Genomic DNA, 56,092 nt, shown 5'->3' with positions numbered 1-56,092 from the left:
CACAGGCATTCCTGGTTATGGGTCCTGGCCTTCGCCAGGACGACGGCAGAATGTGATGCAACGCGCTCACGACCGAAACAGCCGCGTATATTGCGTCTCGTGCCGCAGGCTGGCGAGATCGGCGCGGAATGTCGCGCTGCCGAGATCGTCCAGCGTCGCGCTCAGCGCACGGTTGGCGGTCGCGGCAACGGCAGCTTCCAGCCGCACCAGCACGCGCTGACTGTCGGTCTGGCCGAGCGGAATGAGGCGGCTGGCCGCGGAAATCCAGTTCGAGACCACGGCGTGCAGGAAGGCGTGCAGCGTCGGCGCCAGCGGCACGCCGTGCATTGCGGCGACCACACCGACCGCGACGGGATAGACCAATGGCGTGCGGCATGCCGCAACCATGGCGTCCAGCCCCTCCGCATCCCACGCGGCGCGGGCGATGTCGATGAAGGCGCGGCCCTGCGACGTCGTCTCAAGCTGCCGCTCGCGCGAGGGCACGAAGGCGCTCGCGAGCTCAGCGATGTCGCGCAACGAGGTCTCCTCGCCCGCCTCAGTGGCGCGATAGGCCTGGACCAGGAACGTCGCATCGCAGAAGCCCGAACCGTCGCCGAGCATAGTATCGAGCCAGTCGGCGAGCGTCGCCGTGTCGGTGATGTCGCCCGCTTCGACCGCCCATTCGATCCCGCTGGAGTAGGAGAAGCCGCCGACGGGAAACGCCGGCGACAGCCAGGTCATCAGCCGGTACAGCGCCGCCGCCTCGCGCGCGGCGAGGTCACCGGCATTGACCGGCTCATTTGTGGTCATGAGCATGCTTGTGGCCGTGGTGGTGGTCAGGATGGTCGCAATGCTCGTCGTGATGATGGTGATCGTGCCCATGGTCATGCGCGGCATGATCATGGTGGTCGTGGCCATGATGATCGTGTCCGTGGTGATCATGATGATCGTCGCCATGATCGTGGTGGTGATGGCCGTGATCATGATGCGCATGGTCATCGTGCCCATGCGCATGACCGGCGTCGGCATAGGCGCCACCTTCAGGATCGAACGGCGCCTCGATCTCGACGACACGCGCGCCGAGGCCCTTCACCATGGCCTCGATGACGTGGTCGCGGCGGATGCGCAGGGCCTTGGCCATGATCTGCGTCGGCAGATGACGGTTGCCGAGGTGCCAGCCGACCCGGATGAGGTGGTGCGGATCGCGGCCGCGGATCTCGAGCAGCGGCTCGGGCGCCGCAACCACTTCGACCAGCCGGCCGTCCTCCAGCACCAGCGCGTCGCCGCCGCGCAGTGCAACGGCGTTCTCCAGGTCGAGCAGGAATTCGAGCCCCCGCGTCCCCGTCATCGCCATGCGGCGGCGGTGCCGATCGTCGAAATCGAGCACGACCGTGTCCACTGGTGCTTCGGTGAAGCGGTGCTGTCCCCTAACCTGCGTCGCCCGGATCATTGGCTTCTACCCTGTTACCGTGTCTCGACCTTCTCGGGCGTAATGATTTCGACCTTCGGCGGCGCTATGAAGCATTTCACCGCAATGCGGCCGAACGTCTTCATGTGCTCCATGGCGCGATGCGGCACCAGCGCCTCGGCGCTCTCCCACTGCTCGACGAACACCATCTTGGTCGGATCGGTGACGCTTTCATGCATATCATAGGCGATATTGCCGGGCTCTTTCCGCGTCTCCTTGATGCAGGCGGTGGCGCCTGCAATGAATTCGGCGCGCGTCTCGGGCTTGATGGTCAAGGTGGCAACGACGTAGATCACGAGAAATCCTCCCGGCTTTTCTTCTGGGTTCAAGATACCGGGCGGGACATTAGACCAGGCGGGATCGAACGCAACACCGTAAAACCGTCCCCGGACAGGCTCCGGGGACCGGGGCGCTATTTCAGTACATGAAATATCGCTGCGCCATCGGCAGCACTTCGGCGGGCGCGCAGGTCAGGAGCTCGCCGTCGGCGCGAACCTCATAGGTCTCCGGATCGACCTCGATATCGGGGGTTGCGTCGTTGTGGATCATGCTCTTCTTGGAGATCCTGCCGCGGGTGTTCTGGACGGCATAGAGCTTCTTCTCGATACCGAGCTTGCGCGCCAGCCCACCGGTAATCGCGGCCTTGGAGGTGAACACCACGGAAGACGCCGTGCGCGCCTTGCCGAAGGCGCCGAACATCGGCTGGTAGTGCACCGGCTGCGGCGTCGGGATCGAGGCGTTGGGATCGCCCATCGGCGCGGCGACGATCGTGCCGCCCTTGACGATGCAGTCCGGCTTGACGCCGAAGAAGGCCGGCGACCACAGCACGAGATCGGCGAGCTTGCCCTTCTCCACCGAACCGATCAGCTTCGACACGCCATGCGCGATCGCGGGGTTGATCGTGTATTTGGCGATGTAGCGCTTGACGCGGAAATTGTCGTTGTCCTTGCCCTTGTCCTGCGGCAGCGATCCGCGCTGCTTCTTCATCTTGTCGGCGGTTTGCCATGTCCGGATGATGACCTCGCCGAGGCGACCCATGGCCTGGGAGTCCGAGGACATCATCGAGAGCGCGCCGAGATCGTGCAGGATGTCCTCGGCCGCGATGGTCTCCTTGCGGATACGGCTTTCGGCGAACGCAAGATCTTCCGCGATCGAGGGATCGAGGTGGTGGCACACCATCAGCATGTCGAGATGCTCGTCGATGGTGTTGCGGGTGAAGGGGCGCGTCGGGTTGGTCGATGACGGCAGCACGTTCTTCAGCCCCGCGACCTTGATGATGTCGGGGGCGTGACCGCCGCCGGCGCCCTCGGTGTGGAAGGCGTGGATGGTGCGGCCCTTGAACGCCTTGATCGTATCCTCGACGAAGCCGGATTCGTTCAGCGTGTCGGTGTGGATCATGACCTGGATGTCGTAATCGTCGGCCACCGAGAGGCAGTTGTCGATCGCGGCCGGCGTGGTGCCCCAATCCTCGTGCAGCTTCAGCGCGCAGGCGCCGCCCTTGATCATCTCGACCAGCGGCGCGGGGCGCGAGGCGTTGCCCTTGCCGGAAATGCCGAGATTGACCGGGAAGGCGTCGAACGACTGGATCATCCGCCCCATGTGCCACGGGCCCGGCGTGCAGGTCGTCGCAAAGGTGCCGTGCGAGGGACCGGTGCCGCCGCCCAGCATCGAGGTGACGCCGCTCATCAGCGCGTGCTCGATCTGCTGCGGGCAGATGAAATGGATGTGGCTGTCGAAGCCGCCGGCGGTGAGGATCTTACCCTCGCCCGCGATCACGTCGGTGCCGGGGCCGATGATGATGGTGACGCCCGGCTGGATGTCGGGGTTGCCGGCCTTGCCGATCGCGGAGATCATGCCGTCCTTGATCGCGACGTCGGCCTTCACGATGCCCCAGTGGTCCACGATCAGCGCATTGGTGATGACGGTGTCGGCCGCGCCCTGCTTGTTGGTGACCTGCGACTGCCCCATGCCGTCGCGGATCACCTTGCCGCCGCCGAACTTCACCTCCTCGCCATAGACGGTGAAATCCTTCTCGACCTCGATGATGAGATCGGTGTCGGCCAGCCGCACCTTGTCGCCGGTGGTCGGGCCGAACATGTCGGCATAGACGGAACGTTTGATCTTTACGGACATCACAGGCCCCGCTTGCGTTTGAATGTCTTGATGGTGCTCACAGCGAAGCTCTCGCCGTACGCACTGCGTCGTCGAATTTCTGATCGAGCCACGGATTGCCGCCGCGACAGCCGGCGACCACCTGCTCGGCCCAGCCGGTATAGTCGGCGAGGTCGTCGCGCTCCTCGGTCGTCGGGGCGGCATGAATGCGCGCACCGACATTGCTGATCTTGTCGGCGATCTTGATCAGTTTTGCGCCCGCAGATTTCTTCGGCGCATCGACCACCTGCCGCCGGCGCCGCTCGGCTTTCGGCAGCTTCATGTCATCGGTGCACTCGACGACGAGAGATGCGATACGTTCGGAGAATTTCTGCGCGAGCTCTTCACGCGTGGTCTCGGTGTCCTCGATCGTATCATGCAGCCAGCCGGCCGCGACCAGCTCCGCATCGGCGCCATCGGTCGCCCTCGCGAGCAGGTTCGCGACCTCGGCAAGGTGATTGACGTAAGGCTCGTTCCCCCGCCCCTTGCGCGCCATGCCGTTGTGCCGGCGCGCGGCCAGCTCAGCGGCTTCGGAGATGAGGCAGACGGCGGAGAGCATGCGTCACAGCTTCCCCATCACGTCGCCGCGGAAGCCGTAGATGGTCTTCTTGCCGGCGAGTGCGACGAGCTGGACGTCGCGGGTCTGGCCGGGCTCGAAGCGGACGGCGGTGCCGGCGGCGATGTCGAGGCGCATGCCGCGGGCCTTCTTGCGCTCGAACTTCAGCGCGGGGTTGGTCTCGAAGAAATGGTAGTGCGAGCCGACCTGGATCGGGCGGTCGCCGGTGTTGGCGACCGTCAGCGTCACGGTCTTGCGGCCGGCATTGAGCTCGATCTCGCCGTCCTGAATGAAGAGTTCACCGGGGATCATCTCTGTCTTCCTCCGTCATTCCGGTTCTCGCGGAGTGAGAACCCGGAATCTCGATCAACAATCTCTGGATTCCGGGTTCGCCCTGCGCGCGCCCCGGAATGACGAATTCAAATCACCTGATCGGCTCGTGCACGGTGACGAGCTTGGTGCCGTCCGGAAACGTCGCCTCGACCTGGATGTCGTGGATCATTTCGGGGATGCCCGGCATCACCTGGTCGCGGGTCAGCACCTGCGCGCCGGATTGCATCAGCTCGGCCACGGTACGGCCGTCGCGCGCACCTTCGAGGATGAAATCGGAGATGATCGCGATCGCCTCGGGATGGTTGAGCTTGACGCCGCGGTCCAGCCTGCGGCGCGCCACGATGGCGGCCATCGAGATCAGAAGCTTGTCCTTTTCGCGGGGAGACAGGTTCATGCGAAATCTCTTCCGTTCAACACGTCAATTCAACCACAGCCGCGGCAACGCCGCACCGGTGCGCGCCAGCACGGCCATCATGTCGGCGCGCAAGCGCGCCGCATCTTGGGCACAGAACCGCGCCATTGCAAAGCCATTCCAGGCCGATATCCCGACCTCGCCGGCGAAGGATTCCGAGGCCTCCCGAATGCGCTCGATGAGCGCCTCATCGCCGGGCACGATCAAGGCCGTGCCGATTGCCGCGCCCCCCTTGGCCACCGCGGACCTCGCGAGTTTCGCGCCGATATCACCGCCCAGCCTGACGGTCTCGGCAAAGACGAGCCGACCGCCGCGAGAGAGCCGCCATCGGTCGACGAACTCGCCCTGCTCCATCCGCTCACCCATCGCAGTGCGTCCGAACACCACGATCTCGCAAAGCAGGAGCGAGGCCGCCTCATCGAACGCGATGTCGAAGCGACGATGGACACGGGCACGATCAAACAGGATGGTCTCCTGCGGCAGCCAGGACAGATGCGCGCCTGCGCCGACCTTCAGGGCGATATTGAGCTCCGCCGCCGGGCCCGGCGCGCGATAGACCTTTTCGGCAGCCGCCGTGGTCAGCGTCAGCCGCGCGGCATCGGCCGCCGATATCTCGACATCGAAGCGATCACCGCCGGCAACGCCACCGGCCGTGTTGACGAACACGCCGGAGAGACCTTCATCCTCGGGCGAGGGAAAGCGCACGCGCAGCGAGCCGGATTCATGCAACACTCCGCGCCGTGTTACGCCGTCCCGCGCATGCACGTCGAACCTGACCGCGCCGCGGGCGCGATTGGCCTCGAATATGCTGGACGTGACTGATAGTTCGCTGCGCATCCGCCTCCCCAGCCGGTCGCGGCACAAATGGCTTACAGAGCCATCTGACGGCTGATCTCGCTCGCGTCGAGATTGGTCCGGTCGCAGGTGAACTTCACCGCGCCGCGATCCATCACGGCGAAACTGTCGCCGAGTTCGCAGGCAAAGTCGAGATATTGTTCGACCAGCACGATGGCGATGTTGCCGAGGTTGCGCAAGTAGGAGATGGCGCGGCCGATGTCCTTGATGATCGAGGGCTGGATGCCCTCGGTCGGCTCGTCGAGCAGCAGCAGCTTCGGCCGCATCACCAGCGCACGCCCGATCGCGAGCTGCTGCTGCTGGCCGCCGGAGAGATCGCCGCCGCGGCGGCCGAGCATGGATTGCAGCACCGGAAACAGCGAGAACACGTCGTCCGGGATGTGCCTGTCCTCGCGCTTGAGCGGACCGAAGCCGGTCTTGAGATTCTCCTCGACCGTGAGCAGCGGAAAGATCTCGCGGCCCTGCGGCACGAAGCCGATGCCCTTGCGCGCCCGCTCGTAGGGCTTGAGGCCCGTGATGTCGCTGCCGTCGAACACGATCGCGCCGGAGGAGATGGGATATTGCCCAACCATGGCCCGCAGCAGCGAGGTCTTGCCGACGCCGTTGCGCCCGAGCACGCAAGTCACCTTGCCGGGCTCGGCCGCAATCGAGACGCCGCGCAGCGCCTGCGCCGCGCCGTAGAACAGGTTGATGTCTTTGACTTCGAGCATCGGTCAGCGTCCCAGATAGACTTCGATGACCCGCTCGTTGGACGAGACCTGGTCGATGGTACCTTCCGCGAGCACCGAGCCTTCGTGCAGGCAGGTGACCTTGACCCCGAGTTCGCGCACGAACGTCATGTCGTGCTCGACCACCATGACGGTGTGGGTCTTGTTGATCTCCTTCAGCAGCTCGGCGGTGAGATGCGTCTCGACGTCGGTCATGCCGGCGACGGGCTCGTCGACCAGCAAGAGCTTCGGATCCTGCGCCAGCAGCATGCCGATCTCGAGCCATTGCTTCTGGCCGTGGCTGAGGCTGCCGGCCAGCCGGTTGCGCGCCTCGGTGAGGCGGATCGTCTCCAGCACCTTGTCGATGCGCTCGGACTCGGCCTTGCTGCCACGCCAGAACAGCGTGCCCTTGACGCTGTGATCGACATTGAGCGCCAGCAGCAGATTGTCCTGCACGGTCTGGCTCTCGAACACGGTGGGCTTCTGGAATTTCCGGCCGATGCCGAGCTCGGCAATCCGGGTCTCATCCAGTCGCGTCAGGTCGGTGACGCCGTCGAACAGCACGGTGCCCTCGTCCGGCTTGGTCTTGCCTGTGATGATGTCCATCATCGTGGTCTTGCCGGCGCCGTTCGGGCCGATGATGGCGCGCATCTCGCCGGGCTCGAGCGTCAGCGACAGATTGTTGATGGCGTGGAAGCCGTCGAAGGAGACGTGCACGCCGTCGAGATAGAGCATTGCGGAGGTCGCGCGGGTGTCCATGACGTTCATTGCGCCTACTCCGCCATCTTGGGTTCGGTGACGCCGTCCTCGGCCGCGGCGCTCGCCGTTGTCGCGGCGGGGCGTTTCTCTTTCGACGCGTCCCACCAGGCGTTGAAGGTGCCGACGATGCCCTTGGGCAGCAGCAGCGTCACCAGGATGAACAGCGCGCCGAGCATGAACAGCCAGTACGGCGCCAGCATGCCAGAGGTGAAGAACGTCTTGGCATAGTTGACGACGACGGCGCCGAGCGCCGCGCCGACCAGCGTGCCGCGGCCGCCGACCGCGACCCAGATCACCGCCTCGATCGAATTGCCCGGCGCGAATTCGCTCGGATTGATGATGCCGACCTGCGGCACGTAGAGCGCGCCGGCAACGCCGGCCATGCAGGCCGACACCGTGAACACGAACAGCTTGTAGGATTCGACCCGGTAGCCGAGGAAGCGGGTGCGCGATTCCGCATCACGCACCGCGATCAGCACCTTGCCGAGCTTGGACGAGACGATGGCGCGGCAGACCAGGAAGCCCAGGATCAGCGCCAGGCAGCTCAGCGCGAACAGCGCGGCGCGAGTCCCTTCCGCCTGCACGTTGAAGCCCAAAATGTCCTTGAAGTCGGTCAGGCCGTTGTTGCCGCCGAAGCCGAAATCGTTGCGGAAGAAGGCGAGCAGCAGCGCATAGGTCATCGCCTGCGTGATGATCGACAGATACACGCCGGTGACGCGAGAGCGAAAGGCGAGCCAGCCGAAGCAGAAGGCGAGCAGGCCCGGCACGACCAGCACCATCAGCGCGGCGAACCAGAACATGTCGAAGCCGTACCAGTACCAGGGCAGCTTCGAATAGTTCAGGAACACCATGAAGTCTGGCAGGATAGGGTTGCCGTAGACGCCGCGGGTGCCGATCTGCCGCATCAGGTACATGCCCATCGCGTAGCCGCCGAGCGCGAAGAAAGCCCCGTGGCCGAGCGAGAGGATGCCGCAATAGCCCCAGATCAGGTCGATCGCGAGCGCCAGGACGGCGTAGCAGACATATTTGCCCCAGAGCGCGACCAGATAGGTCGGCACTTGCAGGAACGAGCCCGCGGGCAGCAGCAGGTTGGACAACGGGATTAGCACGCCCAGCGCGGCGACAACCAGCAGGAAGATCGTCGCGCTGCGGTCCAGCGATCGCGTCAGCATGTGAGGGGTCATGCTTCCACCGCACGGCCCTTGAGCGCGAACAGGCCGCGCGGCCGCTTTTGAATGAAAAGGATGATGAGAACCAGGATGGCGATCTTGCCGAGCACGGCGCCGGCGACCGGCTCCAGGAACTTGTTGGCGATGCCGAGCGTGAAGGCGCCGACCAGCGTGCCCCAGAGATTGCCGACCCCGCCGAACACCACGACCATGAAGCTGTCGATGATGTAGCTCTGGCCGAGATTGGGGCTGACATTGTCGATCTGCGACAGCGCCACGCCGGCGATGCCGGCAATGCCCGAACCGAGGCCGAAGGTGAGCGCGTCGACGCGCGAGGTGGCGATGCCCATCGAGGCCGCCATGCGCCGGTTCTGCGTCACCGCGCGCATCTCCAGGCCCAGCGCGGTGTAGCGCAGCATCGCGAGCAGGATCGCGAACACGGCGAGCGTGAAGCAGAGGATCCAGAGCCGGTTATAGGTAATGGTGATCTGGCCGAGCTCGAAGGCGCCGCTCATCCAGGAGGGGTTGCCGACCTCGCGGTTGGTCGGGCCGAACATGGTGCGGACCGCCTGCTGGAGCACCAGCGACAGGCCCCAGGTCGCCAGCAGCGTCTCCAGCGGACGGCCGTAGAGGAAGCGAATGATGCTGCGCTCGATCAACACGCCGATCGCGCCGGCGACGAGAAAGGCCAGCGGCACGGCGATCAGCAAGGAATAGTCGAACAGGCCGGGATAGCGGGTGCGGATCACCTCCTGCACCACGAAGGTGGTGTAGGCCCCTAACATCACCATTTCGCCGTGGGCCATGTTGATGACGCCCATCACGCCGAAGGTGATGGCGAGCCCGATCGCCGCGAGCAGCAGCACTGAGCCGAGCGAGAGGCCGTACCAGGCATTCTGCACCGTGGACCAGACCGCGAGCGAACTCTGGATCGAGCCGATCGCACTCGCGGCGGCCTTGGTCACCGAGGCCGGCTGGTCGCCCATGCCGGTGAGCAGCGCCATCGCCTCCTGGTCGCCGCGCGCCCTGAGGGTGGCGACGGCCTCGAGCTTCTCGACCTCGGTGGCGTCCGGCTTGAACAGCAGGATCGCCGCGCGGGCTTCGCCGAGCGTAGCCTTGACTGATTTGTTGGTTTCCTTGGCGAGCGCGGCATCGACGGCGTCGAGCGCGGTCTCCTCATGCGACTTGAAGACGGATTGCGCGGCCTGGAGGCGCGTTCCGACGTCCGGCGACTGAAGCGTCAGGCTGCCGACCGCGGCATCGACGCTGCGGCGAAGACGGTTGTTGAGGCGGACCGCGCTCGCACTGTCGGGAACGCTGGCCACCGCCTGGCCGGTCGCGGCATCGATCGACTTGCCGTCGGTGCCGGTGACGTAAACCTTCTTGCTGTCCGGATCGGCCATGAGGCGGCCGTCCTGGAGCGCGCTGATGATGGGGAAGGCCAGCGGATTGCCGCTGCTCGCGACCACGCCGATCGCCTCTTCCGTGTCGGAATAATCATCGTTGGCGAATTTGGCGACCGCATCCTCGAACGGACCGGCGAAGGCCGGCAGTGCGAACGCGATCAGGAACAACGAGAGCAGGAGCGAACAGAGGCGGGCGGACAAATTAGCTGGCACTGTGAATGACCCCGGCAGAAATGAGTGGAGAAGGCGGCGGGATCGCCGCCCTCTCCGGTCGCGTGCAAGATACGGTCAGGCCCGGATCAGGAGCCCGAACCCAGGCACTTGTTGGTCTTGGTGTTGAAGTTGCCGCACTTCTTGCCGACCCAATCGCCGATCAGGTCCTTGGAGCCGTCGAGCTCCTTCGACCAGGCATCGCCCGCGACAAGACCCGGGGTCTTCCAGACCACGTCGAACTGGCCGTTGCCCTTGATCTCGCCGATGAACACCGGCTTGGTGATGTGGTGGTTCGGCAGCATCTTCGACACGCCACCGGTCAGGTTCGGCGCCTCGATGCCGGGAAGCGCGTCGATCACCTTGTCCGGATCGGTCGACTTGACCTTCTCGACCGCCTTCACCCACATGTTGAAGCCGATCACGTGCGCTTCCATCGGGTCGTTGGTCACACGCTTCGGGTTCTTGGTGTAGGCCTGCCAGTCCTTGATGAACTTCTCGTTCGATCCGTCCTTGGTCTTGATCGACTCGAAGTAGTTCCAGGCGGCGAGATGGCCGACCAGCGGCTTGGTGTCGATGCCGGCGAGCTCTTCCTCACCCACCGAGAACGCGACCACCGGGATGTCCTTCGCCTTGATACCCTGGTTGCCGAGCTCCTTGTAGAAGGGAACGTTGGCGTCGCCGTTGATGGTCGAGACCACCGCGGTCTTCTTGCCGGCCGAGCCGAACTTCTTGATGTCGGCCACGATCGTCTGCCAGTCGGAGTGACCGAACGGCGTGTAGTTGATCATGATGTCTTCCTGGGCGACACCCTTCGACTTCAGATAGGCTTCCAGGATCTTGTTGGTGGTGCGCGGATAGACGTAGTCGGTGCCCGCGAGCACCCAGCGCTTCACCTTCTCGTCCTTCATCAAATAGTCGACGGCGGGGATCGCCTGCTGGTTCGGCGCAGCACCCGTGTAGAACACGTTGCGCTCGCTCTCCTCGCCCTCGTACTGCACGGGGTAGAACAGGATGTTGTTCAGCTCCTTGAAGACCGGGAGCACCGACTTGCGCGACACCGAGGTCCAGCAGCCGAACACGACCGAGACCTTGTCCTTGGTGATCAGCTCGCGCGCCTTCTCGGCGAACAGCGGCCAGTTCGAAGCAGGGTCGACGACGACGGCTTCGAGCTTCTTGCCGAGCACGCCGCCCTTCTTGTTCTGCTCGTCGATCAGGAAGAGGATGGTGTCCTTCAGCGTGGTTTCGCTGATGGCCATGGTGCCGGAGAGAGAGTGAAGCACACCGACCTTGATGGTGTCGTCCGCGGCCTTCGCGCCGGAAATGGAGGCCAGACCGAGCATCAGTCCGGCGGTCGCGGCGAGCACGCCGCGGCGGCTAAATGACGCCGCTATATCGTGAGTGGATTTGGTGCGCATTTGTGTATCATCTCCCTGACGCAGACGTGAAAAACGCTGCGAAACGGCCCCACGGCCGCCTGCGATTAACGGAATCGCAAGAACCATGCCATGGGCTAGACACGCACCAAGGCATTGATTTTGCTTTATAATCTAGCAAAAATCGAAGTTTCGCCGAGAGCTAATTGCTCAAGATTTGTGCAAAGAAATTGTATTCTAATGCGGCAGACAGTTCGTTTATTGAGCAAAATGACGCCTCTGTCTAAATTTCCGGCATAACTATTTCTGCACTGCAATCGCCGTTTAGGGCCAGCCTGCCTTGAAAGCGCCCGCTCAATGTTCCATATGACGGTCGAGACCTCTTGCGAATCAAGGGGTCGTTGCGAGCCGCGTGTTCTTAAGCCCTCTACGGGCCTCTGGCTTGCCCCATATCTCCCAAGCCATCCGACACCCCAAACACGCAGGTGTCTTCTCGACACCCGTTTGCGCGCGCCGCGCTGAATGCGCCGGGCGCCCGCTTTTGACATGGAAAGAACCCATCTTTTGACTTCGTTTCAGGACTTCGGCCTCGCCGAACCGATCGCTCGCGCTCTCTCCGAAGAGAATTACGTCACCCCCACCCCCATCCAGGCCCAGACCATCCCCACGGCGTTGACCGGCCGCGACGTCGTCGGCATCGCCCAGACGGGCACCGGCAAGACCGCGTCCTTCGCGCTGCCGATCCTGCATCGCCTGCTCGAGCACCGCATCAAGCCGCAGCCGAAGACGGCCCGCGTCCTGGTTCTGTCGCCCACCCGCGAGCTGTCCGGCCAGATCCTCGACAGCTTCAACGCCTATGGCCGCCACATCCGCCTGTCCTCGACGCTCGCCATCGGCGGCGTGCCGATGGGCCGCCAGGTCCGCTCGCTGATGCAGGGTGTCGAAGTGCTGGTCGCCACCCCCGGCCGCCTGCTCGACCTCGTGCAGAGCAACGGGCTGAAGCTTGGCAGCGTCGAATTCCTCGTGCTCGACGAGGCCGACCGCATGCTCGACATGGGCTTCATCAACGACATCCGGAAGATCGTCGCCAAGCTGCCGATCAAGCGGCAGACGCTGTTCTTCTCGGCCACCATGCCCAAGGACATCGCCGAGCTCGCCGACTCCATGCTGCGTGATCCGGCCCGTGTCGCGGTGACCCCGGTCTCCTCGACCGCCGAGCGCATCAACCAGCGTATCCTCCAGGTCGACTTCTCGGCCAAGCCCGCCTTCCTGACCAAGCTCCTGAAGGACGAGCCGATCAACCGCGCGCTGGTCTTCACCCGCACCAAGCACGGCGCCGACAAGGTCGTGAAGACGCTCGAGAAGGCCGGCATCGCCGCCAGCGCCATCCACGGCAACAAGTCGCAGAACCATCGCGAGCGCACGCTCGCCCAGTTCCGCTCCGGCGACATCCGCACGCTGGTCGCCACCGACATCGCCGCCCGTGGCATCGATGTCGACGGCATCACCCACGTCATCAATTTCGACCTGCCCAACGTGCCCGAGACTTACGTCCACCGCATCGGCCGCACCGCGCGCGCCGGCGCCGAAGGCACCGCGATCTCGCTGGTCGCAGGCGGCGAGGAGCTCAGCTATCTCCGCGACATCGAGCGGCTGATCAAGGTGGCGCTGCCGCGCGAAGACCTCCGCACCGATGCCGGCCGCCGCGATGCGGGTCCGCCCCCGTCGCAGCAACGACAGGGCCGGCCGGGCCGCCCGGGCCAGCGTCCGCAAGGCGCAAGGCATGGTGAGCGCCACGGTGACGGACGGCGTACCGACGAAAGGCACGGCGACGGACGCCACCACAGCGCCGGCAAGCAGGGTGATGGACGGCCCGGTGAAGGCCGGCATGGCGACGCGCGCCACGTCGACGGAAGGCCCGGCAGCGGCCCGAAGGCCTCAAAGGGGTCTCGTCGCCGCCGCTCCGGCGGCAAGATGCACTCTTCGCAAACCGACCGCCCTGAACAGCGTTCCGCGCATAGCGCTGGGACGCCTGATGGGATACAAGGCGTTGCCTTTTTGCGCCGGGACAGTCGGCCGATGGGCCAACCAACTCGCAAACCCTATTCGCACTAGCCGTCCACGACCTGGAGACATTCATGGCTAAGGAAGAGCTGATCCAGTTCGAAGGACTGGTCACCGAAATCCTCCCCGACGCCCGCTACCGCGTGCAGCTCGACGCCGGGCACGAGATCGTTGCCTACACCGCCGGCAAGATGAAGAAGAACCGCATCAAGACGCTCGCGGGCGATCGCGTGACGGTGGAGATGTCGCCCTACGATCTCGAGAAGGGCCGGCTGATTTTCCGCCACAAGGACGAACGTCCCGCAACATCCGGCGGACCGCCGCGGGGTGGCGCGCAGCGCGGTGGCCAGTTCCGCCGCCGCTAGGCGGCGAACGACGATTCCGCGCGCAAGCGCGGAATCGAAATGCTGACCTGTATGCTGATCTGCCGCGCACATCGCGGCGGATCAAAAAATCGTGCGCGTCAGGATTGTTTTGAAGCCCCATTTCCAATAAAATGAATTAATCGATTTTCGGCCGGACGACATTGGCATCCACCGGTACAGCCGGTTCAGACACGCTGACGACCCTTCCAGAAATTCGATCTAACCTGCCCGCGCGAGCGGGCTCTTACATTGTGTTATCTGAGAAGGAACTACCCCCGTGAGCATGGGAACCGTGAAGTGGTTTAACGCGACCAAGGGCTTTGGCTTCATCCAGCCCGACGACGGCGGCAAGGACGTGTTCGTGCACATCAGCGCTGTCGAGCGCGCCGGCCTCGGCACGCTGCGCGAAGGCCAGAAGATCTCCTACGAGATCGTTGCCGATCGCCGGTCCGGCAAGTCGGCCGCCGACAATCTTCGCTCCGCCGGCTGAGCCGACGGAGCTTCGGCTCGCGCGAACGAGCCAACGCAACAGAAAAGGCCGTGCGCGACGCACGGCCTTTTTTCATGTTCGAAGAACCGGGCGGTCTTGCTAGTTGGTCTTGGCGCCCGCGCCGGCGTTGCCGCTGGCATTGCTGCTCAGCGAACCGGCCTGACTCATCGTGGTGTTGAAGAAGTTGTCGCTATCGCCCAGCGTCACGCGACGCTGGCAAATCGGCATGCAGCTATAGGACTCACGCTCGACCCCGCGGTAGACGGTGACGAGCCGGTCGCTCGGACCTTCGACCTGGATCTGGCGGTCGACCAGGATCTCGCCGCCCCTGTCGAGCGCGATGAAGTTGGTGGCGCCGTAGCCCTTCCCGGTCACGACGATCATGCCACCGGGCTGCAGCGTGACGTCGGCGATCAGGGGATTGCCGACCACGATGGTCGCAACCTTGCCGGGCAGCCGGACCAGCTTGGCCTGGTCGACATTGACGGCGATGGTATCGGCGGTGGATTCGGCAAGACCGGCAGCCGGCGATGCCAGCACCGCGGCCGCAACCAGAAGACACACGCGCGCATGACGGCGCAGCAGTTCTTTACGCATACTCTTACCCCCGGGACGTCACAAACCGGCAGAAGCGATTCAATACAGCGGAGCCGGCGCCCGACCGCGCTAACTTGCCCTCAATTCGTGAACGTTCCGCAAATTCGCCGACTATTGTTTGAGCGGACTGGCGTTTTAAGGTCCTCGCGGTCGTGCTAGCGGCGGAACGGATAAGCGAGCTGGCCCGCGATCTCCCTGGGCATGGTCGCTTCGTCCTTGCCGTAATCCTGCGGCAGTTGCCCCTCCGGCATGCGGAAGGTGCCGAACAGCACGTCCCAGAGCGGGAAGGTCCCGGCGAAATTGGTGTCGCCGCCCTCCTCGAGCGAGGTGTGGTGCCAGCGGTGGAATACCGGCGTCGCCAGCACGTATTTGAACGGTCCGAAGGTCCAGTTCAGATTGGCGTGCACGAAGGCCGAGTGGAAGGTCGTGAACGGGGCAAGCCAGATCATGACATTCGGGGAAATGCCGGCCATCAGCAGCACGACGTCGACCCCGATCGAGCCGAGCACGAGATTGACGGGATGGAAGCGGGCCGCCGAAATCCAGCTGATCTCCTCCGAGGAGTGATGGATCGCGTGATACTTCCAGAACTCGCCGCCGTGGAACAACCGGTGCAGCCAGTACAGCATGAAATCCGACAGGACCAGGAAGAGGACAGCCTGGGCCCAGAGCGGCAATAGCGCCAGCGGGCCGTGGCCATTGTCGTAGAAGGCGATGAGACCGTCGGCATCGTGGATGTTGAAGAGGAGACTCGCGCCGACGATCAAGAGCCCGATCCGCATGGTGCGGGCGAACACCGGAACGAAGAACCAATAGCAGATGTCGGTGACGATCTCCCGCTTGCGCCACCAGGGCGTGCCGGGATTGCAGGCCCAGAAATGCTCGAGCACGGTGAAGACCGCCGCGAGCGCGAGGGTGATGGGGACCACCTTCGCGATGGTCTCGCCGAGCATCAGGGCGACTTGCATGGGCAGGCTCGACATCGTCGCCTCTCTTCCGGATTGCTGGTCCTCCTACGCCTACTCCGCGAAATTTAAGGGAGGGTGAAGCCGGCGACGCACTTGCGGTACGTTAGAACCGCAGCGAATTCCAGCGGGCCTTAAGGCGAAATTCACTCTGGGCAAAAGCATCGCGCAGGGATCGGGTTTGCACGATCGAATTAACTCTACCGAAAGAGCTCGGCTTTCATGCTCATAGCGTCAAAGACAGCGCCGAACGAGGCGATCCAACCCCAGATGGAGTTTGTTCATGAAGAACCTGATTGCGCGTTTCGCCAAGGATGAATCCGGCGCCACCGCCATCGAATACGGCCTGATCGCCGCCGGCATCGCGCTGGCCATCATCACCGTCGTCAACAACCTCGGCAGCACGCTGAACACCAAGTTCACCTCGATCAGCACCTCGCTGAAGTAAGCGACCGACAGGCGACGGCAAAAGCCCCGGACATCCGGGGCCTTTGTTTTTCTGAGTACGGCGAGTTCCAGTGGCGTTACGCAAGTACAGAACCGATGCCGCGGTTGCGGCGAGCGAGGCGGAGGCGGCGCAGACCGGCTCGCCGGCCTACTGGGTCTGCCTTGCACTGCTGCTTGCGACGCTCGCACTCGCCGCGCGCATTGCCAGCCTCTGGTGAGCACTCCTCGCGCGATCCGCCCTGTCAAGGCCACAGCCGCCGTTGTCGGTTTGTTTAGCTCTGCCGGGTAGCATCGGGCGACGCCAGATATCGCGACGAACCCAGGCCTCAAGACGCAGCCCATGATCCTCGACCTTGCGCGCCTTCTGCTCTTCCCGGCCCTGATGGCGTTCGCCGCCGCGAGCGATCTCTTCACGATGACGATCTCGAACCGCGTCTCGCTGGCGCTGGTCGCAGGCTTCTTCGCGCTCGCCCTCTCCGGTGGCATGGCACCTTACGAGATGCTGGGCCATGTCGGCGCCGGCGCGCTTGTCCTGGTCGTGGCCTTCACCTGTTTTGCGATGGGCTGGGTCGGCGGCGGCGACGCCAAGGTCGCGGCCTCCGTCGCGCTCTGGTTCGGCTTCGCGCCATTGATGAACTTCCTGCTCTACGCCTCGCTGTTCGGCGGAGCGCTGACGCTGCTCCTGCTCCAGTTCCGGCAATGGCCGCTGCCCTACGGCCTCGCGGGCCAGGCCTGGCTTGCGCGACTGCACGCCAAGGAGAGCGGCATTCCCTATGGCATCGCGCTCGCACTGAGCGCGCTGATGGTCTACCCGGAAACCGAGTGGGTGAAGGCGATCGACCTCGCTCATCTCGCACTGCGTTGAACGCTCCGGGTAAACCAGGCGTTAAGGCGATTTAGATACGCCTCATTAACCATGCTTTGACGAATAGCTGGTCAACTGCCGATTACGGCGGCGGCTGCGTCGCGGCGTTTGTTGGAAAGTGAAGCGTATGAATAGGGCACGCATTGTCGTCCTGACGGTCGCCATCTGCGCCGGCGGTGTCGCCGCGTACCTGGCGAGCGGCTCGGACAATTCTGCGCCGCCTCCGGCGGCTCCGGTCGCGCAGCTTCCAACCGTCGACGTGCTGGTGGCCAAGAACGACATCGGCCTCGGCCAGACCGTGAAACCGGAAGACGTGCAATGGCAGACCTGGCCGGCCGCGACCGCCAGCGCCACCTTCATCCGCCGCAACGAGCGCCCCGAGGGTGTGACCCAGGTGACCGGTTCGATCGCGCGCGCCCCCTTCATCCAGGGTGAGCCGATCCGCGACCAGAAGCTGGTCAAGGCCGAAGGCTCCGGCTTCATGGCGGCAATCCTGCCCACCGGCATGCGCGCGATCTCGACCGAGATCTCGCCGGAGACCGGCGCAGGCGGCTTCATCCTGCCCAACGATCGCGTCGACGTGCTTCTGACGCGCCGCCTCAAGAACCCGGACCCGAGCAACGGCGCCCCCGACATCGTCACGTCCGAGATCATCCTGGCCAACATCCGCGTCCTGGCCATCGACCAGGCGCCGAAGGAGAAGGACGGCCAGAATACGGTGGTCGGCAAGACCGCCACCCTCGAGCTCAACCCCACGCAGACGGCGACGCTTTCCGCCGCGCGCCAGAGCGGCACGCTGTCGCTGGCGCTGCGCAGCATCGTCGACGTCAAGATGAGCGAGATCACGCTCGATGATTCCGCACAGAGGCGCGATGGCGTTTCGATCATTCGCTACGGTATCCCAAGCTCGACGGCGAAGGCACGATGAGGTCAGTCGATATGAAATGCAGGGCAGATTTGGCGACGATGCGAACCTCAATGGTCCGCGCCCTGTCGTTTTCGGCCGCCCTCGCGCTGGTGCTCAACCCGGCACTGACCCCCGTGGTCGCCGCCGACTACCGCCCCGCAGCGCCGGTCGCGGCCGACGGCCAGATGAACGCGCGCTTCCTCTCGCTCGGCGTCGGCAAGTCCATCGTGATCGACCTTCCGCGCGACATCAAGGATGTGCTGGTCGCCGACCCCAAGATCGCCAATGCGGTGGTCCGCTCGTCGCAGCGCGCCTACATCATCGGCGCCGCGGTCGGGCAGACCAACATCGTGTTCTTCGATTCCGCCGGCCAGCAGATCGCGGCCTATGACATCGCGGTCAAGCGCGACCTCAACGGCGTGCGCGCCGCGCTGAAGCAGATCCTGCCCAATTCCGACATCCAGATCGACGGCCTCGGCGAAGGCATCGTGCTGACCGGCACGGCGGCGAATCCGATGGAGGCGCAGCAGGCCAACGATCTCGCCGCGCGCCTCGCCGGCGGCGCCGACAAGGTCGTGAACTCGATCGTGGTCCGCGGCCGCGACCAGGTCATGCTCAAGGTGACAGTCGCCGAAGTCGCGCGCAGCATCGTCAAGCAGCTCGGCATCGACCTCACCGCCAACCTCAACTACGGCACATCGGTGGTGACTTTCAGCAACTCCAACCCGTTCACCGCTCTTGGCAAAAATCTGGTGGACGGCAACAGTCTGACCACGAAGTTCGGCGCGACGCCGTCGGTGCAGGCCACCCTGCGCGCGATGGAGACCGCCGGCGTGATCCGGACGCTGGCCGAGCCGAACCTGACCGCGATCTCCGGCGAGTCGGCGACCTTCATCGCCGGCGGTGAATTCCCGGTACCGGCGGGCTATGCGTGCGACCCCACGACGCATGTCTGTACAACCCAGATCAGCTTCAAGAAGTTCGGCATCTCGCTCAACTTCACGCCCGTGGTGCTGACCGAGGGCAAGATCAGCCTGCGGGTGATGACCGAGGTCTCGGAACTGTCGAACGAGAATGCGATCACGCTGTCGCAGGCCGTGACCTCGACGTCGGTGAACTCGCTCACGGTGCCTTCGATCAAGACCCGCCGGGCGGAGACGTCGCTGGAGATTCCCTCCGGCGGCGCGATGGCGATGGCCGGCCTGATCCAGCAGCAGACCAAGCAGGCGGTCAGCGGGCTGCCGGGCCTGATGCAGCTTCCGATCCTCGGCACGCTGTTCCGCAGCCGCGACTTCGTCAACAACGCGACCGAGCTGGTCGTGATCGTGACGCCCTATATCGTTCGCGCAGTGGCGCAAAAGGACCTGTCGCGGCCGGATGACGGATTCTCCGCGCCTGCCGATCCGCAGGTCGAGCTGCTCGGCAACATCAACCGCATCTACGGCGTGCCTGGCCGGACCGAGCCGGGCCGGAACTACCGCGGCACCTACGGCTTCATCACCGACTAAGGCGGAACGGGGACTTCGTTATGACCACAAGACCACCCCAGATTCGCAGAGGCGCCATCGGCTTCGGTGGCGCGCTCGTCGGCATCGGGCTTGCGCTCGGCGGCTGCCAGCACGACGAAGCGGTCACCGCCTCCATTCCCGACAGCTACAAGCAGCGTCATCCGATCGCGATCGAGGAGCAGAACCGCTCGATCGTCGTCTTCGTCGGCCACGCCCGCGGCGGGTTGACCGCGGCCCAGCGCGCCGACGTGATGGGCCTGGCATCGGCCTGGCTGCATGAGGGCACCGGCGCCATCCACATCGACGCGCCGTCCGGCACGCCCAACGCGCGTCCGGTCGCGGAGTCGATGCGTGAGATCCAGGCGATGCTGGCGGCGGCGGGCGTTCCGCCGCGCGGCATCATCGCCCGCCCCTACCAGCCGGAAGACAAGCGCTTCCTGCCGCCGATCCGGCTGACCTATTCCAAGATCGCCGCAGTCGCGGGCCCCTGCGGCCTGTGGCCGGAGGACATCGGCCCCTCGATGAAGAACAAGGGCTGGTTCGAGAACAAGGAATACTACAATTACGGCTGCGCCTATCAGCGCAACCTCGCAGCCATGGTCGACAATCCCTCGGACCTCGAGCAGCCGCGGCCGGAGACACCTTCCTATACGACACGGCGCACCGCCGCGTTCGAGAAGTATCGCAAGGGAGTACCGACGGCGGTCTCCTATCCTGAGGCCGACAGGGCCAAACTCAGCGACACCGGCAAATGATCAGCTACGCCAGGCAAACACACGAAGAGCAGCCCGAAGCAGCTCCGCCGCCGGCCGAGGAGCATATCGCGCCTGCGCCGCGCGTCTCGGTCCAGGCCTTCTGCGAGACCGTGGAAACTGCTGCCGCGGTACAGTCGGCCGGCGAGGATCGCCGTCTCGGCAAGGCCCACCTGAAGATCCAGATGGGCGGCATGGCGGCTGCGGTCGAAGCGTACCGCTCGGCGCCCACGCCGAACGTGATCGTGCTCGAGAGCGACGGCCGCAACGACCTCCTGGGCGGGCTCGACCAGCTCGCCACCGTCTGCGACGCCGGCACCCGCGTGGTCGTGATCGGCCGCATCAACGACGTCATGCTCTATCGCGAGCTGGTGCGCCGCGGCGTCAGCGACTACGTGCTCGCGCCGGTTGGCGCGATCGACGTCGTGCGCTCGATCTGCAACCTGTTCTCCGCGCCGGAAGCCAAGGCGGTCGGCCGCATCATCGCCGTGGTCGGCGCCAAGGGCGGCGTCGGCGCGTCCACCATCTCCCATAACGTCGCCTGGGCGATCGCGCGCGACCTCGCGATGGACGCGGTCGTCGCCGATCTCGACCTCGCCTTCGGCACCGCCGGGCTCGACTACAACCAGGACCCTCCGCAGGGCATTGCGGACGCCGTGTTCTCGCCCGATCGCGTCGATACCGCCTTCATCGACCGCCTGCTGTCGAAATGCACCGACCACCTCAGCCTGCTGGCGGCGCCGGCGACGCTGGACCGGGTCTATGATTTCGGCACCGACGCCTTCGATTCCGTGTTCGACACGCTGCGCTCCACCATGCCCTGCATCGTGCTCGACATCCCGCACCAATGGTCGGGCTGGACCAAGCGCGCTCTGATCGGTGCGGACGACATCCTGATCGTGGCGGCACCCGACCTCGCCAATTTGCGCAATACCAAGAACCTGTTCGACCTGCTGAAGGCCTCGCGCCCCAACGACCGGCCGCCGCTCTACTGCCTGAACCAGGTCGGAGTGCCGAAACGTCCCGAAATCGCCGCTACGGAGTTCGCCAAGGCGATCGAGAGCCAGCCGGTCGTCTCGATCCCGTTCGAGCCGCAGATCTTCGGCTCGGCGGCCAACAACGGCCAGATGATCGCGGAGATCTCCGCCAACCACAAATCGATCGAGATGTTCCTCCAGATCGCCCAGCGCCTGACCGGCCGCAGCGAAACGAAGAAACAAAAGTCGTCCCTGCTTTCACCCCTGATTGATAAGTTGCGGGGAAAATAAGCCGCCGCATGGAGTCGTTAAGTGTTTGGTAAGCGTAGCGGAACAGACACCGACCTTCGGGCCCCGAAGCCCGGCGCCGTGTCGCCAGAGCCTGCCCCGGCTCTGGCGCCGACGGTGTCGCGCGCGCCGCCCCCGCCGGCCGTCGCCTCGCCGCCGCTTGCCCCGGCGAGGCCTGCGCCGGCGATGGAAACCCGCCGCTCGGACAATTACTACGAGGTCAAGGCGACCATCTTCGGCGCGCTGATCGAGGCCATCGACCTCGCCCAGCTCGCCAAGCTCGATTCGGAATCGGCCCGCGAGGAAATCCGCGACATCGTCAACGAGATCATCGCGATCAAGAACATCGTGATGTCGATCGCCGAGCAGGAAGAGCTGCTCGACGACATCTGCAACGACGTGCTCGGCTACGGCCCGCTGGAGCCGCTGTTGTCGCGCGACGACATCGCCGACATCATGGTCAACGGCGCCAACACCGTCTACATCGAAGTCGGCGGCAAGATCCAGCGCACCGGTATCCGCTTCCGCGACAACCAGCAGCTCCTCAACATCTGCCAGCGCATCGTCAGCCAGGTCGGCCGGCGCGTCGACGAATCCTCGCCGATCTGCGACGCGCGCCTTGCCGATGGCTCCCGTGTCAACGCGATCGTGCCGCCGCTGTCGATCGACGGGCCCGCACTCACCATCCGCAAGTTCAAGAAGGACAAGCTGACCCTGGATCAGCTCGTCAAGTTCGGCGCAATCTCGCCGGAGGGCGCCGAGATTCTCCAGATCATCGGCCGCGTCCGCTGCAACGTGCTGATCTCCGGCGGTACCGGCTCGGGCAAGACCACGCTGCTCAACTGCCTCACCAACTACATCGAGCACGACGAGCGCATCATCACCTGCGAGGACGCGGCCGAGCTTCAGCTCCAGCAGCCCCACGTGGTGCGGCTCGAAACCCGCCCGCCCAACATCGAGGGCGAGGGCCAGATCACCATGCGCGAGCTGGTGCGCAACTGCCTGCGTATGCGCCCCGAACGCATCATCGTCGGCGAGGTCCGCGGACCCGAGGCGTTCGACCTGCTTCAGGCCATGAACACCGGCCATGACGGCTCGATGGGCACGCTGCACGCCAACAACCCGCGCGAGGCGCTGTCGCGCTGCGAATCCATGATCACGATGGGCGGCTTCTCGCTGCCGTCGCGGACCATCCGCGAGATGATCTGCGCCTCGATCGACGTCATCGTCCAGGCCGCGCGCCTGCGCGACGGCTCGCGCCGCATCACGCACATCACCGAGGTGATGGGCATGGAAGGCGACACCATCATCACCCAGGACATCTTCCTCTACGACATGATCGGCGAGGACGCCAACGGCAAGATCATCGGGCGGCACCGCTCGACCGGCATCGGCCGTCCGAAGTTCTGGGAACGCGCTCGCTATTACGGCGACGAGAAGCGCCTTGCCGCCGCACTCGATGCGGCGGAAGTGGCGCCAACGACGTGAGCAGGTCAGCGCCGCCATGAACATGCAGGTCCTCGCCCTCGCCTTCCTCGCCACCGCCGCTGTCGGCGGCATCGCCTGGGTCTTCCTCTATCCGTTGCTGTCCGGGGAGCGGAAGGCGGAAAACCGCCGTGCCTCGATCGCGCGCGCCGACGCGCCCGCGGCCAAGCAGACCGAAAAGAGCCAGCGCTCACGCCGTGAGCAGGTCGAGACTTCGCTGAAGGATCTCGAGGCACGACGTCAGCAGGAGAAGAGCGTTCCGCTCAACATCCGCCTGTCGCAGGCGGGGCTGGACTGGACGCCGCAGAAATTCTGGATCGTGTCCGCCGTCGTGGCGGGCGTGCTGTTCGTAGCCGCCATGTTCGTCGGTGGCGGCCTGCTCGGCGGCGCCGGCCTAGCCTTCGCCGGCGGCTTCGGCTTGCCGCGCTGGGCACTCAGCTTCCTGAAGAAGCGCCGCGAAAGCAAATTCCTGGCCGCGCTGCCCGACGCCGTCGACGTGATCGTCCGCGGCATCAAGGCGGGCCTGCCGCTGTTCGAATCGATCAAGGTGGTCGCTGCCGATTCGCCCGAGCCGCTGCGCAGCGAGTTCCTGGCCATCATCGAGACCCAGGCGATCGGCATGCCGCTCGGCGAAGCCTGCTCGCGCCTCTACGATCGCATGCCGCTGCCGGAAGCCAACTTCTTCGGCATCGTCATCTCGATCCAGCAGAAGTCGGGCGGCAACCTCTCCGAAGCGCTGGGCAACCTCTCCAAGGTGCTGCGCGACCGCAAGAAGATGAGGGAAAAGATCCAGGCGATGTCGATGGAGGCCAAGGCTTCGGCCGCCATCATCGGCTCGCTGCCGCCGATCGTGATGTTTCTCGTCTATCTCACGACGCCGCACTACATCTCCCTGCTGTGGACCCATCCTACCGGGCAGCTCATGCTGGTCGGCTGCGTCGTCTGGATGTCGGTCGGCATCATGGTGATGAAGAAGATGATCAACTTCGATTTCTGACGGTGGCGTATGGTCGAATTTCTGGTTTCGAAACTGCATGACGTCCGTTTCATGACCATGCTGCTGGCGGCCATCGCCGCCAGCGCTACCGTCTATACGCTGGTGATGCCGCTGTTCGCCGGCGAAGGCCTCTCCAAGCGCATGAAGGCGGTGGCGAGCGAGCGCGAGCGGATCCGGCAGCGCGAGCGCGAGCGCCTCAACAAGAGCGAGAAGGTCTCGCTGCGCCAGACCCCGAAGCAGCTCGTCTCCAAGGTCGTCGAGGATTTCAACCTCACCAAATGGCTCGCGCAGGAAGCTGCCCGCGACAAGCTCATCATGGCCGGCTACCGCGGTCAGGCGCCCTACATCACCTTCCTGTTTGCGCGCATGGTCGCTCCGATCACCCTGTTCGTGGGCTCGGTCCTGTACGTGTTCCTGATCGCGCATATGGAGAAACCGGTGCCGGTCAAGATCGGCATCTGCATCGGCGCCGCCTATCTCGGGCTTCAGGCTCCGATGCTGTTCCTCAAGAACGCGATCTCCAAGCGCCAGCTTTCGATCAAGCGCGCCTTTCCCGACGCGCTCGACCTGCTGCTGATCTGCATCGAATCCGGCATGTCGGTCGAAATGGCATTCCGGAAAGTCGCCACCGAAATCGTCGGCCAGTCGATCGCGTTGTCGGAAGAGTTCACGCTGACCACCGCCGAGCTGTCCTATTTGCAGGACCGCAAGGTCGCCTATGAGAACCTGGCGCGGCGCACCGGGCTCGAGGGCGTCAAGTCGGTGTGTCTGGCGCTCCAGCAGGCGGAACGTTACGGCACTCCGCTCGGACATTCCCTGCGCGTCATGGCGCAGGAAAACCGCGACATGCGCATGACCGAGGCCGAGAAGAAGGCCGCTGCGCTGCCGCCAAAGCTGACGGTGCCGATGATCCTGTTCTTCCTGCCGGTGCTGTTCGTCGTCATTCTCGGGCCGACCGGCATCAAGATCTCCGAGATGCAGTGACGCAAGACTTGAGCCGCGTGCGGTTCGCGCGAGCGGCTTCAGGATGAGACGATCAGGTCGGATCAGTCGGGTCGGCTGAGCGCGGCGACGGGCGTCCGCTTCGGTGCGCCGCGTGGGACGTCGCTGCGGCTCAGCATTTCCTTGAGATAGGCGACGTTGGCTGCGGCCTGTTCCGGCGGCAGGTCCGCCTTCACGATAGTCTCGGCTTCGGCAAAGCGGCCCTGGAGACCGACGACCAGGCCGAGATTCTGCCGCACCCGCGCGCTCGCGCGCGGCGAGGCGTAGGCCTGCCGTAACGCCTCTTCGGCCTTGGGAAGGTCTCTCGACAGCATGTAGGACAGGCCGAGATTGGACAGCACGCCGGGATCGCCCGGCGCGATCTTCAGCGCGCTCGCATAATAGGAACGCGCCTCATCGTGACGGCCCATCTGATCGAGCGCCGTGCCCTGCACCGAGAGCAGACGCCAGTCCGGATTGTCGGGTGAATGCGCTTTCGACAGCACGTCGAAGGCCTGCTGGAAATTGCCGTTGTCGGCGAGTGCACGGCCGTACTGGGCGAGCAGCGCCTTGTTGCCGGGATTGGCGATGGTCGCCTGCTCGAGAACGGCGGCGGCCTGGGCGCGCTGGCCGTTGGCGCGCAAGGCCTGACCATAGCCGAGCGCGGCCTCGGCGTCCTTGGGATTGGCACGGTAACGCTCGCCATAGACTTCGACGGCGCCTGCGGGATCGCTTGGAGGGGGGGCCTCCGCGCGCGACCCGATCGATCCGGTGACGTCGGAGAGCTTTGACATTGCCGTGCAGCCGCCGAGGCTCATGGCCACCACCGCAACGAGCGAGGCAGATGCGAGAAGCCGGGCAGGACTGAACCGTTGACGCATGACGCTTTGACTCTCGAGCGGATGGATCGAGCCGAACGCGCCAGCAATAGACTGTTAACCCTAATGGCCGGTTAACGCCGGGATGCCCCTCACGACGGCGTCTGCGGCGGCACCTCTCCGCCGAGACCGAGGTCGAGGCCGAACGCCTTCACCTGCTCGTTCAGGTCTGGAGATCTGCCCGTCGCCGGTTTCGTTTCACCCGATCAATATTCGATGGCAAGCCGCTTGCGGATTTCGTCGACGCGCTTGTCGAGCGCGTCGAAGCGCGCATGGACGGAGCGGTCGTGGAGATAGAAGACGTAGCCGCCGGCAAGGAACGCGAAGATCCAATGATGATGCTCGACATAGCTGAAAATCGCCTCGACGACCTGGCCGATGAAAGTGACCATACTCCACACGACGTCCATTGCATTTCCTCCCGGCAGGCTTCGCTTTCGGCCACCGGCGATCTCCTTGCACCTGGCGGCCGTTGCCGGAACCTAGCATGGCCCCCTTGCTGCGAGTAGCCGCTCGCTCAACGGTGACGGCAAAGCCGATTGCGGCCACCGCAAAACTCTGCGAAGTCTCCCTCATCCGCATAACCAGCTTGATCTGACGACCTGGACCCGCCAATGCCTTCTGTCTTCGAGACGTCGCCGACCGCCATCCCGATCACCTTCGTCACCAAGTCGAGCTGGGATCAGGTCGCCGAGACGCTGCCGCCGGCGCAACGCCAGTTCGCCACGGCGAACGCCTTCGCCGCCAAGCCGGGCGGCTATCTCGCCCTGCCCGCCCCCGACGGTACGATCGCGCAAGTGCTGTTCGGCATCGAGGACGAGGGCGCAAGATCCCGCGACCTGTTCCGGCCGGGCGCCCTGCCCGGCCTGTTGCCGCCGGGCACCTATCGCTTTGCCAATGCACCGCACGATGCACGGCTCGCCGCACTCGCCTTCGCGCTCGGCTGCTACCGCTTCGCCCGCTACCGCAAGGCAGATAGCCCCGATGTCCGCCTGGTGCCGCCTGACGGCGTCGACGCCGTCGAGATCAGCCGCATGGCCGATGCCGCGATGCTGGCGCGCGACCTCATCAACACGCCGTCCAACGACATGGGGCCGGAGGAGCTCGCCGCAGCCGCCCAAGAGCTCGCCAGCGAATTCGGCGCGAGCTTTGCCTGCACCATCGGCGAGGATCTGAGGACGGATTTTCCACTGATCCACGCCGTCGGTATGGCCTCGGACCGCGCGCCGCGACTGATCGACATCGGCTGGGGCGATCCCGCCCATCCCAAGGTGACGCTGGTCGGCAAGGGCGTGTGCTTCGACACCGGCGGGCTCGACCTGAAGCCGTCGAGCGGCATGCTGATCATGAAGAAGGACATGGGCGGCGCCGCCAACGTTCTGGCGCTCGCGCGCATGGTGATGGACGCGAAGCTGAAGGTCCGGCTGCGCGTGCTGATTCCGGCGGTCGAGAATGCGGTCGCCGGCAATGCCTTCCGCCCGCTCGACATTTTTACATCGCGCAAGGGGATCACGGTCGAGATCGGCAACACGGATGCTGAAGGGCGGCTGGTGCTCGCCGATGCCCTGGCGCTCGCCGACGAGGAGAAGCCCGACCTGCTGATCGATCTCGGCACGCTGACGGGAGCTGCACGCGTCGCGCTGGGGCCGGATTTACCGCCCTTTTACACCAATGATGAGACGCTTGCCGCCGACGTCGCGCGCTGCGCCGTCAAGGAGAACGATCCGTTGTGGCGCATGCCGCTGTGGCCGGCCTATGATGCGTGGCTGGACTCCAAGACCGCCACCATCACCAACGCACCGTCCGGCGGCTTTGCCGGGTCGATCACCTGCGCGCTGTTCCTGCAACGCTTCGTCGAGCAGGCCAAGAGCTGGCTGCATGTCGACATCTATGGCTGGACGCCGTCGGCGAAGCCGGCGCGCCCCGAAGGCGGCGAGTGCCAGGCCGCGCGCGCCATCTACACATTGCTGAGCGAGCGCTATGCATGATCCAGGACACGATCCAAGGCTGACACCGGCGCGGGCCGACCTCGCCGCCAAATATCTCGAAGGCAAGGTGCAGGCGGAGCGTTTCGTCACCGGCGAGGAATTCGAGGTGACGGACGCGATTGCAGCGGTGCGCGAACAGCCGTCCTCGGACGCGATGCTGATGACGGAGGCGCTGCGCGGCGAGCGCGTCACGGTCTACGATCGCAATGGCGAGGGCTGGGCCTGGGGCCAGCTGGGAAGTGACGGCTATGTCGGCTGGCTTCCCGATGCGGCGCTCACGAAGCCGACGGCCGCCCCGACGCACAAGGTCAGCGCGCTGCGGACGTTTGCGTTCCCGGGCCCCTCGATCAAGCTGCCGCCAGCCGGCACGCTCGTGATGGGATCGAAGATTGCGGTGGCGCGCGAGGACGGCAGCTTCGCGGTGACGCGCGACGGAGCTTATCTGCCGAAGGCGCATCTCGGCCCGCTCGATCATCGCGAGCCGGACTTCGTTGCGGTGGCCGAACGCTTCGTCGGCACGCCCTACCTCTGGGGCGGCAAGAGCAGCCTCGGCATCGATTGCTCGGGTCTCGTGCAGGTCTCGCTGACGGCGGCCGGCACCGGCTGCCCGCGCGACAGCGACATGCAGCAGGCCGGCCTTGGACGAGCCCTGGAGCCTCACGGGCAGAGCAAGCTGCAACGCGGCGACCTAATCTTCTGGAAGGGCCACGTCGCCATCGTCCGCGACGCCGGCACCATGGTTCACGCCAACGCGCATCATATGGCGACGGTGATCGAGCCGATCGAGCCGGCCATTGCACGGATCAAGCAGGCCGGCAGCGAGGTCGTGGCGATCAAGCGGCTCTAGGGCGTGTGCTCATAATTCACCGCTAATTTGCCGCGTCCGCTTTACTCTCCGAAGGCGACGTTGAAACCGGTATGGCCGAATGTCGGTCTTGGAGGCGGATCCGCATCTGATGGATGCCAGACGTCGCTATGTTGCTTGGGCACATTACCGGCGCTGGCCTTCGGCTTGGAAATCGGAGGGATGCAGCTGCCGAAGCGTGGATCGAGCGGATCGTAACGCGACTTTGTTCGCACGACGATATACGGCGCCGCCAGCGCGAAGGAACCGAGCAGCAGCAGCATCCACACAGGTGGCCGACTTGCGATCAAAAGCACCGTTGCTCCAACCAGTAGCAAGACAACAGTGCCCGAAGACAGCTTTGAAGCCATCACCGCCTCCGCGGTAAGCTCGACGGCCAGATATTACCGTGGATATCGACACTGCGACACTCCAGCGCAGAGAGAACCGGAAGTCTCGTACGTTCCCCGGGCTCATTTTCCAGGGAATACACGCACGATCATTCGGGCAACCGTCACTCGAAAGGCAACCCGCCCCGGCTGATAGGCATCTCGCGGCGCAACTACGGAACAACGTTACAATTGGGAGAATTGCGGAACGAAACATGTCGTCAGTCTTTCTGCCTTTGGGAGGTGCCCCATGAGTTCTCAGGCCAGAGAAGGCGCGTGTGCGTTCGCTTGGCGGAACTACCTGCTGCTCCACAGCGGCATCAGCGAGAATGATAACAGGCGTTCCGCCCTCTATCGCTACATCGCCAGTCTTCGCGATACCGGCGAAGATGATTTCGATCTCCTGCAAGTCGCCGCAGTCGCCTACTTGAAAAAATTGGATGAATTGCATGACGACCAATGTGCGCGACTCGCGGCAGATCACGTTTTGGCCGAGTGTTTGGAAGCACGCAATTCACAACCCGAGAGGTGACTTTAGGCCATAACACCAGCGCGAAGGAGCGAACAGCATGGCAGACAAGACCGTTACTGCAAACCATCTCGCGGGCGACCCACAACGGCGCATCGCCGCAGCGACAGCAATCGGCATGAATGCCTTGATGCCGATGATCCACTTTCAGGTCTCAATGCTGAGGATGTGGGCCGATAGTATTGAGAAGCTCGCGGGCAATTACGAAAAGAAGTTGGAAGAAACAGCGACCACGGTCGAGGAACAATTAGACAAGGAACGCGCCGCGTAGATCAACGCGACAGGTAGGTGCGGTCCGCTTCGGCCACCAGCAGAAGCGTCCCTGGGGCTCGCGCTGTCGCGCGACCGGAATGCCGGGCTACGTCGCCACCGATCCATTCCCGGCCGTCTCCAGCCGGAAGGCTGCCGCGAACAGCGCGCGCGTGTAATCGCTCTTCGGGTTCTTGAACAGCTCGGCCGCCTGCCCCTCCTCGACCACCTTGCCGCCGCGCATCACGATCAGATGGCTGGCGAGCGAGGCGACGACGCGCAAATCGTGCGAGATGAACATGTAGGTGAGATCGCGCTTGCGCTGCAGCTCGCGCAACAGATCGACCATCTGCGCCTGGAACAGCATGTCGAGCGCGCTGGTCGGCTCGTCCAGCACGACGAAATCCGGCTCCAGCACCACCGCGCGCGCGATCGAGATGCGCTGGCGCTGGCCACCGGAAAACTCATGCGGATAGCGGTAGCGGGTGTCTGGTTTCAGTCCGACATCCTCGAGCGCCTTGACGACGCGCACCTCACGCTCCTCGCCCGACAGTTTCGGCTGATGCACGGTGAGGCCTTCGGCGATGATGTCGGCGACCGACATGCGCGGGCTGAGCGAGCCGAACGGATCCTGGAACACGATCTGCATGTCGCGCCGGAAGGGCCGCATCTCCTTGAAGCGCAGGCCCTGGATGTCTCTCCCCAGGAACACGATGCGCCCGTTCGAGGAAATCAGCCGCAGCAGCGCCAGCCCCAGCGTGGTCTTGCCCGAGCCGGATTCGCCGACGACGCCGAGCGTCTCGCCCTTGCGCACGGCGAGGCTGACGCCGTCGACCGCCTTGATGTGGCCGACCGTCTTGCGCATCAAGCCGCGCTTGATCGGAAACCACACTTTCAGATCGTCGGCCGACATCACCACCGGCGCATTCGGCTGCGGCGGCGCGGGATCCGGCTTCGGCTCGGCCGCGAGCAGGTCGCGCGTATAGGGATGCTTCGGCGTCTTGAACACCTGCTCGACCGGCCCCTGCTCGACGATCTCGCCGCTCTTCATGACGCAAACGTGGTCGGCGATGCGGCGCACGATGCCGAGATCATGGGTGATGAAGAGCAGGCTCATGCCGAGCCGCGCGCGGATCTCGGCGAGCAGCGCCAGGATCTGCGCCTGCACGGTGACGTCGAGCGCCGTGGTCGGCTCGTCGGCGATCAGCAGATCGGGCTCGTTGGCGAGCGCCATCGCGATCATCACGCGCTGGCGCTGGCCTCCTGAGAGCTGGTGCGGATAGCTGTTGAGCCGCGTCTCCGGATCGGGGATGCCGACCTGGGTCAGCAGCTCCAGCGTCCGCTTGCGCGCCAGCGCGTTGCTGGTGGGATTGTGCAGCTGGATGATCTCGCCGATCTGCGCCTCGATCGTGTGCAGCGGATTGAGCGAGGTCATCGGCTCCTGGAAGATGATGGAGATGTCGCTGCCGCGGACCTCCCGCATCTGCTGCTCGGACTGGTCGATCAGCTCCTGTCCCTTGAAGCGGATGCTTCCCGAGGGATGCGAGGCGTTCGGATAGGGCAGCAGCTTCAGGATCGAGAGCGCGCTCACGGACTTGCCGGAGCCGGATTCGCCGACCAGCGCCAGGCATTCGCCGCGCTTGATCTGGAACGAGACCTTGTCGACCGCGAGTGTCGTGGCACCCCCCTGGTGGAAGGCCACCGAAAGGTCGCGCACGGCAAGCAGGGGCTGGTTGATCGCGTCCATTGGCTTACCTGAACGTCTTGCGCGGATCGAAGGCGTCGCGCACGGCTTCGCCGATGAAGATCAGGAGCGACAGCATGATCGCGACCGAGAAGAAGCCGGAGAAACCGAGCCACGGCGCCTGCACGTTGGACTTGGCCTGTGACAGCAGCTCGCCGAGCGAGGGTGAGCCCGGCGGCAGGCCGAAGCCAAGGAAGTCGAGTGCCGTCAGCGTCATCACTGACGAGGAGACGATGAACGGCAGGAACGTCATGGTCGCGACCATCGCGTTCGGCAGCAGGTGACGGAACATGATGACCGGGTTGGAGACGCCGAGCGCGCGGGCGGCCTGGATGTATTCGAAGTTGCGCCCGCGCAGGAACTCGGCCCGCACGAGACCGACCAGCGAGACCCAGGAGAACAGCAGGAGAATGCCGAGCAGCACGAAGAAGCCGGGCACGAGGACCGAGGACAGGATCAAGAGAAGATAGAGCGACGGAATTGCCGTCCATATCTCGATGAAGCGCTGGAAGATGAGATCGACCCGGCCGCCGAAATAGCCCTGCACCGCTCCCGCCGCGATGCCGATGACAGATGAGATGATCGTGAGGCAAAGGCCGAACAGCACCGAGATGCGGAAGCCATAGATCAGCCGCGCCACCACGTCGCGCCCCTGGTCGTCCGTACCTAACCAGTTGTATTCGAGGTCGCGGCAGCTCTTCAGCCCCTTCTTCTCGACCACCGGCTTGCATTGCGCTTCGGTGAGCATCCAGGTCGGCGGCGACGGCGCCGGCGTCGGCAAGTCGAGATTGTGAGTGTCGTAGGAATAGCGGATCAGGGGCCAGACGATGGCGCCGCCCTTGTCCTTGATGAGCTTCTGCAAGTAGGGGTCGCGGTAGTCGGCCGCCGTCTCGAAATCGCCGCCGAAGGTGGTTTCCGAATAGGTCACGAAGGCGGGCCAATAGAGACGGCCGTCGAATTTGACCAGGAAAGGCCGATCGTTGGCGATCAGCTCGGCGAACAGCGAGATCACGAAGAGGGCGATGAATATCCAGAACGACCAATAGCCGCGGCGGTTGGCCTTGAAATTCTGCCATCGCCGCCTGTTCAGCGGCGAAGGGGCGAACGGCTTGCGCGTGATCGGAACGATCTCACCCAGCGGAGACTGGGTCGTGGTCTCGATCGGCGTCGGCGCGATAACCGTCATCAGACCTCCCGCGCCTCGAAATCGATCCGGGGGTCGATCCACATATAGGTCAGGTCGGAGATCAGGTTGATCACGAGGCCGACCAACGAAAAGATATAGAGCGTGCCGAACACCACGGGATAGTCGCGGTTGAGCACGCTCTCGAAGCTCAGCAGCCCGAGCCCGTCCAGCGAGAAGATGGTCTCGATCAGAAGCGAGCCTGAGAAGAAGGCGTGGATGAAGGTCCCGGGGAATCCGGCGATCACGATCAGCATCGCATTGCGGAAGACGTGGCCGTAAAGCACCCGGCCCTCGCTGCAGCCCTTGGCGCGCGCGGTCATGACGTATTGCTTGCGAATCTCATCCAAAAACGAATTCTTGGTCAGGAACGTCATGGTGGTGAACGCGCCGAGCCCCATGGCGATCAGCGGCAGCGTCAGGTGCCAGAAATAATCGAGGATCTTCCAGTACCAGGGAAACTGCGACCAGCCGTCCGAAGTCAATCCGCGCAGCGGGAACCAGTTAAAGAAGGAGCCGCCGGCAAACAGGATGATGAGGAGGATTGCGAACAGAAAGCCGGGAATGGCATAGCCCAGCACGAGAATGGTCGACGTCCAGGTGTCGAACCGCGTGCCGTCCTTCACCGCCTTGCGGATGCCGAGCGGGATCGAGATCAGATAGGTGATCAGCGTCAACCAGATGCCGAGCGAGATCGAGACCGGCAGCTTCTCCTTGATCAGCTGAATCACGCTGACGTCGCGAAAATAGCTCTTGCCGAAATCGAAGCGGGCGAAATTCCACACCATCAGCGCGAAGCGTTCCGGTGCGGGCTTGTCGAAGCCGAATTGCGCCTCCAGCTTCTTGATGAAATCAGGGTCGAGCCCCTGCGCGCCGCGATATTTCGAGTTGATGGAATCGCCGCCCGCGCCGACTTGCCCCGGCGCACGCTGCGCAAAGTCGCTACCGCCCGAAATGCGCGAGGTGCCGCCGGTATCGGCGCCGGAGAGCTGCGCAATCACGCGCTCGACAGGACCGCCAGGCGCGAACTGCACGACGACGAAGGAGACGAAGAGGATCCCGAGCAATGTCGGGATCATCAGGAGGATGCGGCGGGCGATATACGCGCTCATGACTATTTCGCCTGCTCGAGCTTGGCCGCCTTGGCGCGGTCGGACCACCAGATATCGGGAGCGCCTACGCCGTTTGCGTAACGCGGCAGCTTCTGCGGATGACCGAATAGATCCCAATAAGCGAGCCGGTGCGTCTTGTTATACCACTGCGGCACCCAATAGCGGCCGGCGCGAAACAGCCGATCGAAGGCCCGGCAAGCGATCGTCAAGTCCTCGCGGTTGTCGGCCGCCATGATCTTCTCGATCATGGCGTCGATGGCCGGGCTGGCAACGCCGGCGAGATTGTACGAGCCCCTGGTGTTCGCAACCTGCGATGAGAAGAACGCGCGCATGGCATCGCCCGGCGTCGCCGACATGCTGAAACGCTGGATCGTCATGTCGAAGTCGAAATCTTCCTGGCGCGCCTTGTGTTGCACGGCATCGACGAGGCGCACGCTCGCTTCGATGCCGAGCGTGCCCAGGTTCTTGATGTAGGGCGCATGGTGCGGCTGGAAGGAGGGCTCGTCCAGCAGGAACTCGATCCTGAAGACGTCGCCGTTCGGCAGCACCCGTTTGCCGTCCTTGATCGGCACGCCGGCCTCGCTCAGCAGTTGCTGCGCCTTGCGCAACAGGCTTCGATCCTGCCCGGAGCCGTCCGAGACCGGCGGCGTGAACGGTGCTGCGAACACTTCATCGGGAACCTGACCGCGAAACGGCTCCAGCAGCTTCAGCTCTTCCGGCGAAGGCGCGCTGTCGCCCGCCATGAGATCGGAGTTCTGGAACGGCGATACCGTACGGGCATAGGCGCCGTACATGATGGTCTTGTTGGTCCATTCGAAGTCGAAGGCATTGATCAGGGCCTCGCGCACGCGCGGGTCCTTGAACTTCTCGCGCCGCGTGTTGATGAACCAGCCTTGCGCGCCGGACGGCGTGTCGTCGGGTACGGTTTCGAGCTTGACGCGATTATCCTTCACGGCCGGAAAGTCATAGCGTGTCGCCCAGATGCGGGAGGTGAACTCTTCGCGGTAAAGATAACTCTTGCCGGTAAAGCCCTCGAAGGCGACATCGCGATCGCGATAGAACTCATAGCGCACGACGTCGAAATTGTAGCTGCCGCGGCAAACCGGCAGATCGGCGGCCCACCAGTCGTTCACCCGCTCGTATTCGATGTAACGATTGACCTCGAACCTGCCGACCTTGTACGGACCCGAGCCCAGCGGAATCTCCAGCGACGTTTCGTCGAACGGGCGGGACGCATAGTACGCCTTCGAGAAGATCGGCAGGCTCGCGACATAGAGCGGCACGTCGCGCGCGCGTCCCTTGGCAAAGGTGACGACCAGCGTCGCGTCGTCGATCGCCTCCGCGCTGACCATGTCACGCATCTGCACGATGATCAGCGGATGGCCCCTGGTCTTCAGCGCCGTCAGCGAAAACGCCGCATCATGAGCAGTGAGCTTGGTGCCGTCGTGGAATTTCGCCTCGGGCCGCATCGTGAAGCGATAGACCAGCCTGTCCGGCGATATCCGCACGGATTTGGCGGCAAGGCCGTACATCGCGTCCGGCTCGTCGTTGGCGCGCACCATCAGCGGCACGAACGTCATGTCCATGCCTTGCGCGCCGTCGCCCTTCAGGATGAAGGCGTTGAGCGAGTTGAAGGTCTGGTAGGACTGGTTGTACGCCTTCACCGACGGGATGAGCGAGAACGTGCCGCCCTTCGGCGCGTCCAGATTGACGTAGTCGAAATGACGGAAGCCGACGGGATATTTTAGATCGCCGAATGCCGAAATGCCGTGCGCCTCGGTCCCCGCCTCCGAAGCACGCGCGCCGCGCAGCAGCGGTGCGCCAAGGGATGCACCGAGGGCGCCGCCGGCACCCAAAACAAGCACATGGCGGCGTGACATCTGCGTCATGCGGGAAATGTCCTTCACGACTTCTTTGCGATCCGCGCCGCCTTGTCTGCGTCGTACCACCAGATGAACGGGAAGCCGGACTGACCGTATCTGGGCAATTCCGACGGCCGGCCGAAGCGGTCCCAGCGCGCGGTGCGCACCTTCGTATAGGTCCACTGCGGCACGACATAGTGATTCCACAGCAGCACGCGATCGAGCGCCTTGGTCGCTGCGGCGAGATCGTCGCGATCCCTGGCGTAGATCACCCGCTCGATCAGCTTGTCGATCGCCGGATTCTTGATGCCGGCAATGTTGCGCGAACCGGCGATGTCGGCCGTCTTGGACGACCAGAATTCGCGCTGCTCGTTGCCCGGCGACTGCGACTCGCCCCACGAGTTGGTGACGATGTCGAAATCCCACTCGCGTGTCCTGTTCTCGTACTGGGTGGGATCGACCGTCCGCACGCTGACGGCGATGCCGAGCCGCTCCAGCGACGGCTTGTAGAACAGCGTGATCCGCTCGAAGCTCGGATCGGAATTCAGCAATTCCACGGAGAACTGTGTGCCGGTCTTGACGTCGATCAGCTTGCGGTCGCGCACCTCATAGCCGGCCTCCTTGAACAGGCGCAGCGCCTCGCGCAGATTGTCGCGAACGGCTTCCGGACTACCGCCAACCGGATTGGTGTAGGCCGTCGTGAAGACTTCGGGCGGGACCTCGGAGCGGACGGTTTCGAGGATCTCGAGCTCCTTGCCCTGCGGCAAGCCGGTCGCCATGAGATCTTCGATGCCGTCGAAATAGCTGCTGATGCGCTTGTACTGGCCGTAGAAGATCTGCTTGTTCATCTCCTCGAAATCGAACGCGTAGTTGAGCGCACGGCGCACGCGGGGATCGCTGAACTTGGCGCGGCGCAGGTTCGGCACGAAGGCCTGCATCACGCCCGAGCTGCGATTTGCGAACTCCTCGAGGATCACGCGCTTTTCGGTGACGGCCGGGAAGTCGTAGGCAGTCGCCCAGTTCTTGGCGCTGTTCTCGGTGCGCCAATCCACCTGGTCGGCCTTGAAAGCCTCGATCGCGACGGTGGCGTCGCGGAAATACTCGTAGCGCAGCTCGTCGAAATTGTTGCGGCCGACATTGGCGGGCAGGTCGCGGCCCCAATAGTCCTTGACGCGCTCGAGCGCGATCGATCGTCCGGCAACGAATTCCTTGACCCTGTAGGGGCCGGAGCCAAGCGGCACTTCGAGCGTGGTGGCGGAAACATTGCGCTTGCGGCCCTGCGCGTCCGTTCCCTCCCACCAGTGCTTCGGCAGGACCGTGAGCTGCCCGACAATCTGCGGCAGCTCGCGATTGCCCGGCGCGTCGAACACGAATTTGACCTCGCGCTCGCCGACCTTTTCGGCCTTCACCACATGACTGTAGTACGCCGAGTACATCGGATGGTGCTTCTTGAAGGAATCGAGCGAGAAGATCACGTCATCCGCGGTCACCGGCTTGCCGTCATGCCATTTGGCTTGTGACCGCAACCGATAGGTGACGAAGGAGAAATCGTCCGGGTGGCTGACGGCTTCGGCCAGCGCGCCGTATTCGGTCGAGACTTCGTCGAGCGCGGGCGTCAGCAGGGATTCGTAGATGAATGCGACGGCTCCGGAAACCTGGCCCTTCACACCGGAGACGACGATGTTGAAATTGTCGAACGTGCCGACCGCGATCTGGCGCGCGACCCCGCCCTTGGGCGCTTCCGGATTGACGTAGTCGAAGCGCTTGAAGTCGGCGGGGTACTTGACCTTTCCGAACAGCGACAACGCATGGCGCCAAGGGAACGCGCTTGAAGCCGCTTCTCCGGCAGATTGCGCCGCGGCCGTGCCGATGACGGGAACGCCCGCGACGGAACCGAGGGCGGGGAGCGCTGCAGCCGCAGTGCCGGTGAGCAGGAGATCGCGTCGGGTAATGGCCAAATCAACATTCCTGTCTTGAAGGAGGCTACTCCTTTAAGTTCCCAATATAGGCGAGGTTTCGACGGAATATGTTGCTTTTTCCTCATCTTGGTAGCCCGCCGCGCCATTCGCTGCGGCCAAACGCCCCGATAACGACCTCGCGAGGCCCGCATAAGGAAACGGCCAGGCTTTTCAGCCTGGCCGCATATTCCAAGACGGGTTTTTAAGGCCTTACTTCGACGCCGTCGGCAGCGGCTTGGGATGCTCCGACAGCGAATTCAGATAGGCGATGACATCGGCGCGCTCGGAATCCTTGGGAATGCCGGCGAAGCCCATCGCGGTGCCCGGGATGAAGCCCTTCGGATTGGCGATGAACTTGTTGAGGTCGTCGAACGTCCAGGTGCCGCCCTTGCCCTTCATGGCCGCCGAGAAGTTGAAGCCATTGCGGCCCTCGCCCCGTGCCTCGCCGACGACGCCATAGAGGTTCGGACCGACGCGATTCGGACCGCCCTTCTCGAAGGTGTGGCAGGCGCCGCACTTCTTGGCGGCGGCAGCGCCCTTCTCGACCGAGGCGGTCTGGAGCAACTTCTCAATGGGTTCGGAAGCCGCAGCGGCGGCGCCGCCTTCCTTGCCGTGGCCGGCGTCTTCCTTCACGGCGATCTCGAAGCCCGGCTTTTCCGGCATCTTGGGCGAGAACAGCGCATTCGCGGTGAAGCTCGTGACCAGCAGGATGAGACAGGTGCCGAGCACGGCACCGAGAATCTTATTCAGTTCGAAAGAGTCCATTTCCGGCCAGGCCCCACACCGCTGAGAAGGATTGAGCGGCCGGGCGGCCGCCAGGACGAGCCCCGGGAGAATCACACGTTCCTTGTCTTTCCCCCGAGTTTTGCCATTGAGATATCGGTTTGCCCGGGGTCTGGCAACCCGTATAAGCGACCCGGCTTTGAACCCGTCCCCACCCCATTTCTCGGCGCGGAAAACGCCCCGTTTCCAGGCTCTTGACCCGATGACCGATCCCCGCATCCTGGTGCTGATCCCGGCCCGCATGGCCGCCACCCGCCTGCCCGGCAAGCCGCTCGCCGATATCGCGGGCCTGCCGATGATCGTGCATGTGCTGCGCCGTGCGGAAGCCGCCGGCATCGGCCGGGTCGCTGTGGCTACCGACACACCGGAGATCGCGGCCGTCGTAGCAGCCCATGGCGGCGAGGCCGTGATGACCCGCACCACACACCCCTCCGGCTCGGACCGCATCCACGAGGCCATGCAGAAGCTCGACCCCGAGGGCAAGGCCGAGATCGTGATCAATCTCCAGGGCGATTTCCCGACAATCACGCCGCAGACCATCCGCGAGGTGCTGCCGCCCTTTGCCGACCCCGCGGTCGACATCGTGACCCTGGCCTCGCAGATCCACACCGAGGAGGAGGACCTCGCGCCGAGCGTCGTGAAGGCCGTCGGCTCGCCGATCGGGCCGCGGCGGCTGCGCGCACTATATTTCACCCGCGCGACGGCCCCTTACGGCAACGGACCGCGTTACCACCACATCGGCCTTTACGCCTACCGCCGCGCTGCGCTGGAGCGGTTCGTGTCGCTGCCGCCTTCGCCCTTAGAACTTCAGGAAAGCCTGGAACAACTCCGGGCGGTGGAAGCCGGCATGCGCATCGACATCATGATCGTCGACAGCGTACCCCGCGGCGTCGACACACCGCCCGATCTCGAAACCGCCCGCAGCATCCTTTCCAAATCCTGAGCCGCTGCTACAAGGCCGATCATGAGCAAGCTGAAAATCGCATTCCAGGGCGAACCCGGAGCCAATTCCCACATCGCCATCGTCGAGGCCTATCCCGACGCCGAGCCGATGCCCTGCGCCACCTTTGAGGACGCCCTGTCGGCGATCTCGTCGGGCGAGGCCGATCTCGGCATGATCCCGATCGAGAACTCGGTCGCCGGCCGCGTCGCCGACATCCATCACCTCCTGCCGGCCTCCGGCCTCTTCATCATCGGCGAATGGTTTCTGCCGGTCCGCCATCAGCTGATGGCGGTGAAGGGGACCAAGATCTCCGACATCAAGTCCGTCGAGAGCCATGTCCACGCGCTCGGCCAGTGCCGGCGCATCATCCGCAAGCTCGGCATCAAGCCGATCGTGCACGCCGACACCGCCGGCAGCGCACGCGACATCTCCGAGCGCAAGGACAAGACGGTCGCCGCGATCGCCTCGCGTCTGGCCGCAAAGATCTACGGCCTCGACATCCTCGCCGAGGATATCGAGGACGAGGCCCACAACACCACGCGCTTCGTGGTGCTGGCGCGCGAGCCGAAATGGGCCGCGCAAGGGTCGGGCCCGCTGGTCACCACGTTTGTCTTCCGGGTGCGCAACTTGCCGGCCGCGCTCTACAAGGCGCTCGGCGGCTTTGCCACCAACGGCGTCAACATGACCAAGCTCGAGAGCTACATGGTCGACGGCAATTTCTTCGCCACGCAGTTTTATGCCGACGTCGACGGCCATCCTGAAGACAAGGGCCTCGCCTTCGCGATCGAGGAGCTGAAATTCTTCTCGCGCGAATTCCGCATCGTCGGCGTGTATCCGGGGCACCCGTTCCGCGCGACGTTCAGCGAGACGCAGCAGGATTGATGCCGTCGTTCCGGGGCACGCAAAGCGTGAACCCGGAACCTCGAGATTCCGGGTTCGATGCTTCGCATCGCCCCGGAATGACGGTGAGTGCTTACGCCGCCTTCGCCAATCCGAACGCCGCCGCCAGCAGCGAATACGACTTCTTTCGCGCCTCGTGGTCGTACACCGCCGTGATCACCATCAATTCGTCCGGCTTGCTGGAATCGATCAGCGGCTGGAGCTTCTTCTGCACGGTCGCAGGGCTGCCGACGAATAAGCGCGAGCGGTTGCGGGCGATCGAGATGCGCTCGGCGTCGGAGTAGGGATAGGCCAGCGCCTCCTCGACGCTCGGCAGCGGCAGATACTGGCCGCGGTCGCGGCGGAGGCGATTGAGGTCGAAGGATGTCGCGAGCTTTTCAGCTTCCTCGTCGGTCTCCGCCGCGATGACGGCGACGGCAAGGATCGCGTGCGGCGTGGCGCGCCAGGCCGAGGGCTGGAAGCGGTTGCGGTAATGCACCATCGCATCGATCGCATCATGGGACGCAAAATGATGCGCGAAGGCGAAGCCCATGCCGACTTGCGCGGCAAGCTCCGACGAATAATCGCTGGAGCCGAGCAGCCAGATCGGCGGCAGCTTGGTGTCGTCGGGCATCGCGACGACGTTGTTGTAGGGGTGCCCTGACGGAAATTCTCTCGTCTCCCACAAGATCAGTTCGTGCAGCCGCTCCAGAAAATCGTCGCCCTCGCGGCGATCGAGCCGGCTGCGCAGCGCGTAGGCCGTGGCACCATCGGTACCGGGCGCGCGGCCGAGGCCCAGGTCGATGCGGCCGGGAAACAGCGCCTCCAGCATCTTGAAGCGCTCGGCCACCACCAGCGGCGCGTGGTTGGGCAGCATTACCCCGCCGGAGCCGACGCGGATCTGCTTCGTCACCGCCGCGATCTGCCCGATCATCACGTCGGGCGCCGGGCTCGCGACGGAGGCGAGGTTGTGATGCTCGGCGAGCCAGTAGCGGACATAGCCGAGCCCATCGACATGCTTCGCCAGATCGATGCTGTTGCGCAGCGCCGCGGCGGGTTTTGTGCCTGTGGTGACGACGGAGAGGTCAAGGACTGAGAGCGGGATCATGGCGCGCTAACGTAGTGGAGGGCTGCGCGGCGGCAATGGGCAGACAGCGCAGGTCTGGCGTGTGCGGACCGCGAGCCGATACGCCCCGCCAAACGAAGCGTTGGGACAGACGACACTGGCATGACGGCGAATTCCATCCTGCCCATCGCGACGATCAACCATCTGACTACCGCAATTCGAGATATATTATTGATTTTACATAGTTTATTGAATTGACGAACTTCCCACAATTCATTCCGAAGGCACAAAAATTCAACCCTCCTCGGGCTAAGTGGGCCATTTCCCATCCCCGATGGGCTGTCGAGTGCGGCCGCGTTGGCTTATCTTAGCAGCTCCTGATCTAGACCTGACCGCAGGCCGCGAAGACCCGGAGTGAGTGGTGCCATGACTGATCTGACGAAGCCTGCGACAGCCGACGGGCACCTGAAGCGGCCTGCGATCTCCTTCGAGTTCTTTCCGCCCAAGACCGAGGAGATGGAGCGCAATCTCTGGGAGACCATCAACCGGCTCGCCCCGCTCGACCCGAAATTCGTCTCGGTGACCTACGGCGCCGGCGGCTCGACCCGCGAGCGCACCCATTCGACCATCGCCCGCATCCTCAAGGAGACCGCGCTGCTGCCGGCCGCGCACCTGACCTGCGTCGGCGCCTCGCGCGGCGAGATCGACGAGATCGTCGACCGCTACCACGAGGTCGGCGTCCGCCACATCGTCGGCTTGCGCGGCGATCCGCCCGGCGGCATCGGCACGCCCTATTCCAGCCATCCCGACGGCTACCAGAGCTCCGCCGATCTCGTCGCGGGCATCAAGAAACGCCACGCCGACATCGAAGTGTCGGTGTCCGCCTATCCCGAGAAGCACCCCGAAGCGCGCGATTTCGACGCCGACATCGACACGCTGAAGGCCAAGGTCGATGCCGGCGCGACCCGCGCGATCACGCAGGTGTTCTTCGATAACGACCTCTACTTCCGTTATCTCGACCGTGTCCGCGCCCGCGGGATCAACATCCCGATCGTGCCGGGCATCATGCCCATGCACAATTTCAAGCAGGCGAGAGCCTTCGTGACGCGCGCCGGCACATCCGTGCCGGACTGGCTCGCGGAGAAATTCGAGGGCCTGGACGACGACGCCGAGACCCGCAAGCTCGTGGCGGCCACCGTCGCCGCCGGCCAGGTGCAGAAGCTGGCGAAGCACGGCGTCGACACCTTCCATTTCTACACCATGAACCGCGCCGATCTCGTGTTCGCGATCAGCCATTTGCTCGGCATTCGCGCCAAGAGCGCGCAGAAGGCGGCGTAAGACACCATGACCGTACCCACCTCTCCCAAGCGAACTGCCCTGCTCAACGCCGCGCACGAGCGTATTCTCGTGCTCGACGGCGCCATGGGCACGATGATCCAGAACCTCCAGCTCGACGAGGCCGCCTTCCGCGGCGAGCGCTTCAAGAACTTCCACCGCGACCTGCGCGGCAACAACGATTTGCTGATCCTGACCCAGCCGCAGGCGATCGAGGACATCCACGCCGCGTACCTTCGCGCCGGCGCCGACATCGTCGCGACCAACACCTTCTCCACCACGTCGATCGCGCAGGCCGATTACGACCTCACCGACATCGTCTACGAGATGGCGCGCGAAGGCGCCCGCCTCGCCGGCAATGCGGCACGGCGCGTCGAAGCCGAGGACGGCAAGCCGCGCTTCGTCGCCGGTGCGATCGGTCCGACCAACCGCACCGCCTCGATCTCGCCCGACGTGTCCAATCCGGGCTACCGCGCCGTCACCTTCGACGATCTGCGCAAGTCCTATGGCGAGCAGATCCGCGGCATGCTCGACGGCGGCGTCGACCTGCTGCTGGTCGAGACCATCTTCGACACGCTGAACGCCAAGGCGGCGCTCTATGCGATCGCCGAGATCACGGAGGCACGCGGCATCGACGTGCCCGTGATGGTGTCGGGCACCATCACCGACAAATCCGGCCGCTTGCTCTCCGGGCAGATGCCGGAAGCGTTCTGGAATTCGGTGCGGCACGCAAAGCCTGTGACCATCGGCTTCAATTGCGCGCTCGGTGCCGAAGATCTGCGCGCCCATATCGCCGACATCGGGCGCGTCGCCGACACGCTTGTCTGCGCTTACCCCAATGCCGGCCTGCCCAATGAATTCGGCCAGTATGACGAGACGCCGGAATACATGGCGCGCCTGGTCGGCGAGTTCGCGCGTGATGGCCTCGTCAACATCGTCGGCGGCTGCTGCGGCACCACGCCGGATCATATTGCCGCAATCGCCGCGGCCGTTGCCCCGCACAAGCCGCGCATCGTGCCGGAGATCGAGCCTCGCTTGCGGCTCTCCGGCCTCGAGCCCTTCATTCTGACCCACGCCATTCCCTTCGTGAACGTCGGCGAGCGCACCAACGTCACGGGCTCCGCACGCTTTCGCAAACTGATCACCGCCGGCGACTACACGGCCGCGCTGCAAGTCGCACGCGACCAGGTCGAGAACGGCGCGCAGATCATCGACGTCAACATGGACGAGGGCCTGCTCGACTCCGAAGCGGCGATGGTGACGTTCCTCAACCTCGTCGCCGCCGAGCCCGACATCGCCCGCGTCCCCGTGATGGTCGACAGCTCGAAATTCTCGGTGATCGAGGCCGGCCTGAAATGCGTGCAAGGCAAGCCGGTCGTCAACTCGATCTCGATGAAGGAAGGCGAGGAGAAGTTCATCCACGAGGCCAAGATCGCCCGCCGTCATGGCGCGGCTGTCGTGGTCATGGCCTTCGACGAGGTCGGCCAGGCCGATACGTTCGCGCGCAAGACCGAGATCTGCAAGCGCGCCTACGACATCCTGGTGAACCGCGTCGGCTTCCCGCCGGAAGACATCATCTTCGATCCCAACATCTTCGCGATCGCGACCGGCATCGAGGAGCACAACAATTACGGCGTCGACTTCATCGAGGCGACGCGCTGGATCCGGCAGAACCTGCCCGACGCGCACATTTCTGGCGGTGTGTCCAACCTCTCGTTCTCGTTCCGCGGCAACGAGCCGGTGCGCGAGGCCATGCACTCGGTGTTCCTGTATCACGCCATCAAAGCCGGCATGGACATGGGCATCGTCAATGCCGGGCAGATGATCGTCTATGACGACATCGATCCCGAGCTGCGCCAGGTGTGCGAGGACGTCATCCTCAACCGCGACCCGGGCGCGTCGGAGCGGCTGCTGGCGCTCGCGGAAAAATTCCGCGGCAACAAGACCCAAACCAAGGAAGCCGACCTCGCCTGGCGCGAATGGCCGGTGGCGAAGCGGCTGTCGCATTCACTGGTGCACGGCATCACCGAATTCATCGAAGTGGATACCGAGGAAGCCCGCAAGGCGTCGTCGCGTCCGCTCGACGTGATCGAGGGGCCGCTGATGGCCGGCATGAACGTCGTCGGCGACCTCTTCGGCGACGGCAAGATGTTTTTGCCGCAGGTGGTGAAGTCCGCGCGCGTGATGAAGCAGGCGGTCGCCTGGCTGATGCCGTTCATGGAGGAAGAGAAGGCGCGCAACCTCGCCAACGGCATCGGCACCGAAGGCTCCTCGTCCGCCGGCAAGATCGTGCTCGCAACCGTCAAGGGCGACGTCCACGACATCGGCAAGAACATCGTCGGCATCGTGCTCCAGTGCAACAATTTCGAGGTCATCGACCTCGGCGTGATGGTGCCCGCCGCCAGGATCGTCGAGACCGTGAAGGCGGAGAAGGCCGACATCGTCGGCCTGTCCGGCCTGATCACGCCCTCGCTCGACGAGATGGCGTTCTTCGCCGGCGAATTGCAGCGTGAGGGCTTGAAGCTGCCGTTGCTGATCGGCGGCGCCACCACGAGCCGCGTGCATACCGCGGTCAAGATCGACCCGAGCTACCGCGCCGGTCCCGTCGTGCACGTCAACGACGCCAGCCGCGCCGTCGGCGTCGCCTCCGCGCTGCTCTCGCCGGAGAAGCGCGTGGCCTATGCCGCCGAGATCCGCGCCGAATACGCCAAGATCTCCGACGCGCATCTGCGCGCGCAGGCCGACAAGAAGCGGCTGAAGCTGGCAGACGCCCGCAAGAACCGCGTGCCGGTCGATTTTGCCGCGAACAAGCCGGTGAAGCCGACCTTCCTCGGCACCAAGAGCTTTGACGCATACGATCTCGCCGAGCTCGTGCCCTATATCGACTGGACCCCGTTCTTCCAGACCTGGGAGCTCGCCGGGCGCTTCCCCGCGATCCTCGACGACGCCAAGGTCGGCGAGGTCGCGCGCTCGCTCTATGACGACGCGCGCAAGATGCTCGACCTGATCGTCAAGGAGAAATGGTTCCGGGCGCGCGCCACCGTCGGCTTCTGGCCGGCGAACGCGGTCGGCGACGACATCGCGCTGTACGCCGACGAGAGCCGGACCAAGCAGATCGCCACGCTGCACACGCTGCGCCAGCAGCTCGAAAAGCGCGAGGGCCGTTTCAACGCGGCGCTCGCCGACTTCATCGCGCCGGTTGACACGGGCGTGCCCGACTACGTCGGCGGCTTCGTCGTCACCGCCGGGATCGGCGAGGACGCGGTCGCCGACCGCTTCAAGATGGCGAACGACGACTACTCCTCGATCCTGTGCAAGGCGCTGGCCGATCGCCTCGCCGAGGCCTTTGCCGAACGCATGCACGCGCGCGTGCGCCGCGAGTTCTGGGCCTATGCGCCGGACGAGGCGCTCTCCTGCGACGATCTGATCCTGGAAAAATACCAGGGCATCCGTCCCGCGCCGGGCTATCCCGCGCAGCCCGATCACACCGAGAAGGCGACGCTGTTCGAGCTGCTCGATGCCGAGGCCACGGCCGGCGTGAAGCTGACCGAGAGCTTTGCGATGTGGCCGGGCTCCTCTGTGTCCGGGCTCTATTTCGCGAACCCCGCGAGCTATTATTTCGGCGTCGGCAAGATCGAGCGCGATCAGGTCGAAGACTACGCCGCGCGCAAGGGCATGACGGTCACGGAGGCCGAGCGTTGGCTCGCGCCGGTGCTGAACTACATCCCTGCGCGAGAGGGGACCGACAAGGCCTTCGCGGCGACGCCGGCGAACGACGAGACGTCAAAGGACCTCGCCTCGCATCCGCCGGGCTGCACTTGCGCGGTGCACCTCGTCTGGCAGAAGAAGCGCGCGGGGGCGGGATAGACCCGCCTCTAAATAAAAAATGCGAAAACAACCCCATGCACAGTAGGGATGGGGTTGACAGACCTGAGGAATTTCGGTCTTGCCGAAACGACTTGCGACGTCGGGCAAAACACCAGTAATATGCGATCATCGTCAACCGTGCCTGTCGTCGTCGGTTGGAAGCGCGCACCACACCTTCGGTGTCGTCCTGGCGGAAGCCAGGACCCATACCGCGTGATCCATCGGTGGGTATCGCTAGCAATACCGAACAACGAATCTTCGCCAACCTGCTCCCTGGGGTAATGGGTCCTGGCTTTCGCCAGGACGACATTGGGGAGCCTACATGTAGCGCCAACCGCTGCACGAATTCTTGGACGCGGTGTCCCTTGGCAACGCTCCGCCTCAACGGCCCACGCATCAACGGAACCCGCCGCGTGTGAACTCGTTCACTTGTCCGCTCAACCTTGATTCGTTAATCTATCGGCCTACTACCTTCAAACCGACGGTTTGCTTGGGATCGAACATATGAACCAGTTCATTGCACTGTTCGTCGCCGCGATCGCCCTTGTCGTCCTGCCCACGATTGCCGCGGCGGACTGTCCGAAAGGCTACGTGCCATGCGGCGAACGAAGTCAGTTGTGCTGCCCGGGAAAATAGCCAGCCGCAAATGGCTTTGGCTTGGTAGCGGGGTATTTGTCGCGATCGGCCTGGTGATGGTCGCAGTCTTCGTCGGAATCCCGCGCAAGAAGCAGACGATCACGGCCATCCTCTCCGAGACCGGATATTTCGAGGTGGTGCCGCCGAGCACGTTCGGCGGTCCCGGCACGATCAACACGATCGAGTATCTGAGCAACGGCCGGCTGGAACTGCATCCGACCTGCGATGTCGACCCTGCGCTCCTGGCCAGCAAGATCCAGAAATCACGGACCGTCGACCGGGACTTGAAGCAAACGCTCGAGAAGAAACTCGACGTCTCGGCCGAGGTGAGGGAGAAGCTGTCGGCTGTCGCCGGGATGCAGCAGGTCGAAGCGGTCAACCTCAAGCTCGAGAACGCCAACATCCTGCTGATTTCCGACGAGTCGCTGATCTCGGCCCGGAACGCATTGCTGAAGGCGGAATGCGAGGACGCGGTGGCCCAGAACGTGTCGAGTGGCGGCGTCGTGTGCCAGACGCGGTCCGTTCTGGAGGCCGATGTCGTCTACGAGATCAAATATCACAACAAGATCTCGATGGAGGAGAAGGCCAAGCTGACATCCGAGATCGCAGCGAAACTCGACCTGGACGTCCATCAGGGCGCGGACGACAAGGTGTCCGGCTCTCAATTGTTCTTCGGCATAAGACTGTCGCCCAATCCGATCGTCCTGAACACCGCGGCTGGCGAGATCAAGCCCTGTTCGCGGAAATAAGGCCTGCGTTCCGCGCTTCATCCCCTCGGCGGCAGGGCAATCGCATTTTAAGGCCGTTGCGCTGCGGCCCATCCTTCGAGACGCCCGCCTTTGGCGGGCCCTCAGGATGAGGACGGAGTGCGCGGCAGCAATTTCGACCGGCAAAGATGCCGCTCAGCCTCATCCTGAGGAGACCGCTGGAAGCGGTCGTCTCGAAGGACGAGGCGTGCGCTCAGGCCCCCGCCAGGAAGTCACATGCGATAGTCCTGCCTTCGGCGGCAGCAGCGATTGCACGATCTCCCGAAAAGGCGGCAGCGCTGTGAACGCGACGCGCGCTCGCCGCGACCAATGGCGATCGCCGCCGCAGAGCAGGGAATCGGATGCTGGACGCCCAACAATTGATGTGGACGCAGATTGCGGCCGGCATCTCGGTGCTGCTGTTTGGATTGATGCTGTTCAATCTGGTCCGCATGCGGGGCCGGATGCAGGCCGCGCGGAGCTGGGACAAGGTGGAGGGCATCATCACGGTCTCAAGGGTCGATCAGCCGGCGACGCACGCCTCGGACGATCGGAACGACGCCAAGCCTGTCATCCGCTATCGCTATCAGGCCGGCGGCCAGGAGCTGGAAAGCGACAAGGTCTTTGTCGGCAGCCCCGCCATCACGACGAGGGTACTGGCCGCAAAACTGATCGGACGATATCCGGTCGGCGCGCATGTCGACGTCCATGTCGATCCGAAGCAACCGACCGAGGCGTTGCTCGAACCTGCTGCCGCGCAGAACGTTGCGGCGCTGGTGACGTTCACAATCGTGTTCGGCTTCATTGCCACCACCCTCACCGCGCATTCGCTCGCGGGTCACGTGCTCTACACAAACAACGGCGTTCCGCTGTTCGCGTTCGCGTTGCCGATCATCGTGCTCGTAGGCGGCGTGTTCTGCGTCGCAGAGTATGTCCGGACGCGCCGGCTGGCGAGCGCCAGCCTGCGCTGGCCGACCGCGGCTGGCAGGGTCACCCGTTGCGACGTGATCGAGGAAATCATCGAGGAGAAGAGCGACGACGACGACAAGTCCCGGTCCAGCAAGCTCCAGCACCGCTATCAGGTCGACCTGCGCTACGCCTACAGGGTCGACAAGCGCGACTTCATCGGCACCGAGGTCGATTGGGGCGGCACCATGATCTCCGGGCTGCGCGAGGTCGCCGAAAAGGCCGCAGCGAAATATCGTCCCGGGCAGAACGTCAAAGTTTATTACGATCCGGAACGACCGGGACATGCGGTGCTGGAGCCTGCGAGCCGGGAGGGCGCGCTGGGGCCGCTGATCGGTGCCGCGGTCTGCGCGGTCGTCGGAGGTCTTTTCCTGACAATCCTGATCAAGGTCGGGTTCGCATAAAGGCGCTTGATGCGGCTCACCCCTTCGGCGGTGCCAACGGCTGCACGATCTCCTGGAATGGTGTCAGCGCCTCGCAGCGCTCGGCATGCGCCGCGAGCGCCGGATAGCGCGCCGCGTCGAACAATTGCGGATGCGCCTCGCGGGTAAAGCGCACGACGCAGGCCACCGCGATATCGGCGTGGCCAATGCGGTCGCCCAGCCAGTATGGCGTCGTCACCTTGGCGCGCTCGGCGTCCAGCACGCCGAGCACGTCGCCGATCTGCGCCTGGCAGCGCTCGACCCACAGCGCAAGCTGCTCCTTCCGCAGCACGCGCTCATAGAGCAGGCTCACCGCCTTGTCGCCGAGACCGGAAGCGAGCGCGCAGATGCGCAGGTGCTGTCGTCGCTCGGCGCCGCTGCGCGGCAGCATCGCCTTGCCCTCGCCGACCAACTCATCGAGATATTCGAGGATGATCGCGCTCTCGATCAGCGCCTCGCCGTCGTCAAGCACCAGCGTCGGGACGCGGCGCAGCGGATTATAGGGCGCGATCTTGTCGGCATCGCCGAAGGTGGACCACGGCCTGTGCACGAAGGCGAGCCCGTAAAGCCGCAGCGCAATCGCGACGCGGCGGACGAAGGGGGAGTCGTATTGGCCGATCAGGAACATGGTTCGCGCTCACTCGTTGGAACACGGCAGGGCCGGTCAGTTTCCACGACAAGATCGGCGCGGCGCAAGAAAGAAGATGGAAATGGAGCATTGCGTCGGGTGCAACGTCGCCTGCAGCAACATCTGCGCGATCAAAGGCCGTCCTGGATCGAGCGCTTGATGGCGGCGATCGCGGTTTCGTTGCGCCTGTACATCGTCCACTGCTTGATCCGCTTGGCGCGCACCAGCTTTGCGGCGGTCAGGACCCGCATGTGCTCGCTCAGGGTCGGCGCGCTGACACCGAGCTTCTCTGCGATCAGCAATCCGCAGACGCCGTCATCGACCAGATCGCCATCGGCCTGCTCGCGAAAATGCTTCCGCGGATCCCGCAACCAGTCCAGGATCTGCAGGCGGCGCTCGTTGGCCAGCGCGCGCAGGGCGACAGTGACTTTCATTTAGTCATTTTGCTAATTACCTAATTGATGTCAACTCTCCGATGCGCTATAAGGAACGGCATCATGACAGCGACAATGGACATCACGCGGGAGCGGATTGCGGCGACCGAGGCCGTCATTCGTCCGCACATAAGGCGCACGCCACTCGTTATGGCCGATCTTGCCGATTTCGGCCTGCCGGCGGCACCCATCACGTTCAAGCTCGAGATGCTGCAGCATTCCGGATCCTTCAAGGCGCGGGGCGCTTTTGCCAACCTGCTGCTGCGGCCGGTGCCGGAGGCGGGCGTGGTCGCCGCATCCGGCGGCAATCACGGGGCGGCGGTCGCCTACGCGGCGCAGCGGCTCGGCATCCCCGCCACGATCTTCGTGCCCGACATCACCTCGCCAGCCAAGGCCGAGCGGATCAAGGGGAATGGTGCGAAACTCGTGATCGCGGGCAGCCGCTACGCCGATGCGCTCGCCGCGAGCGAAGCGCATGTCGCACGGACCGGTGCGATGGCCGTTCACGCCTACGACCAGGCCGAAACCCTGCTCGGCCAGGGCAGCGTCGCCCTGGAGCTGGAGCAGGACGCGCCCGGCATCGATACGCTGCTGGTGGCGGTCGGCGGCGGCGGCCTGATCGGCGGCATCGCGGCGTGGTACGCTGGCAGGACGCGTGTTGTTGCGATCGAGCCGGAGCAGTCACCGACCCTGCACGCCGCTATCGCGGCGGGAGCACCGGTCGATGCGCCGGCCGGCGGCCTCGCCGCCGACAGCCTCGCGCCGCGGCGCGTCGGTGAATTGATGTTCCCGATCGCGCAGGCCCATGTCGAGCGGGTCGTTCTGGTCAGCGACGAGGCGATCCGGCAGGCGCAGGCAGCGCTGTGGTCGAGCCTGCGTCTCGTGGCCGAGCCCGGCGGCGCAGCCGCATTTGCCGCGCTACTGTCCGGCCGCTATCGTCCCTCACCCGGCGAACGCGTCGCAGTGCTGCTCTGCGGCGCCAACACCACGGCGGTGAAGTTCGACGGCTAGTCTCAAGCGGGATTGCATGATCGGGCTCCGCGCCGTCGTCCTGGCATCGACCCTGCTTCTGTTGATCGGAGCCGGCGCCGCAAGCGCCGAGGACCGCCCGATCGGCTTTCTGGCGCCGTCGAAAAACATCGTCTGCCAGTTCTTCATCGACAACGGACAAGGCGTGCTCCGCTGCGACATCCTGAACATGGAGACGCGCCCGCGCCGGCCCGCTGACTGCGATCTCGATTACGGCCACGCCTTCGAGATGAGCGCGAAGGGCAACGCGGAGCGCATCTGCGCTGGCGACACGGTGATGGACCCATCGCTGCCGGTGCTCGCCTATGGCGAAGTGTGGCGGCGGGCGGGGTTCACGTGCCGCTCGGAGCAGGCGGGGCTGACCTGCTTCAACGCCATGCAGCACGGGTTCTCGCTGGCAAGGGGGAAGCAGGAGTTGTTTTGACGAGCCGTAGCCCGCATGGAGCGGAGCGGAATGCGGGGAAACCGCCCCGGATTTCGCTGCGTTCCATCGGGCTACGAATTCGCGGCTTGCCGTCATTCCGGGGCGCGCGGAGCGCGAACCCGGAATCCATCGTGCACCGTCTCATGCGGACAAATGGATTCCGGGCTCGCGCCAAGTGGCGCGCCCCGGAATGACGGCGAGGAGCGAGGCGTAGCGCGCATGGAGCGGAATGCGGGGACATCGTCTGGGATTACGCTTGGCTCCGTCGGGGCTACGGCGCCATCACGCGTTGATGTGCCGATTCGAAGAGCGAGGGCGGCGCCCACACTCCGTCATTGCGAGCGCAGCGAAGCAATCCAGGATCTTTCCGCGGAAACAGCCTGGATTGCTTCGTCGCAAGGGCTCCTCGCAATGACGGTGGGGCGGCAGCCGCGCACTATTCGATAATCGGCACGTGCTTCGCCGCCATCCGCGGCGCCGTGCCATCGAGACGTGGATCATCGGCGATCTCGATCTGGCGGCGGAAGGGGCGGAAGCCGGAGCGCTGATAGAATTCGACGGCGGAGGGATGGTCGAAGGTGCAGGTGTGCACCCAGACGCGGTGCAGCTCGCGCGACCAGGCCAGCTCCAGTGCGCGGTTCATCAGGAAGCGGGCGGCGCCCGTCCCGATCAGGCCGGCGGTGACGCCGAAATAGACCAGCTCGCACTGGCCGGCCTCGCGGAAATCCAGCTCCAGCAGGCCCTCGTCGCGGCCGTCCGCGACCAGGGCGTAGACCTCGACATCAGGCGCGTGGATGATTGCGGCGAGCTCGGCATCGTTCATGCGCGGCCGCGAGAACCACAGCCAATCCTCACCGACGCGGCGGAAGAGGTCGCGATACCAATGAAGCGCGGGCGCGTCGGCCTTGCGCAGGGTCCAGGCGCCGGGCGGATCGTCACGGCGCCCGGGAGGCGCGGTCATCTCCAGATGCGTGACGACGGCGGCGATCTTGCCGGCGGGGATGTCGGAATAGCCGTCGGGGAGGATCATTCGTGCTTGTTCCGGTTCATCGCGAGAGGCTCCAGAGCGGCGCTACACACTCCATTGTCGTCCCGGACAAGCGTAAGCGCAGATCCCGGACCCATAACCACGACTGTTCGTGGCGCGAAGACGCCCACTCCGAGCTTTCGCAAACCTTCTCTCTGCGGGTATGGGTCCCGGCCTTCGCCGGGACGACCATAGTGTTGGGGCCGCGTTCCTTCTCCGCACTTTCATCGCGGCTTTAGGCGCGCTCACGCCCCCTCGTCGCTCGCCAGCACGCCCTTCACCGCTCGCGCCCAGCCCGCGAGCTTCCGCTCGCGCGTTGCCTCGCTCATGTTCGGCTTGAAGCGGTGCTCGAGGCGCCAGTTGTCGGCGAATTTGGTCGGCTCGGGATAGACGCCCGCATTGAGGCCGGCGAGATAGGCGGCGCCGAGCGCAGTCGTTTCCTGAATCACGGGGCGATCGACCGGCGCGTCGAGGAGATCGGCGAGGCGCTGCATGGTCCAGTCCGACGCGGTCATGCCGCCGTCAACGCGCAGCACGACGCTGGCGGTTTCCGAGCTCGGCCAGTCGGCGCGCATCGCGGCCCAGAGGTCGAAGGTCTGGTAGCAGACGCTTTCCAGCGCGGCATGCGCGAGCTCGGCAGGTCCCGTGTTGCGGGTGAGGCCGAACAGCGCGCCGCGCACGCGCGGATTCCAGTAGGGCGCGCCCATGCCGACGAAGGCGGGGACCAGATAGACGCTCTGCATGGAGTCGGACTGATCAGCAAGAGGTCCGGTCTCGGCGGCGTGCTTGATGATGCCGAGGCCGTCGCGCAGCCACTGCACCGCGCTGCCGGCGACGAAGATCGAGCCTTCGAGCGCGTAGGTGCGCTTGCCATCGAGCTGATAGGCGACCGTGGTGAGCAGCTTGTTCTTCGACACCACCGGCGTGGTGCCGGTGTTGAGCAGCGCGAAGCAGCCGGTGCCGTAGGTGGACTTCATCATGCCCGGGCGGAAGCAAGCCTGGCCGATGGTCGCGGCCTGCTGGTCGCCGGCGATGCCGGAGATCGCGATCGCGCCGCCGAACAGGTCGGGCACGCTCTCGCCGAAGCGGGCGGACGAATCCTTCACCTCGGGGAGCATCGAACGCGGCACGCCGATGATCTCCAGGAGCTCGTCGTCCCACTGGCCGGTGTGGATGTTGAACAGCAGCGTGCGCGAGGCGTTGGTGGCGTCGGTGGCGTGGACCTTGCCGCCGGTGAGGCGCCAGAGCAGGTAGCAGTCGACGGTGCCGAACATCAGCTCGCCGCGCGCGGCGCGGGCACGCGCGCCGGGGACGTGGTCGAGGATCCAGGCGACCTTTGTGCCGGAGAAATAGGGATCGATGATCAGGCCGGTCTTATCGGAGATCACAGGCTCGCGGCCGTCGGCCTTGAGTTTCGCGCAGATGTCGGCGGTGCGGCGGTCCTGCCAGACGATGGCGCGGTGCACGGCCTGCCCGGTGGCGCGGTCCCACACCACGGTGGTCTCGCGCTGGTTGGTGATGCCGATCGCGGCGATATCCTTCGCGCTGATGCCGGCCTGCGCGATCGCATCGCGGCAGACCATCACGGTCGAGGTCCAGATGTCCTCCGGCTCGTGCTCGACCCAGCCCGAGGCCGGAAAATGCTGCGGAAACTCGGCTTGCGCACGCGCAGCAATCGAGATGTCGCTGCGGAACACGATCGCGCGCGAGGAGGTGGTGCCCTGGTCGATGGCGAGGACGAAAGACATGGTAGCTACCTTGGCGTTTTCCCTGAGGGGTCGTTGTGTCGCGCCAAAGGGAGCGGATTGGAGGCGGAAGGTCAAGATTGGATGAGCGCGCCGACAAACTCCTTCGTCGTCCCGGCGCAGGCCGGGACCCATACCCCCAGGGAGAAGTTGCGGAGCTAGCCGGTAACCACGAGTCTTCGCCAAGCGCCTCCCCGTGGTTATGGGACCCGGCCTGCGCCGGGACGACTCGGGGAGATACGTCGCGAAAATTCCTACACCGCCGCGGTGGTGACGCCGCCGTCGATGACGATGGTCTGGCCGGTCATGAAGCTCGACGCGTCGGAGGCGAGGTAGGCCACGGCACCAGCGATCTCGTCGGGCTCGCCGATGCGGCGCAGCGGCGTGGTGGCGGTGCGGCGCTTCAGCATGGCTTCGTCTTCCCACAGCGCGCGGGCGAAGTCGGTCTTGACGAGGCCGGGCGCGATGCAGTTGACGCGGACGCCTTTCGGGCCCCATTCGCCGGCGAGCGAGCGGCACAGCGCAAAGTCGGCGGCTTTCGAGATGCCGTAGGCACCGATCACGGTGGAGCCGCGCAGGCCGCCGATCGAGGAGATGATGATCACCGAGCCGTTGCCCCGCTCGGCCATCTGCGGGATCGCAAGCGCGGAGAGCCAGATGTTGCTCTTCACGTTCGAGCCCATGATCTTGTCGAAGGCCTCGTCGGTGATGTCGAGCAGCGGGCCGTAATACGGGTTCACCGCGGCGTTGCAGACGAGAATGTCGATCTTGCCGTAATGCGTGCTTGCGCCCGCGATCAGCGCCTCGACCTCGGCCTTGCGCGCGATGTTGCAGGGGACGACGATGGCATCGCCGCCGGCCGCGTTGATGCCGTCGGCGACCTCCTTGCAGGCGTCAGCCTTGCGCGAGGAGACCACGACCTTGGCCCCTAACCTGGCCAGCAGCTCTGCCGAGGAACGGCCGATGCCGCGGCTCGAGCCGGTGACGATTGCGACCTTTCCGGTGAGATCGAACGGGGTGTTTTTCATTGTGCCTCCCAGCCTCCGCCTGTTCATTCGACATCGCCCGGCCGGGGCCGGGCGACGTGACGGCGGTGAGTGTGGCCGGCCTCGCGCAATCCGTCGAGGGGCAGATGTAGCGCTGACGGAGGCTTCGCCTGACGGCTCAGTTCTGGTCGTCGCCGAGCGCTGCGACCAGCTTGTCGTAGTACTTGCCGACCAGGTCGATGTTGCCCTTGTTCTCGATCGCCGGCGCCGGAGTCTTCAGCGCCTCGTTGAGCTCGTCGAGGGCTTCCTTCTTGTCCTTGGCCGGCATCTTCTTGTCGGCCTGGATCTGCGCGATCTGCGCCTTGATCACG

General features: G+C 64.6%; 57 protein-coding genes (1 of these 57 only partly in view). 26 read left to right on the top strand and 31 right to left on the bottom strand.

The genetic code is table 11. The features are described from left to right. Positions 1–66: 66 nt before the first annotated feature. The 13 genes from ACVWW6_RS14780 to urtA form a co-directional block, all read right to left on the bottom strand. Positions 67–795, bottom strand: a complete 729-nt coding sequence (locus ACVWW6_RS14780) for an urease accessory protein UreF (RefSeq protein WP_161537177.1) — start codon at positions 793–795, stop codon at positions 67–69. Beyond that, complete coding sequence (ureE, locus tag ACVWW6_RS14775) at positions 776–1,429, bottom strand: urease accessory protein UreE (RefSeq protein ID WP_404524330.1); 654 nt, start codon at positions 1,427–1,429, stop codon at positions 776–778. The genes ACVWW6_RS14780 and ureE overlap by 20 nt, the downstream gene beginning before the upstream one ends. A gap of 14 nt (positions 1,430–1,443) precedes the next feature. Beyond that, entirely contained in the window at positions 1,444–1,743 is a 300-nt protein-coding gene (locus ACVWW6_RS14770) for a putative quinol monooxygenase (RefSeq protein WP_456680930.1), read from the bottom strand. Positions 1,744–1,864: 121 nt separating this feature from the next. Next, positions 1,865–3,580: an urease subunit alpha gene (ureC, locus tag ACVWW6_RS14765; protein ID WP_028173494.1), complete on the bottom strand. Its 1,716-nt coding sequence runs from the start codon at positions 3,578–3,580 to the stop codon at positions 1,865–1,867. Between the two features lie 37 nt (positions 3,581–3,617). Beyond that, the gene (locus ACVWW6_RS14760; RefSeq protein WP_060909176.1) at positions 3,618–4,157 is read right to left on the bottom strand and encodes an HD domain-containing protein; all 540 of its coding nucleotides are present in this window, start codon (positions 4,155–4,157) and stop codon (positions 3,618–3,620) included. 3 nt (positions 4,158–4,160) lie between these two features. Then, positions 4,161–4,466 (bottom strand): urease subunit beta, encoded by a 306-nt coding sequence (locus ACVWW6_RS14755; protein WP_011084271.1) that lies wholly within the window; start codon positions 4,464–4,466, stop codon positions 4,161–4,163. Between the two features lie 112 nt (positions 4,467–4,578). Beyond that, positions 4,579–4,881, bottom strand: a complete 303-nt coding sequence (locus ACVWW6_RS14750) for an urease subunit gamma (protein WP_007605424.1) — start codon at positions 4,879–4,881, stop codon at positions 4,579–4,581. A 24-nt stretch (positions 4,882–4,905) separates the two neighbouring features. Further along, positions 4,906–5,736, bottom strand: a complete 831-nt coding sequence (locus ACVWW6_RS14745) for an urease accessory protein UreD (protein ID WP_060909178.1) — start codon at positions 5,734–5,736, stop codon at positions 4,906–4,908. 32 nt (positions 5,737–5,768) lie between these two features. Beyond that, the gene (gene urtE / locus ACVWW6_RS14740) at positions 5,769–6,464 is read right to left on the bottom strand and encodes an urea ABC transporter ATP-binding subunit UrtE (protein ID WP_011084269.1); all 696 of its coding nucleotides are present in this window, start codon (positions 6,462–6,464) and stop codon (positions 5,769–5,771) included. Positions 6,465–6,467: 3 nt separating this feature from the next. Continuing rightward, positions 6,468–7,229, bottom strand: coding sequence for an urea ABC transporter ATP-binding protein UrtD (gene urtD / locus ACVWW6_RS14735; RefSeq protein WP_011084268.1), 762 nt, complete (start codon positions 7,227–7,229; stop codon positions 6,468–6,470). Positions 7,230–7,234: 5 nt separating this feature from the next. Further along, entirely contained in the window at positions 7,235–8,404 is a 1,170-nt protein-coding gene (urtC, locus tag ACVWW6_RS14730; RefSeq protein WP_028173498.1) for an urea ABC transporter permease subunit UrtC, read from the bottom strand. Next, positions 8,401–10,008 (bottom strand): urea ABC transporter permease subunit UrtB, encoded by a 1,608-nt coding sequence (gene urtB / locus ACVWW6_RS14725; protein WP_456680929.1) that lies wholly within the window; start codon positions 10,006–10,008, stop codon positions 8,401–8,403. The genes urtC and urtB overlap by 4 nt, the downstream gene beginning before the upstream one ends. 86 nt (positions 10,009–10,094) lie before the next feature. Beyond that, positions 10,095–11,423, bottom strand: coding sequence for an urea ABC transporter substrate-binding protein (gene urtA / locus ACVWW6_RS14720; RefSeq protein WP_028173500.1), 1,329 nt, complete (start codon positions 11,421–11,423; stop codon positions 10,095–10,097). A 480-nt stretch (positions 11,424–11,903) separates the two neighbouring features. Here urtA and ACVWW6_RS14715 point away from each other — a divergent pair, with 480 nt between their 5' ends. The 3 genes from ACVWW6_RS14715 to ACVWW6_RS14705 all read left to right on the top strand — a co-directional run bounded on the left by ACVWW6_RS14715 (position 11,904) and on the right by ACVWW6_RS14705 (position 14,300). After that, the gene (locus ACVWW6_RS14715) at positions 11,904–13,496 is read left to right on the top strand and encodes a DEAD/DEAH box helicase (RefSeq protein WP_161536621.1); all 1,593 of its coding nucleotides are present in this window, start codon (positions 11,904–11,906) and stop codon (positions 13,494–13,496) included. A gap of 23 nt (positions 13,497–13,519) precedes the next feature. Continuing rightward, on the top strand, positions 13,520–13,810 hold the full coding sequence (infA, locus tag ACVWW6_RS14710) for a translation initiation factor IF-1 (protein WP_011084263.1): 291 nt from the start codon (positions 13,520–13,522) through the stop codon (positions 13,808–13,810). Positions 13,811–14,087: 277 nt separating this feature from the next. Next, positions 14,088–14,300 (top strand): cold-shock protein, encoded by a 213-nt coding sequence (locus ACVWW6_RS14705; RefSeq protein WP_011084262.1) that lies wholly within the window; start codon positions 14,088–14,090, stop codon positions 14,298–14,300. Positions 14,301–14,399: 99 nt separating this feature from the next. On the opposite strand, the gene ACVWW6_RS14700 is transcribed toward ACVWW6_RS14705, so the two are convergent. Then, positions 14,400–14,897 carry a pilus assembly protein N-terminal domain-containing protein gene (locus ACVWW6_RS14700; RefSeq protein WP_011084261.1) on the bottom strand — a complete coding sequence of 166 codons (498 nt, stop codon included), beginning with the start codon at positions 14,895–14,897 and terminating at the stop codon, positions 14,400–14,402. A gap of 155 nt (positions 14,898–15,052) precedes the next feature. Beyond that, complete coding sequence (locus ACVWW6_RS14695) at positions 15,053–15,880, bottom strand: sterol desaturase family protein (RefSeq protein ID WP_011084260.1); 828 nt, start codon at positions 15,878–15,880, stop codon at positions 15,053–15,055. A gap of 265 nt (positions 15,881–16,145) precedes the next feature. Here ACVWW6_RS14695 and ACVWW6_RS14690 point away from each other — a divergent pair, with 265 nt between their 5' ends. The 10 genes from ACVWW6_RS14690 to ACVWW6_RS14645 all read left to right on the top strand — a co-directional run bounded on the left by ACVWW6_RS14690 (position 16,146) and on the right by ACVWW6_RS14645 (position 25,072). Continuing rightward, entirely contained in the window at positions 16,146–16,310 is a 165-nt protein-coding gene (locus ACVWW6_RS14690) for a Flp family type IVb pilin (RefSeq protein ID WP_011084259.1), read from the top strand. Between the two features lie 70 nt (positions 16,311–16,380). Further along, on the top strand, positions 16,381–16,527 hold the full coding sequence (locus tag ACVWW6_RS14685; RefSeq protein WP_165448137.1) for a hypothetical protein: 147 nt from the start codon (positions 16,381–16,383) through the stop codon (positions 16,525–16,527). A 122-nt stretch (positions 16,528–16,649) separates the two neighbouring features. Next, complete coding sequence (locus ACVWW6_RS14680) at positions 16,650–17,174, top strand: A24 family peptidase (RefSeq protein WP_060909182.1); 525 nt, start codon at positions 16,650–16,652, stop codon at positions 17,172–17,174. A gap of 127 nt (positions 17,175–17,301) precedes the next feature. After that, positions 17,302–18,102 carry a Flp pilus assembly protein CpaB gene (gene cpaB / locus ACVWW6_RS14675; RefSeq protein WP_028173503.1) on the top strand — a complete coding sequence of 267 codons (801 nt, stop codon included), beginning with the start codon at positions 17,302–17,304 and terminating at the stop codon, positions 18,100–18,102. 11 nt (positions 18,103–18,113) lie between these two features. Further along, a complete protein-coding gene (locus ACVWW6_RS14670; protein ID WP_028173504.1) occupies positions 18,114–19,589 on the top strand; it encodes a type II and III secretion system protein family protein in 1,476 nt (491 codons plus the stop codon). Between the two features lie 20 nt (positions 19,590–19,609). Next, positions 19,610–20,344: a CpaD family pilus assembly protein gene (locus tag ACVWW6_RS14665; RefSeq protein ID WP_011084255.1), complete on the top strand. Its 735-nt coding sequence runs from the start codon at positions 19,610–19,612 to the stop codon at positions 20,342–20,344. Beyond that, complete coding sequence (locus ACVWW6_RS14660) at positions 20,341–21,609, top strand: AAA family ATPase (protein ID WP_011084254.1); 1,269 nt, start codon at positions 20,341–20,343, stop codon at positions 21,607–21,609. Before ACVWW6_RS14665 ends, ACVWW6_RS14660 begins: the two co-directional genes overlap by 4 nt. Positions 21,610–21,630: 21 nt before the next feature. Then, entirely contained in the window at positions 21,631–23,094 is a 1,464-nt protein-coding gene (locus ACVWW6_RS14655) for a CpaF family protein (RefSeq protein ID WP_011084253.1), read from the top strand. A gap of 16 nt (positions 23,095–23,110) precedes the next feature. Next, on the top strand, positions 23,111–24,088 hold the full coding sequence (locus ACVWW6_RS14650) for a type II secretion system F family protein (RefSeq protein WP_028173506.1): 978 nt from the start codon (positions 23,111–23,113) through the stop codon (positions 24,086–24,088). Between the two features lie 9 nt (positions 24,089–24,097). Beyond that, the gene (locus ACVWW6_RS14645) at positions 24,098–25,072 is read left to right on the top strand and encodes a type II secretion system F family protein (RefSeq protein ID WP_011084251.1); all 975 of its coding nucleotides are present in this window, start codon (positions 24,098–24,100) and stop codon (positions 25,070–25,072) included. 62 nt (positions 25,073–25,134) lie between these two features. Here the strand turns inward: ACVWW6_RS14645 and ACVWW6_RS14640 are convergent, their stop codons facing one another. Next, positions 25,135–25,950: a tetratricopeptide repeat protein gene (locus ACVWW6_RS14640; protein ID WP_028173507.1), complete on the bottom strand. Its 816-nt coding sequence runs from the start codon at positions 25,948–25,950 to the stop codon at positions 25,135–25,137. A 203-nt stretch (positions 25,951–26,153) separates the two neighbouring features. Continuing rightward, positions 26,154–26,357 (bottom strand): hypothetical protein, encoded by a 204-nt coding sequence (locus tag ACVWW6_RS14635; RefSeq protein WP_011084249.1) that lies wholly within the window; start codon positions 26,355–26,357, stop codon positions 26,154–26,156. 204 nt (positions 26,358–26,561) lie between these two features. On the opposite strand from ACVWW6_RS14635, the gene ACVWW6_RS14630 reads away from it, so the two are divergent. Together ACVWW6_RS14630 and ACVWW6_RS14625 are read left to right on the top strand one after the other, a co-directional pair. Then, the gene (locus ACVWW6_RS14630) at positions 26,562–27,935 is read left to right on the top strand and encodes a leucyl aminopeptidase family protein (protein ID WP_404524343.1); all 1,374 of its coding nucleotides are present in this window, start codon (positions 26,562–26,564) and stop codon (positions 27,933–27,935) included. Beyond that, on the top strand, positions 27,928–28,782 hold the full coding sequence (locus tag ACVWW6_RS14625; RefSeq protein WP_304550838.1) for a C40 family peptidase: 855 nt from the start codon (positions 27,928–27,930) through the stop codon (positions 28,780–28,782). Before ACVWW6_RS14630 ends, ACVWW6_RS14625 begins: the two co-directional genes overlap by 8 nt. Positions 28,783–28,823: 41 nt before the next feature. Here ACVWW6_RS14625 and ACVWW6_RS14620 read toward each other — a convergent pair whose 3' ends face one another. Then, positions 28,824–29,150: a hypothetical protein gene (locus ACVWW6_RS14620; RefSeq protein ID WP_456680928.1), complete on the bottom strand. Its 327-nt coding sequence runs from the start codon at positions 29,148–29,150 to the stop codon at positions 28,824–28,826. A gap of 268 nt (positions 29,151–29,418) precedes the next feature. Between ACVWW6_RS14620 and ACVWW6_RS14615 the strand changes: the two genes are divergently transcribed. Then, positions 29,419–29,700: a hypothetical protein gene (locus tag ACVWW6_RS14615; RefSeq protein WP_028173510.1), complete on the top strand. Its 282-nt coding sequence runs from the start codon at positions 29,419–29,421 to the stop codon at positions 29,698–29,700. A 37-nt stretch (positions 29,701–29,737) separates the two neighbouring features. Then, positions 29,738–29,968, top strand: coding sequence for a hypothetical protein (locus ACVWW6_RS14610; RefSeq protein ID WP_028173511.1), 231 nt, complete (start codon positions 29,738–29,740; stop codon positions 29,966–29,968). A gap of 87 nt (positions 29,969–30,055) precedes the next feature. On the opposite strand, the gene ACVWW6_RS14605 is transcribed toward ACVWW6_RS14610, so the two are convergent. The 6 genes from ACVWW6_RS14605 to ACVWW6_RS14580 all read right to left on the bottom strand — a co-directional run bounded on the left by ACVWW6_RS14605 (position 30,056) and on the right by ACVWW6_RS14580 (position 38,570). Further along, complete coding sequence (locus ACVWW6_RS14605; RefSeq protein WP_038965361.1) at positions 30,056–31,693, bottom strand: ABC transporter ATP-binding protein; 1,638 nt, start codon at positions 31,691–31,693, stop codon at positions 30,056–30,058. Between the two features lie 4 nt (positions 31,694–31,697). Beyond that, positions 31,698–32,876, bottom strand: coding sequence for an ABC transporter permease (locus tag ACVWW6_RS14600; RefSeq protein ID WP_028173513.1), 1,179 nt, complete (start codon positions 32,874–32,876; stop codon positions 31,698–31,700). Next, positions 32,876–33,985, bottom strand: coding sequence for a microcin C ABC transporter permease YejB (locus ACVWW6_RS14595; protein WP_011084243.1), 1,110 nt, complete (start codon positions 33,983–33,985; stop codon positions 32,876–32,878). The genes ACVWW6_RS14600 and ACVWW6_RS14595 overlap by 1 nt, the downstream gene beginning before the upstream one ends. 2 nt (positions 33,986–33,987) lie before the next feature. After that, positions 33,988–35,874 carry an extracellular solute-binding protein gene (locus ACVWW6_RS14590; protein ID WP_456680927.1) on the bottom strand — a complete coding sequence of 629 codons (1,887 nt, stop codon included), beginning with the start codon at positions 35,872–35,874 and terminating at the stop codon, positions 33,988–33,990. A gap of 14 nt (positions 35,875–35,888) precedes the next feature. After that, a complete protein-coding gene (locus ACVWW6_RS14585) occupies positions 35,889–37,805 on the bottom strand; it encodes an extracellular solute-binding protein (protein WP_456680926.1) in 1,917 nt (638 codons plus the stop codon). Between the two features lie 210 nt (positions 37,806–38,015). After that, a complete protein-coding gene (locus ACVWW6_RS14580; RefSeq protein WP_011084240.1) occupies positions 38,016–38,570 on the bottom strand; it encodes a c-type cytochrome in 555 nt (184 codons plus the stop codon). A gap of 220 nt (positions 38,571–38,790) precedes the next feature. On the opposite strand from ACVWW6_RS14580, the gene ACVWW6_RS14575 reads away from it, so the two are divergent. Together ACVWW6_RS14575 and ACVWW6_RS14570 are read left to right on the top strand one after the other, a co-directional pair. Next, the gene (locus ACVWW6_RS14575) at positions 38,791–39,531 is read left to right on the top strand and encodes a 3-deoxy-manno-octulosonate cytidylyltransferase (protein ID WP_011084239.1); all 741 of its coding nucleotides are present in this window, start codon (positions 38,791–38,793) and stop codon (positions 39,529–39,531) included. Between the two features lie 21 nt (positions 39,532–39,552). Further along, positions 39,553–40,413: a prephenate dehydratase gene (locus ACVWW6_RS14570; RefSeq protein WP_028173517.1), complete on the top strand. Its 861-nt coding sequence runs from the start codon at positions 39,553–39,555 to the stop codon at positions 40,411–40,413. 91 nt (positions 40,414–40,504) lie between these two features. Here the strand turns inward: ACVWW6_RS14570 and ACVWW6_RS14565 are convergent, their stop codons facing one another. Next, the gene (locus tag ACVWW6_RS14565; protein ID WP_011084237.1) at positions 40,505–41,518 is read right to left on the bottom strand and encodes an LLM class flavin-dependent oxidoreductase; all 1,014 of its coding nucleotides are present in this window, start codon (positions 41,516–41,518) and stop codon (positions 40,505–40,507) included. A gap of 384 nt (positions 41,519–41,902) precedes the next feature. On the opposite strand from ACVWW6_RS14565, the gene metF reads away from it, so the two are divergent. From metF to ACVWW6_RS14540, 5 genes are all read left to right on the top strand, one after another. After that, on the top strand, positions 41,903–42,814 hold the full coding sequence (metF, locus tag ACVWW6_RS14560; protein WP_161536630.1) for a methylenetetrahydrofolate reductase [NAD(P)H]: 912 nt from the start codon (positions 41,903–41,905) through the stop codon (positions 42,812–42,814). Positions 42,815–42,820: 6 nt separating this feature from the next. Next, positions 42,821–46,678, top strand: a complete 3,858-nt coding sequence (gene metH / locus ACVWW6_RS14555; protein ID WP_456680925.1) for a methionine synthase — start codon at positions 42,821–42,823, stop codon at positions 46,676–46,678. A gap of 504 nt (positions 46,679–47,182) precedes the next feature. Further along, the gene (locus ACVWW6_RS14550) at positions 47,183–47,314 is read left to right on the top strand and encodes a hypothetical protein (RefSeq protein ID WP_271552250.1); all 132 of its coding nucleotides are present in this window, start codon (positions 47,183–47,185) and stop codon (positions 47,312–47,314) included. Between the two features lie 56 nt (positions 47,315–47,370). After that, on the top strand, positions 47,371–48,063 hold the full coding sequence (locus tag ACVWW6_RS14545) for a hypothetical protein (protein ID WP_244423869.1): 693 nt from the start codon (positions 47,371–47,373) through the stop codon (positions 48,061–48,063). A 359-nt stretch (positions 48,064–48,422) separates the two neighbouring features. Then, entirely contained in the window at positions 48,423–49,430 is a 1,008-nt protein-coding gene (locus ACVWW6_RS14540) for a DUF3592 domain-containing protein (protein ID WP_456680924.1), read from the top strand. Between the two features lie 16 nt (positions 49,431–49,446). On the opposite strand, the gene ACVWW6_RS14535 is transcribed toward ACVWW6_RS14540, so the two are convergent. Further along, entirely contained in the window at positions 49,447–50,076 is a 630-nt protein-coding gene (locus ACVWW6_RS14535) for a glutathione S-transferase family protein (RefSeq protein ID WP_456680923.1), read from the bottom strand. A gap of 131 nt (positions 50,077–50,207) precedes the next feature. Next, complete coding sequence (locus ACVWW6_RS14530) at positions 50,208–50,510, bottom strand: ArsR/SmtB family transcription factor (protein ID WP_011084231.1); 303 nt, start codon at positions 50,508–50,510, stop codon at positions 50,208–50,210. 27 nt (positions 50,511–50,537) lie between these two features. Here ACVWW6_RS14530 and ACVWW6_RS14525 point away from each other — a divergent pair, with 27 nt between their 5' ends. Together ACVWW6_RS14525 and ACVWW6_RS14520 are read left to right on the top strand one after the other, a co-directional pair. Beyond that, positions 50,538–51,521, top strand: coding sequence for a threonine/serine dehydratase (locus ACVWW6_RS14525; RefSeq protein WP_304550828.1), 984 nt, complete (start codon positions 50,538–50,540; stop codon positions 51,519–51,521). Positions 51,522–51,537: 16 nt separating this feature from the next. Continuing rightward, entirely contained in the window at positions 51,538–51,963 is a 426-nt protein-coding gene (locus ACVWW6_RS14520; RefSeq protein ID WP_011084229.1) for a DUF6636 domain-containing protein, read from the top strand. A 436-nt stretch (positions 51,964–52,399) separates the two neighbouring features. Here the strand turns inward: ACVWW6_RS14520 and ACVWW6_RS14515 are convergent, their stop codons facing one another. The 4 genes from ACVWW6_RS14515 to ACVWW6_RS14500 form a co-directional block, all read right to left on the bottom strand. Continuing rightward, the gene (locus ACVWW6_RS14515) at positions 52,400–52,993 is read right to left on the bottom strand and encodes a GNAT family N-acetyltransferase (RefSeq protein WP_456680922.1); all 594 of its coding nucleotides are present in this window, start codon (positions 52,991–52,993) and stop codon (positions 52,400–52,402) included. Between the two features lie 242 nt (positions 52,994–53,235). Continuing rightward, a complete protein-coding gene (glpK, locus tag ACVWW6_RS14510) occupies positions 53,236–54,738 on the bottom strand; it encodes a glycerol kinase GlpK (protein WP_271552244.1) in 1,503 nt (500 codons plus the stop codon). Positions 54,739–54,989: 251 nt separating this feature from the next. Further along, complete coding sequence (locus ACVWW6_RS14505) at positions 54,990–55,763, bottom strand: SDR family NAD(P)-dependent oxidoreductase (RefSeq protein WP_456680921.1); 774 nt, start codon at positions 55,761–55,763, stop codon at positions 54,990–54,992. Between the two features lie 136 nt (positions 55,764–55,899). Continuing rightward, positions 55,900–56,092, bottom strand: the 3' portion of a protein-coding gene (locus tag ACVWW6_RS14500; RefSeq protein WP_011084225.1) for a hypothetical protein. The gene runs 398 nt beyond the window's last position; 193 of the gene's 591 nt are visible here — the last part of the coding sequence; its start codon lies off the right edge, out of view; its stop codon occupies positions 55,900–55,902.

Source organism: Bradyrhizobium sp. USDA 3311, assembly GCF_054062495.1.
This window is presented reverse-complemented; position numbering and strand designations above follow the sequence as displayed.

Bases quoted from the DNA above. Each gene is read 5' to 3' on its own strand.
- ACVWW6_RS14780 (WP_161537177.1), bottom strand. From the start codon at position 795: ATGCTCATGACCACAAATGAGCCGGTCAATGCCGGTGACCTCGCCGCG.
- ureE (WP_404524330.1), bottom strand. From the start codon at position 1,429: ATGATCCGGGCGACGCAGGTTAGGGGACAGCACCGCTTCACCGAAGCA.
- ureC (WP_028173494.1), bottom strand. From the start codon at position 3,580: ATGTCCGTAAAGATCAAACGTTCCGTCTATGCCGACATGTTCGGCCCG.
- ACVWW6_RS14760 (WP_060909176.1), bottom strand. From the start codon at position 4,157: ATGCTCTCCGCCGTCTGCCTCATCTCCGAAGCCGCTGAGCTGGCCGCG.
- ACVWW6_RS14755 (WP_011084271.1), bottom strand. From the start codon at position 4,466: ATGATCCCCGGTGAACTCTTCATTCAGGACGGCGAGATCGAGCTCAAT.
- ACVWW6_RS14750 (WP_007605424.1), bottom strand. From the start codon at position 4,881: ATGAACCTGTCTCCCCGCGAAAAGGACAAGCTTCTGATCTCGATGGCC.
- ACVWW6_RS14745 (WP_060909178.1), bottom strand. From the start codon at position 5,736: ATGCGCAGCGAACTATCAGTCACGTCCAGCATATTCGAGGCCAATCGC.
- urtE (WP_011084269.1), bottom strand. From the start codon at position 6,464: ATGCTCGAAGTCAAAGACATCAACCTGTTCTACGGCGCGGCGCAGGCG.
- urtD (WP_011084268.1), bottom strand. From the start codon at position 7,229: ATGAACGTCATGGACACCCGCGCGACCTCCGCAATGCTCTATCTCGAC.
- urtC (WP_028173498.1), bottom strand. From the start codon at position 8,404: ATGACCCCTCACATGCTGACGCGATCGCTGGACCGCAGCGCGACGATC.
- urtA (WP_028173500.1), bottom strand. From the start codon at position 11,423: ATGCGCACCAAATCCACTCACGATATAGCGGCGTCATTTAGCCGCCGC.
- ACVWW6_RS14715 (WP_161536621.1), top strand. From the start codon at position 11,904: ATGCGCCGGGCGCCCGCTTTTGACATGGAAAGAACCCATCTTTTGACT.
- infA (WP_011084263.1), top strand. From the start codon at position 13,520: ATGGCTAAGGAAGAGCTGATCCAGTTCGAAGGACTGGTCACCGAAATC.
- ACVWW6_RS14700 (WP_011084261.1), bottom strand. From the start codon at position 14,897: ATGCGTAAAGAACTGCTGCGCCGTCATGCGCGCGTGTGTCTTCTGGTT.
- ACVWW6_RS14695 (WP_011084260.1), bottom strand. From the start codon at position 15,880: ATGTCGAGCCTGCCCATGCAAGTCGCCCTGATGCTCGGCGAGACCATC.
- ACVWW6_RS14690 (WP_011084259.1), top strand. From the start codon at position 16,146: ATGAAGAACCTGATTGCGCGTTTCGCCAAGGATGAATCCGGCGCCACC.
- ACVWW6_RS14680 (WP_060909182.1), top strand. From the start codon at position 16,650: ATGATCCTCGACCTTGCGCGCCTTCTGCTCTTCCCGGCCCTGATGGCG.
- cpaB (WP_028173503.1), top strand. From the start codon at position 17,302: ATGAATAGGGCACGCATTGTCGTCCTGACGGTCGCCATCTGCGCCGGC.
- ACVWW6_RS14670 (WP_028173504.1), top strand. From the start codon at position 18,114: ATGAAATGCAGGGCAGATTTGGCGACGATGCGAACCTCAATGGTCCGC.
- ACVWW6_RS14665 (WP_011084255.1), top strand. From the start codon at position 19,610: ATGACCACAAGACCACCCCAGATTCGCAGAGGCGCCATCGGCTTCGGT.
- ACVWW6_RS14660 (WP_011084254.1), top strand. From the start codon at position 20,341: ATGATCAGCTACGCCAGGCAAACACACGAAGAGCAGCCCGAAGCAGCT.
- ACVWW6_RS14650 (WP_028173506.1), top strand. From the start codon at position 23,111: ATGAACATGCAGGTCCTCGCCCTCGCCTTCCTCGCCACCGCCGCTGTC.
- ACVWW6_RS14645 (WP_011084251.1), top strand. From the start codon at position 24,098: ATGGTCGAATTTCTGGTTTCGAAACTGCATGACGTCCGTTTCATGACC.
- ACVWW6_RS14640 (WP_028173507.1), bottom strand. From the start codon at position 25,950: ATGCGTCAACGGTTCAGTCCTGCCCGGCTTCTCGCATCTGCCTCGCTC.
- ACVWW6_RS14635 (WP_011084249.1), bottom strand. From the start codon at position 26,357: ATGGACGTCGTGTGGAGTATGGTCACTTTCATCGGCCAGGTCGTCGAG.
- ACVWW6_RS14630 (WP_404524343.1), top strand. From the start codon at position 26,562: ATGCCTTCTGTCTTCGAGACGTCGCCGACCGCCATCCCGATCACCTTC.
- ACVWW6_RS14625 (WP_304550838.1), top strand. From the start codon at position 27,928: ATGCATGATCCAGGACACGATCCAAGGCTGACACCGGCGCGGGCCGAC.
- ACVWW6_RS14620 (WP_456680928.1), bottom strand. From the start codon at position 29,150: ATGGCTTCAAAGCTGTCTTCGGGCACTGTTGTCTTGCTACTGGTTGGA.
- ACVWW6_RS14615 (WP_028173510.1), top strand. From the start codon at position 29,419: ATGAGTTCTCAGGCCAGAGAAGGCGCGTGTGCGTTCGCTTGGCGGAAC.
- ACVWW6_RS14610 (WP_028173511.1), top strand. From the start codon at position 29,738: ATGGCAGACAAGACCGTTACTGCAAACCATCTCGCGGGCGACCCACAA.
- ACVWW6_RS14605 (WP_038965361.1), bottom strand. From the start codon at position 31,693: ATGGACGCGATCAACCAGCCCCTGCTTGCCGTGCGCGACCTTTCGGTG.
- ACVWW6_RS14600 (WP_028173513.1), bottom strand. From the start codon at position 32,876: ATGACGGTTATCGCGCCGACGCCGATCGAGACCACGACCCAGTCTCCG.
- ACVWW6_RS14595 (WP_011084243.1), bottom strand. From the start codon at position 33,985: ATGAGCGCGTATATCGCCCGCCGCATCCTCCTGATGATCCCGACATTG.
- ACVWW6_RS14590 (WP_456680927.1), bottom strand. From the start codon at position 35,874: ATGACGCAGATGTCACGCCGCCATGTGCTTGTTTTGGGTGCCGGCGGC.
- ACVWW6_RS14580 (WP_011084240.1), bottom strand. From the start codon at position 38,570: ATGGACTCTTTCGAACTGAATAAGATTCTCGGTGCCGTGCTCGGCACC.
- ACVWW6_RS14575 (WP_011084239.1), top strand. From the start codon at position 38,791: ATGACCGATCCCCGCATCCTGGTGCTGATCCCGGCCCGCATGGCCGCC.
- ACVWW6_RS14570 (WP_028173517.1), top strand. From the start codon at position 39,553: ATGAGCAAGCTGAAAATCGCATTCCAGGGCGAACCCGGAGCCAATTCC.
- ACVWW6_RS14565 (WP_011084237.1), bottom strand. From the start codon at position 41,518: ATGATCCCGCTCTCAGTCCTTGACCTCTCCGTCGTCACCACAGGCACA.
- metF (WP_161536630.1), top strand. From the start codon at position 41,903: ATGACTGATCTGACGAAGCCTGCGACAGCCGACGGGCACCTGAAGCGG.
- metH (WP_456680925.1), top strand. From the start codon at position 42,821: ATGACCGTACCCACCTCTCCCAAGCGAACTGCCCTGCTCAACGCCGCG.
- ACVWW6_RS14550 (WP_271552250.1), top strand. From the start codon at position 47,183: ATGAACCAGTTCATTGCACTGTTCGTCGCCGCGATCGCCCTTGTCGTC.
- ACVWW6_RS14545 (WP_244423869.1), top strand. From the start codon at position 47,371: ATGGTCGCAGTCTTCGTCGGAATCCCGCGCAAGAAGCAGACGATCACG.
- ACVWW6_RS14540 (WP_456680924.1), top strand. From the start codon at position 48,423: ATGCTGGACGCCCAACAATTGATGTGGACGCAGATTGCGGCCGGCATC.
- ACVWW6_RS14535 (WP_456680923.1), bottom strand. From the start codon at position 50,076: ATGTTCCTGATCGGCCAATACGACTCCCCCTTCGTCCGCCGCGTCGCG.
- ACVWW6_RS14530 (WP_011084231.1), bottom strand. From the start codon at position 50,510: ATGAAAGTCACTGTCGCCCTGCGCGCGCTGGCCAACGAGCGCCGCCTG.
- ACVWW6_RS14525 (WP_304550828.1), top strand. From the start codon at position 50,538: ATGTCAACTCTCCGATGCGCTATAAGGAACGGCATCATGACAGCGACA.
- ACVWW6_RS14520 (WP_011084229.1), top strand. From the start codon at position 51,538: ATGATCGGGCTCCGCGCCGTCGTCCTGGCATCGACCCTGCTTCTGTTG.
- ACVWW6_RS14515 (WP_456680922.1), bottom strand. From the start codon at position 52,993: ATGATCCTCCCCGACGGCTATTCCGACATCCCCGCCGGCAAGATCGCC.
- glpK (WP_271552244.1), bottom strand. From the start codon at position 54,738: ATGTCTTTCGTCCTCGCCATCGACCAGGGCACCACCTCCTCGCGCGCG.
- ACVWW6_RS14505 (WP_456680921.1), bottom strand. From the start codon at position 55,763: ATGAAAAACACCCCGTTCGATCTCACCGGAAAGGTCGCAATCGTCACC.